The sequence below is a fragment of the Microcoleus sp. EPA2 genome, from assembly GCA_020882975.1.
GTDB lineage: Bacteria > Cyanobacteriota > Cyanobacteriia > Cyanobacteriales > Microcoleaceae > Microcoleus.
Genome location: JAHRFD010000008.1, coordinates 115,344 through 173,014, shown reverse-complemented (window position 1 = coordinate 173,014; position 57,671 = coordinate 115,344). Strand labels below are relative to the sequence as shown.

Here is a 57,671-nt window from a genome sequence, read left to right as displayed (position 1 = left end):
TTGCTCCTTCAAGGTTTGCCCCTTCAAGCTTGGCCTCGAATAGGTTAGTATTACTTAGGTTTGCATTACTCAAATCAGCCTTCATCAATTGTGATTGCCTCAAATTCAACCCAGTTAAGTTTGCATTACTGAGGTTTGCCCTACTGAGATTCATCCCCTGCGACAAATTAACATCGCTGAGATTTAGTCCACTTAAATTAGCTTCACTTAGGTTTGCATACAATAGATTTACTTCACTTAAATTTGCATTGAGTAATTGTGCTTTATCTAAGTTTGATGATTCTAGATTGGCTTTGTGAAGGTTTGCATGAGATAAATTTGCCTCACTCAGGTTAGCGCCCAATAAGTATGCTTTAGAGAGTTCTGCACCGCTGAGATTAGCGCTACTGAGGTTAACACCACCCAGGGATTTTCCGCTCAGATTTACTCCTGCTAGATTAACTCCCGTAAAATCTCGTTCTCCCTGATTATACCGTTTCAAAAATTCCTCAGCACCGATCGCTGGTTCCAGATTTTCTAGTGCAGAATTATCTATTTTTTCCTCCTCAGATTGCACAGTATCCGCATTCACAGGAGTAGCAGCCGGCTGTTCGACCGGTTCGCTAGATGCTGGAATCGGTGTCTCCTCGATCGCCTCTTCCCGCAATAGCTTATCCACCCGATCGCTAAAAAGCCTCAAAACCTCAGCATCATCAACCTTCCCACCAGCATTCGCACCCTGAGTAACCGCATTCTCAACATAATACTTATCCACAAAACTTTGCAGCCCAGCATTATATCCTTGTCCCACCGCCTGAAACCTCCATTCGTCATTCTTCCTATACAAACGTCCAAATTCTAAAGCCGTTTCTTCCGAAAATATCTGATTCAAATTATACCGAACCAATTCATTTCCAGTCTCGGAATTGTAAAGCCGGATAAAAGCATTTGTAACTTGACTAAAACTTTGATGCTTTTCCTGTCCCTCGTGAATCGTCACCACAAACACAATTTCTTGAATCCCAGAATTGATTTTACTCAAATCCACATAAACCGTCTCATCATCTCCCTCAATTTGTCCAGTTGCGCTGTCTCCTGAATGTCGCACCGCACCGTCTGGCGATGTCAAATTATTGTAAAATACAAAATACTTTTCATCGGGAATTCGACCATCTGCTGCTAACATAAAAACCGATGCGTCAATGTCGCAGTTTTGTGCTGTCTGGCTGACTTGCCAACCTAGGGCGATCGCCAATTTATTGAAATTAGGAACTTCCTGAGAAAGATTGAACCTTTCACCCTTAGTTAATTCGATGCTCATATGCGATAATTTCCTTACCTCACAAATGGTATTAATTATCCCATCTATGTTAACTCGAAAGCAAATAGGCTTTTATCTCGAAGATATCGAAACCCCAATTGGCAAAACCGTCAATTTAACTCTTACCGGACTTATTCTCCTATCTTCCGCCAGCTTCATCGCCGAAACTTACCCCCTGGCGGAACCTGTGAGATTTAAATTGCAAACTCTCGATCTAGTATTGTTAGTTATTTTTGTAGTTGAGTATTTACTGCGGCTCTGGTGCGCTGACCATAAATTAAAATTTATTTTGAGTTTTTTTGCTATCGTCGATTTGCTCGCAATCTTACCATTTTTATTGGGATTTGTCAATGTCAGTTTTATCCGTATTTTCCGTTGGTTTAGAATTCTTAGACTCATCCGCTTTCTGGAATTGAGAAATTCCGTGGTTCGGATTACTAGCGAAGATAGTGCGATTTTTTCCCGGATAATTTTTACTTTGGTCGCCATAATTTTAGTTTATTCAGGTTTAATTTATCAAGTCGAACATCCGGTAAATCCTGAAGGTTTTGGCACTTTTTTGGATGCGGTTTATTTTTCCGTGGTGACGATGACAACGGTGGGATTTGGTGATGTGATTCCGATTTCGCAAGCGGGGCGCTTTTTGACTATTTTGATGATAGTTACGGGCATTGCCCTGATTCCTTGGCAGTTGGGGGATTTGATTAAACAATTAGTTAAAACTGCTAATCAAGTAGATAGTGTTTGTCAAGGTTGCGGTTGGTCGGTACATGATGCTAATGCTAAATTCTGCAAAATGTGTGGCACTCATTTAGACATGGGGGATCGGGCTACCCCCCCCTGATATCAATTCCTCTCTTCATCGGAATTATTCATTGGGCATCAGGCATTTTTGACAATGGACAACGGACAACGGACTTGTTTATGTCAATGGCAACCAAATTTCAAATTCAGTGCCTATTCCTAACTCCGATTGCATTCTGAAGATGCCGCCATGTTTGCCTGTGATGATTTGATAGCTAACTGCCAAACTTGTTTCTTTGAGGACGCGTTTTTCGGCTGAAAATGAATGTAAGATTTTTTGGTATTTCATCACAGACATTCCCGGTCCGTTATCTTTGATGCGGATTGAAACCCAGCGCAGGTGGGGTCGCTCCGGGTCGATGGGGGGTTCGGGGCTGCAAACTTGAGTGATGATTTCAATTTGAGGTTTGCGAGCGAAATTTTTCAATCCCTTTCCTCTGAATTCTTTTGCTAATTCTTGACCGACAGCTTCGTTAATTAAACTATTGATGGCGTTAGTCAAGATGTTGATAAATACTTGGTTTAGTTCTCCTGCATAGCAAGGTACTGGGGGTAGGTATCCGTAGTTTTTTATTACTTGAATTTCGCTGCTCAAGCGGCTTTTTAGCAGCAACAGAATGCTGTCAATATTTGAGTGCAAGTCTGCGGGTTTGGGATACACGTCGTCTATGTGGCAGAAGTTTTGCAAGCTGGTGGCTAATTTGCTCAAACGTTCGGCTCCGGCTTTGATGCTGCCAACGGTGCTGAGGAAATCGTTTTGCAAAAAGTCATAGTCTATCTCTTCTTTTAGTGTGGCTATTTCTGGCGGAGGCTCCGTACAGTGGGCATCGTAAATTGATAGCAACTCGAGCAAGTTTTTGCTGTAATCACTTATGTAGGTTAAATTGCCCCAAATAAACCCTACGGGATCTAAAATTTCGTGGGCTACTCCGTTGACTAAACGCCCCAAGCTAGCCATTTTTTCGCTTTGAATCATTTGCGCTTGGGCTCTTTCGTAGCGCACTTGAGTTTCTATGCCACGAATTTGCCAGTAGGCGATGTTGAGTGTGTGGGAGTCTAGCAGCCTATAGGATTGGGAGTCGATTTGCACGACGATGGGATCTGATTGCAATTCGGGCGATCGACGCAGAGCTTGCGGGGCTGCGGTTAAGATGGTTGTACTCTCCCTGAGCACAGACATCTCGACGCGAGCATAACTGTAGAGAGTTTTTAGTGGTAGGCGCAAAAATAGTTCCTGACCTTGGGGTTTGAGCAGGTATTCTAGCAGCAGCCTGCGCGATATCATGCCCACAAATTCTCCTGCTTCTACCAAAACTACTCCCGGTAATAGGGGGTGTTTTTCAAACATTTCGGCGACAGGAGCGCCCAAGCAACTAGATTTTACCTGAAATTGATACAGGGGCAAGTCCCGGAGAGTAGACTCTAGCGAAAGGTCTTGATGGCTGCCTTCGGAGAGCAAAGGACCAAGTATTTTAGATCTGAATGTATTTGCCACGATCGCTTTGAGTTACCGGAACACCCTGACTGTGAAAACGATCCGGTGCTACTAACATACTCTATCATTTCACTTAAGCAGCAAAATTGGGGAATTTTTTTGGAGTAGGTCTGGTTGTTCTTATGCTGTGGATGTTACCGTCTTGTCAGTATCTGGCTAGGTTCGGGTGCTAAGTGCTTGCCTTGGTTTGACAAGACTTTTGATGCTAGCTAGACTGTCTGCGATATCAAGTATCTCCACAAAAGTCTTTTATAGTGCCTTTTGATCGCCGGTCTGAACTATAGGTAACAGGATCTCGAATTCGGTGTTGGGTGCCGGTTGCGATCGCAAATTTAGTTGACCAGCGTGCTTTTCTGTGATGATTTGATGACAGATAGCCAGCCCCATCCCGGTTCCTTTACCTACTGGTTTGGTGGTAAAAAAGGTCTCAAATATTTGCTCCTGAATTTCTGGGGGAATGCCTGGACCATTATCGGTAATGATAATTGCGGCCCATTTCCTGTCATCGACTTCTACTACTTTGGTGGTAATTTCGATGCGGGGATACCAATTTTGTGGGTACTGTGCGCTCATTTCGCGATCGCCCGCCCGCTCTGCCAAGGCATCTAGAGCGTTGATTAACAAATTTAAAAATACCTGACTTAATTGACCAGAATAGCATTTTACCAGTGGCAGGTCTCCGTAATTTTTTACCACTTCTGTGCTTTGTTTCAATCTATTTTTTAGGATTAAGAGTGTATTTTCTATGCACTCATGGATGTCTGTACTAAAGGGCTTACTTTCGTCCATGTGAGAGAAGTTGTGCAGACTGTTAACAATTTTAAGCAATTGTTCAGCCCCAAATTTCATACCTTCTAGGGTGGCTGGCAAATCTTCTCGTAAAAAATCAAATTCGATCCTTTCTTTGATAGCTGCAATTACAGGAGATGGTTCTGAAAATTCTTCTTCATAAGCTGACATTAGTTCTAGCAAATCTTCAAAATAAGACAGCAGAAAATTTAAATTTCCCCAAATACAGTTGAGGGGATTCCTAATTTCGTGAGCTACCCCTGCGATAATATTTCCCAAACTGGCCATCTTTTCTGTTTGAATCAATTTGGCTTCTGTTTGCTTTTGGAGCAATTTATTGGTTAATTGGTGAATCTTTGATTGAGCTACCATTAACTGTTGTACGTCTAACAGCCAGTAGGTCTCTGGGGCTACTTCGACTACTATGGGATCGTAAACTAATTCGGCTGGTCTGTAGAGCGATTCTTCGGCTGCTTCTACTATTAATTTAGTGCCTGATAGTATCAGCATATCTTTTCTAGAAAAACGATATAAAACCTCTATTGGTCGTTTAAAAAACATTTCTATACCGTAGCGTCGGTTGACTCTTTCAAAAAATAGTCTTCGGGAAATGATGCCGACAAATTTCCCCCGATCCGTCAAAATAACGCCTGGAAGTAATGGTTTTTTCTCAAAAGCCTGAGCCACTTCTTTTGCCTGTTGAGTTAATTCAATTTGGCAGTTGTACAGTGGCAGGTCTAGGAGGGTAGATTCTAAAGAGAGGTTCCAAGTACAAATTTCAGGTATATGCAACACTGATAACTCCGAGTTAAACTCATGCAAAGCAAACATTGATGAAACCTCTGTTAAATATTTTATTGATAGATAACTAAAGTTGCTGGTCATTCATACTTAATTAGTCATAGTTAACTGGTGATGAGTCATTGGTAAGCAAGTCAGTAGTTGGGATTTTTAAGTATCGAGGGCGTGAATTTGCTACTCTTTAACTTAAACATTACTCACTTCCAGAGCGTTGTTCGCTAAGGACAGCGGCCATCTCAAAACTTTTTTGTTACCGATTCTCCTCTTCCCCATTCTCCATTCCCATCAAGTAATTTGCAACAGCACCCTATCGGAAAGCCCGATCGGGTCAGCATTGTCTGCTAAAAATATTGTTTCTAAATCAATGTTAAGGGATAAAAGCTGTTGTGTAACTTACAGATGTTTAATATAAACTTTTTACCATAAAATACCCTAAGATCGCGTATTTTCTGAAAATTTTAAAATTTTATAAACTGGCTATTGTTATTTTTTATACAATGTTCGGGGTGCTGGCAGAGTATTTCAATTGGGAATTTGGCAGGTGGGGGTTTTCCCCACAGATACCTCTGGGGGCTGATTAAAAATGATGGGTAACTGTGAAGTTTCTCTAGGGAGAATTCGAGACAAGAGAGGGAATTGCTTCAGGATTGCGGTTCTACTTCTGGCCATAGACGTTCTAATTGATACCGCCAAGCTGCGAGAGTCTGTTGGCGAGACTCTGGTCCGAGTTCCATTTCCCCCATCAAGCCTTCTGCGTAAAAACGGTCTAAAGTCTGAAGGGTAGTTTCCACAGACTGTCCCTGAATCTTGGCAGCTTTGATGATTTGACGGATACGGGTTTCGATCAAGTCGTCGAAAAAGTCTGACAAACCACGCTGTTGTAAAGCCAGCAGTCTGGCTACGGCGGCGGAGAAATCGCCAGTGGCTAGAGTAGTCAAGTTGTGCTGAAATACTCCCCACAAGATATTTTGATGTACTGCGTAACGAGTTTCGAGGGTGTTGTCAAAGTTAGCTTCTAGCAGTTTATCGAAAAATTTTTGAGTGGATGTGGCATCGGCGATGGGGATCAAAATCCGCAGCCAACTGCTGTCTTCTGAAAGCAGCACTAGCAGGCGAAACTGGGGCGTTTCTACTTGCCAAGAAGTGGCGGCAGCCATCTCCACACTTTCACCAAATAAATCTTTGAGGGTATGGGTAATTTCTTCGGGAGTCATAGGATTTTCGATTTTCAATTTGAGATTTTCGATTTGAGATTAGCCGGCTGGGTGGGTTCAAATTTCCAATTAGTTTAGGGTAGCCAGCGGGGGTGATAGCCCGCAAAAGGCAGTTCTTCGGGCTGCACTTTGGGTTGAGAAACGTCGGGAGGTATTTCTATTAAGGGTAGCAGCCAAAGGCGACTGCTGGCGATCGACTGTCCGCTATCATTGCGAGGACTTGTTGGTGTTAAGGGTTGTGCTGATGTGACTGATTGGTCAAAAAGTAATGCCAGTCCGTCGGGAGATAAACTGATTTGGGTATCTAATTGGTTGGGTAAAATTAGCAGGGGTTTGATGGTTCCTATCAGACGAGTTCCCTCTTTTTTGAGGTCGATGGCGGCAATGAAAGGTTGTTCTTTGTAGTCTTCTGTTTTCAGACGTTGGGATAAAAGGCAGTATAGGCGCTGGAATTGATTGTCTTTGTCTTTGCGGGGGTCGAAATGGATGGTGATAATGCTGCCGGGAATTCGCAATATTTCTTGTTCTACGCCTTGGTTGTCTAAGATGAAAAGCGATCGGGTAAAGTCGGTGTTGTATTTAACATAGGCTGCGGCGGAGTTGTCGCGGGCCATGCCTAATACCTGTTCGTATTTGGGCAAGAATTCTACGGGTTCTGCTTGCGGTTTGAGGGGGACGATGGCTAATCCTTGTTTTTGAGATATTACCATCGATTTGTTGTCTGGCCGAATCATAAAATCACCACCTTGTTGATTTTCCAAGGGTCGAGGTGGCATTTTTTCTTCTAAAATCCAAGGACTAAAATCTGCGGGATTACGGCGGTTGACGCGGGCAATAACTATGGTTTTGCCGTCGGCTGAGAGGTCGAATTTGAGGTTTTGATAATCTTTGGCATCTAATAGTTTGTCGATTCTACCTGCTGGCTGCGGTGGAAACACTTCCCCTCCCGATTGGGGATTGAGGCCGGTGGTAACAGTGAATAGTTCTTCGCTTCTGGTGGAACCTGATTTGACTTGCGATCGATCTGTTGCTAAGAATAAGATGCGATCGCTGTTAGGATAGGGTTTAAAATCGGTGACGACTAAATCTTTGGGAGTTAGGGCTATGGGTTTCGGGTCGGTGCTTGAGAGATTGACTAACATTAATCTGCTTTCTGCTTCGCCTTTGACCCCGATGTAAGCAAAAGCGCGATCGCGACTGCGAAAGGAAGCGCTAAATGGTTGAATTTGGCTGCCTTGATTTTGGTTGTTTTCTCCTCCGTATTTGTCCGTGGCTCCTGCGAGTTTTAATGTGTAGGTAACGCCGTAGGGTGCGGGGTTTTTGAGGGTGTAAGCCATGCGCCTTCCAGCCCAGCTAAATTTGCCGGGGAGAGGTGGTTCTATTTTTAAGTTTTCTTGGACGCTGGAGTGATTCATGGGGCGAAAGAATGTGAGGATAAATCCCGTATCTGCCGCCCCGATTTGTTGGTTTTGCCAGCTAAATTCTCGGACTCGCGGTGCTGTGCGATCGCCCGACAGCAGCAACAGTCCAATTAACAGGCTCAGTCCTAGCATCAAGATGATTGCCGTGCGGTCGATCGGCTGTTTAAATAGCCCTACATTCAACCAGGAAAGATTAATTTTTTTCTTTAAAATACTCACTAATCTTTCTCTCCTCTTGCCTATCTAAATTTCTGCCACAACTTAAAAACTTAATTAACACTCTCTCCGGTTGTTTTACTAAAATAGTTTACCTGGTGATAGATCCGTCGGTAACAGGTGGTCGATCGGTGAACCACCACCAAAATGATATCTACAAAACAGTATAGTTGCTAGTACCCCTAAAAACAATGCTGTCAATTTAACATCTTCCCCCAAACAAAATAATTTTTCTTTCCAAAGACCGTAGGTAATGACTAAATAAGTAGGAATATCGCCCACAGCTACAGCAATCACAGCACCTAAATAACCCAGGAAATGATATCCGACTGGTATGCCAATAGTGATGCTCAAGAAAGTGGCGAAATTGCCCATAGCTCCGTACTGAGATTTGCCTATAGCTAACAGACAAGAACTCATCAAATTGTGGAGGGTGGTGTGCCAAATTCCTAAAGCCAAAATAGGCAACATCCAAGATGCGGCTATATACTCTTTTCTGTACAGGAGTAAAATTATTTGATCTCCAAAACTGACAAAGAATGCTAAACCTATGGCTAGAGGGATCAGAATCAGGTTACGGTTTTTAAGAATCTTGGCGCGCAAGTCTTCGCGAGGCAACTCTGCTAGCATGGAAATAGAGGGAAAAATCACCTTGCCACCAATGGCGATAATCACTTGACGTGGCATATCACCGAGGGTGAAAGCAATGCCATAAATGCCCAACATCGTCAAAGAAAAGATTTTTCCTAGAACGAGCCGATCGGCTTGAGAACATAGAAAAAATAAAAGTGTAGACAAAAATATCCATTTTCCATAAGAAAATATTTCTTTAACTGCTTCTCGATCCCAAGTGAAGCGGTGACGCTGATTGCGAATCAAAAAATGACTCCAGATTAACTCTACTAAGGTACTACTAAAACCACCAGCCAGAATCGCCCAGATGCTGGGATTTAAGAAAGCCCAGATAATCATCACTATAGTAGAAATTATCTGGGTGCCAAATTCAAAAATTACTACTTCCTTGACTGCCATTTTGCGGTTGAGGCTGAATATGGAAGTGGAGTTGAAACCTCCGATCAGGGTGTTGATACCGATCACTGGAATCAACCACATCAGACGTGGTTCTTGGTAAAAAGTAGCCACAGGCCAAGTGACTAACATTAAACACAACCACACAAAAAAGCTGCGAATAATTTGCATTGTCCAAGCGGTGTTGATAAATTCTGGATCGTCTCCACGCTTGTTCTGGATGATACTTGGCCCCAGACCGATATCTGAAAATAGGTGAACACCTACGATGAAAACATAAGCAAGACCAACAAGACCAAATAGTTCTGGCAAAAGCAGCCGTGTCAGGATGAGGTTACTGCCAAATCGGAGAATCTGACTGCCTCCATAGCTGATGATGGTCCAGATTGCGCCTTTGATAGCTAGTTTTTTTTCTGATGACATAAACTTTAAACTTATCTTCTCATCATGAGTCTAGTTGTTGCATTTGCTATTGGCAACTCCTACAGGATACGGAGGCTAATATTCTGCACGGGCTTTTTGCGAGATGTCTAATAATCATAAGGGTTTTTTGGTTCGGGAATTGATTTGAGGGAATCAGCCTGAATAGTTAATTTGCGTTTCCCTTGCAGTTCTTCTGAGCTCGCTTTTCCTTCTATTTCTAACCAACTGTCTGGGGGAAATGCGGTGCGGCTTTGACCGATCGGTAATTTTACCGGCAAACCGACTGGATAGGCATCTGCGGCACAGCAGGTAATGATAAAACGACCGATCCAAATATATTGCTCTGATACATTGGGCGGGTGAATTACAAATCCTTGAACCTTGACTTTTTGACCTATATATGTGTCTGGCTCTGGATTGAAATTTAACAGGCGGACCCACTCGATGAGCGATCGCTTTTCTGGTTTGGTGGTATTACGAAATTCTTGGGGTTGCAGTCTAGTGATGGGGAGAGATTCAGTCAGGCCTCGTTCTAATGCTGTCTGACTGGTAAAGGTACGGGGTGTGGTGACTAAACCGATTAAGGCGACGCTCAACATCAAGGTACTGCCAAAACTGGGGGGAAATAAAGTAATATGTTCAACTTTTGGGATTCTGGGAGAGTTGATGGTGGGTGATGTCCGAGATTTCTGGTTACTGCGATCGAGCTGGATGAGTTCCCACATTTTATAACCGCCAATGATGATTAAGCCAATGCCTCCGGCTACAGTCAAGCCAAAGTAATTGGGGTGAATCAAAATGCTTAATTTGCCAGTGATCCAATATTTGAGGAGCAATATTCCCCAGGATAAGATAGCTACGGTGTCTAGCCAAGGACCGAATTTTTTAAGAATCATCACGTCTGATTTGAGATGGGAAATTGAAGAGTTGAGATTTGAGCATTGCTCCCGATCGCTCTTTAATTAATTTACTTTAAAAAACTGTTAGTGATGCTAACCTAGATATAAATTGACGCCGAGGGTCATTAAAAAAGTTAACTGAGCGGCCAGTACCATGAAGTAAATTACGGCTCTAGCTTTAAAAATTGATAGCATTAAACCGATGCCTTTGATATCAATCATCGGACCAAAAACTAGAAAAGCTAATAGGGAACCGCTGGTAAATGTGGCTGCAAAAGACAAGGCAAAAAAGGCATCTACCGTAGAACAAATCGATACCACTGCGGCTAATAACAGCATGGCGAGAATCGAAGAAACGGGGCTTTGGCCGAGGTTGAGAATTAGTTCGCGGGGGGTGCCAACTTGAACGATCGCAGCGATCGCGCTACCAACGACTAACACACCTCCCAATTCGCGCAACTCCTGTACCATACTATCTAGCAGCAGGCCCAGACGCTCTTTAGAAAGGCGGTGGAACAGGGAGGAAGGTTTCGAGGTTTTTTCAGTTTTGCCTGTTTGTAAGGGCTTCCAGTTGTCTTGTAGCAAAGATTCGATCGGCACTGCCCCCCCTGGCATACCTAGGATAAATGTCCCCGACTGTAACAGGGAAGGAGTTTCCGGTGTTAGTAGCTGTGTTTCGGAGGAATCGGGTTTTGGTAGGGGAAGGGCGCGGGCGATCGCGGGTTGTAGCAGAGGCCGCAAGTCTTTCTGGGTGCTAAACACCCAGCCGATGATAGTTGCTGTGATTAGGGAAAATACCACCCGTAAAACCACAATTTCTGGCTGATCCCGAAATGCAGTCCAAGTCGCCCAAATCACGATCGGATTGATTGTCGGTGCGGCGAGTAAAAAGCCGATCGCCACCGGTGCGGGCACTCCTTGGATCAACAACCTGCGGGCCACCGGCACGTTACCGCACTCGCACACGGGAAACAAAAACCCGACTAAACTACCGGCTAAAGCCCCCAGCAGTGGATTTCGGGGGATACGGGCTATGAGTTTGCGTTCATCTACAAACCCCAGCAGCACACCGGAAAATAAAACTCCCAGCAGTAAAAAAGGTATAGCCTCTACTAACAAGCTGAGAAACAGGGTGAAAGCATTATTTAACTGATTTGTCAGGGCCGGTTGCATCCATCACCTACTTGTAAACTGCGATTTGGGGCGTAGCCCCTGTCATACTAAAGACTGGTTAAAAACCTATTTATCGACATGGAGAGGGGGGGAGGGACAAACAATGGGGTGAATAACCCGGATGTGGTATTAATCATAGCCGATCGCAGAGCCAAGTTAAGATTCCATTAAAAATCTCTGGCTATGCAATGCTAGCTGGTATTCAGGACTTCTCTAAACCAGAGAGTATGGATAGGAATTTGAATGAGTCTTAACCATTGGTTAAAAGTTTAAATTCAGGTTAAATCGTCCCTAAATGTGGGGATTAATCGTTAATCCACCCCAACTCAATATAAAATAAAATCTAGCATAACTGCCGGGGTGCCTCTAGGTTACTTATACTATTGCTGATACTGCTTTCAGTTTTTTTGGATAATTTAAAAAGCCGTTTGCTATGCGATCGCAGCTAAATGTCTACTCGTAAATATAACCTCTACCTTCGTGCTGATGAATTTATGTTGAATACGTCCTGCATCGAAATACCAACCCCACTCATGCAAGATAATTCTAGAGCAGAGTTCCGTTTGGAATCCACTCTTCAAGAATTGTCACTTTATGATTTTCAGGTAGAAGCTACAGATTTGGGAAGTAAAATTTCTCAAATGTTGGAGGCTTATCCCCTGCTACCTGGAGTCATTTTAACCGATATGGGTCTATTTGCCGGCATGATTTCCCGCCGGAGATTTTTGGAATTTATCAGCCGTCCCTTTGGGCGAGAATTATTTTTAAAGCGACCTGTCAGGGCTTTATACCGATTTGCCGAAACCGAAACTTTAATTTTTTCTAGCGATACTTTAATAGTTGATGCAGCGAGAAAGTCCCTACAGCGATCGCAAGAACTCCTGTATGAGCCCATCGTCGTTCAAACATCAGATCGAACTTATTGTTTATTGGACGCCCACGAATTGCTAGTAGCCCAATCCAACATTCACGAACTAGCAACAAAATTGCTGCGACAACAAACACAAGCCCAATTAATTCAAACTGAAAAACTAGCCAGTTTAGGACAAATGGTAGCTGGAGTCGCCCACGAAATTAGAAATCCTGTCACTTGCATCACGGGAAATCTCGAATTTTTGTCAAAATACTCCCAAGACCTGATGGATTTGCTGTCTGCTTATGAAAAGATTGTCGGCACCAACGAAGAAATTGACGAGCTCAAAGAACGCATAGAATTTGATTTTTTAGAAGAAGATTGGGCGGAAATTCTCAAAAGTATGAAAGTTTCTGCACAGAGATTGACCGAACTTGTCACCAGTCTCCACACCTTCTCTCATATGGATGAAACTCACCGCAAAGAAGCTAATCTCCATGAATGTATTGACAGCACACTACTAATTATGAAAAACCGTCTTAAGTACGGAATTAAAGTAGTTAAAAATTATGGAAAATTGCCCTTGGTCAAGTGTTATTCGGGTCAGTTGAGCCAGGTTTTTATGAATATCATCAGCAACGCGACAGATGCTTTGGAAGAACTCAAAGGAAAAACAGGTTTTGTACCTGCTATTACTATTGAAACTGAGCTGATACAAATTTCTGAGACCAACTACATGAGTGCGGAATTAATTCAAAATTATGTAAAAGGCGATCGGGAAAATTCCCCACACCTATCTTTAGTAAGTCTCAACGGTCAACCGAACTCAGAAGCAGTGGAAAAAAATCAAAATGCTGGTTGGATAGCGATCAGAATAGCAGATAACGGGCCTGGTATTCCACCAGAAATTCAGCGACGAATTTTTGATACATTTTTTACTACAAAACCAGCCGGAAAAGGTACGGGATTAGGATTGGCAATTACTCACCAAATTGTAACAGAGAAGCACCAAGGTAAGTTGAATTTGCATTCTACTCCCGGTACTGGTACAGAGTTTGAGATTTTGTTACCAATTATTTGAAGCAAAAAGTCAGTGGTTATAGGTGGCAAATTACTAACGACTAATGATATCAAATCCGGTAGCATCTGAATTATTAAAATCTCTATTTTCTCCCTCTGTGTCCTCTGTGTTCTCTGTGGTTAAATCATTCCTATGCAACCAGAAATGATATGACTGCTAACTAATGAGGACTTACGCATGGGGGGTCAAAAACCCGGTTTCTGCGTGAATATTTGTCGAAAAAATCGACTATTTTTGGAAGAAACCGGGTTTTTTGCGTCCAGGAATACTAATGACTCTTTTTAAGCTCTTAGCTGAACAGGCATTACCAAGAAAGTAGCATTGACTCCGCCCAAAGGCTGAAAAATTACGGGGGCCAAAGCACCATTTAATTGCAGTTGAATTTCTGGGGATTGAGCCGTTTTCAAAATGTCAATTAAATACTTGACATTGAACGCGATATCTATGCTGTCTCCCGAAATTTGCGCGGGCATTGACTCTTTGCCACTACCGACATCTTTAGCATCTACCGACAAAGTGATTTCCTGATTCACGGAGTCGATACTGCATTTGAGAATATTATTTTTTTGGTCTGCAAAAACAGCTATTCTTTCTACTGCGGATAAGAAAGCTCGCCTATCCATTGTAATTTGCCTCTCAAAGGAAGGCGGAATTAACTGGCGATAGGCTGGATACTGCCCTTCCAAGGTGCGAGTTGTCAACCGTTGGTCTGCCCATTCAAACACAACTTGACCCTGTTCAAAATGCAGGGTGACAGGTTCAGTCCACTGTCGCATGACTAGCATTCTTTCTACTTCCCGCAAGGCCTTAGCTGGAACTGTAACCTCAAATTCCTTTTCTGTTTCTTCCCCTTCAGATTTTTCATTCGCAGTTTGAACTACTGCTAATCTGTGGCCGTCTGTAGCTGCAAATTCTAGACAATCTTTTAGTACCTTTAAATGCACTCCTGCTAGTACCTGTTTTGCTTCGTCAGGGCTAGTAGCAAACAAAGTTCCTTTGAGTCCTTCAATTAAAGCTTCTGGGGGCAAATTGAGGATTGTGCCTTCTTCAATGGCCGGCAATTCTGGGAATTCTTCTGGGCCCATACCTCTGACTTGGTAACTGCCAGAACTGCAAGTGAGATATGCTACGGTGTCTCCTGCTTCGTCTTCTAAAGTAATCTCTCCATCTGGGAGTCGGGAAACAATGTCGTTGAGTAATTTAGCGGGTATGGTAAAACTTCCGCCACCTGTCACTGCTGCTGGAAAGCTGGTACGGATGCCTAAACTTAGATCGAAAGCTGTCAAGCTAACCCGTTGATTTTCCTCATCCGCTACTAAGAGCACGTTGGCTAGTACGGGATGTGTCGGGCGAGAGGGAACGGCCCGGCTTACCAACGAGAGGTTGGCGTTGAGGTCACTTTGGGTGCAAACCAATTTCATGAGATGAAGGTTAATTAACCGGATTTGAGATAGAAACAAATCCTATCACAGAAAGTCGGTGGGGAATCCCCAGGATTTTTAGCTTGGGGCTGGGGCTGGGTTTTCTGGAGGTGGGGCGTGTGGGGGATAATGGTTTTAATTTTTTTAGTTAATTTTTTGGTCGATCGCACGGTGTATACTGTGGAAAAAAGTGCGAAAGGATTACTGGATCTACTTTTTTATTGATTATACCCTGTGGAAAACTTGTGGAAAAGTTGCTAAATAGTCGATCGCCCTTGCTGCGATGGAAATTTTTATACAAGCAAATACTAATCTTTTCCACAAATTCAGGGTTCTTTGTCCACAGGTTTTTCCACAGCTAACTTCTGCTCAAGTTTTACGGCTGATCGCGTTAATACGATCGCTCAATTGACGCAAGGTTTGAGACAAATTTGGGTCTGTGTTCCGCAACTGAGCAATTTTATCACAACTATAAAGCACAGTGGTATGGTCTTTCCCGCCGAAAACTTCACCAACTTTCGGCAAACTCAAACCAGTGTGTTGCCGGATTAAATACATACCTATTTGACGAGCAAAGCTAATTTCTCGCTTCCGAGAATTGCCTTTCAAATCTTCAACTGAGACCTCAAAAAAATCGGCAACTACTGCGATTACCGCATCGGGCTTTGCTTCTACACTTTCAGTTTGGGGATTCAAAACCGGGGCTATATTTTCCACAGTCATCGGTAAATCCGTAATTGAAAGATAGGCGACGGCCCGAATCAAAGCTCCTTCTAATTCGCGCACATTGGAAGTATAGCTAGAAGCAATATATTCTATCACATCTCGCGGCAACCGCATATTTTCATATTCTGCTTTTTTCTGCAAAATGGCCATGCGTGTTTCCAAGTCTGGCAACTGAATATCGGCAATTAACCCCATGGAAAATCGCGAACATAAACGCTCTTGCAAACGGGGTATTTGTTGCGGTGGGCGATCGGAAGCTAAAACTACTTGATTGCCAGCTTCATGCAAAGTATTAAAAGTGTGAAAAAATTCTTCTTGAGTGTATTCTTTGCCTTCAATAAATTGAATATCATCTACTAATAAAACATCGGCTGCGCGATAATGATCGCGGAAAGTTTGCATACTATCTTTGCGAATTGCTGCAATTAAATCGTTGGTAAATTTTTCAGTAGAAACGTAGAAAATCTTGGCGTTAGGGTCAATTTCTAAGCGATAATGACCGATCGCCTGCATGAGATGAGTTTTGCCCAAACCGACACCGCCGCACAAAAATAGGGGATTGAATTCTCGGCCCGGAGACTCGGCTACCGCTAGGGATGCTGCGTGAGCCATGCGGTTGTTGGAACCGACCACAAAACGGGAAAATAGGTATTTGGGGTTGAGATTGGCTGGTTTGGGGGGATGGAGGGAGTGGCTTTCGGGGACATCGGGGCCGATGGGAGATGGCCAAATCAGTCCTTGTCCGCCGTGGCCTTCGGTTTCAGTCCCCCCAGCAATTGTCAAGTAAATGTCTACTTTATAGCCGAGAATGTCGTAGACTGCATCGGCGATGATTTTGACGTAATATTTCTGCAACCAATTGCGAGCAAAGGGGTTGGGAGTGCTGACGATCAAACAGTTATTTTCGAGTTGTTCGGCTTTGGCTGTTTTGATCCACGTCTCAAAACTAGGTCTGCTCAGTTGTACCTGGAGACGTTCAAGTATCTGATTCCACAGACTTTCGAGGGGAATTTCCACTGCTCACCTTTGCTGCTAGGCATTTATAGAGATCGAATTTTTGTTCTGGAAAACTCAGTTTAATCGAATTGGCGATTTGGGAGGTTGATCGATCCACATTGTCTGTGGCCGGAGGATTGCAAAATGCTTCAATCCTAGATCGACATGATAAATCTTACCTTCTGGGGTAGTAAAGTTGCTTGCTTCCATCTCTCATGCCACCGCTAAATTGAGTACAATTATAGAACGGGACTTCCGGGCGGTATAGTTAATGGAGTCTGCCGATCGCCCCAAAATTCTGTAAAATTCTGTGGCCACTAGGAGGCTAACAGGTATCGGGAATCAGCTCTGCAAATATTTTGATTTGGCAAAAAACCCTAAAAACGTCGCGATGAAGAGTTCTACTGGCAAATTTTGGAAGCAACCGGCAATCTACATATTACTGCTGGTGACGGGAGCTGGGGCCGCCATGTTGGGCGATCGTCTGACGGCTTCCCGATTACCTGCAAATTCTGGCGCACCACCAAGGACGCTGGAACCGAAATTACAACTCCCTCTGAATACTAAGCCTCAAGCGGGCAAAGTCTTGCCACCGAATTCCCTGTCGGGGAATCCCGCTAATGTCAATTTTATTGTGGCTGCGGTGCAAAAAGTTGGTCCGACAGTGGTGCGGATCGATGCTTCCCGCAAGGTGAAAGCGGGAAATCGAGGGATATCACCGGAGGATTTTTTTGGCCAAGATCCGAATTCACGCGGCCGTGGCGGGGTGGAACGGGGTACTGGTTCGGGTTTTGTCATTGGTTCTGATGGCCTGATTCTCACTAACGCTCACGTTGTAGACGGCGCTGATACAGTAAGTGTAACTCTCAGGGACGGCCGCAGTTTTCAGGGGCGCGTGTTGGGGGCGGATGGGGTGACGGATGTGGCGGTGGTGAAGATTGAGGCGAATCAGGTGCCTGTGGTGACGATCGGCGATTCTGATAAACTGCTGTCTGGGGAATGGGCGATCGCGATCGGTAATCCTTTGGGTTTGGACAATTCAGTGACAGCGGGGATTATTAGCGCTACGGGGCGATCGAGCACTGACGTGGGCGTACCTGACAAGCGAATCGGTTTTATTCAAACAGACGCTGCGATTAATCCGGGGAATTCCGGTGGCCCACTGCTGAATTCTGCCGGGGAAGTGATCGGCATGAATACAGCAATTATTCAAGGTGCTCAAGGATTGGGGTTTGCAATTCCCATTAAGGCGGCTCAAGAAGTTGCGAAGGAACTGATTGCGACGGGTAAAGTCGAACACGCTTATTTGGGCATTGAAATGGCGACGCTAACTCCTGAAGTGAAGGAGCAAATTAATAAAAACGGTAACAGCAGCCTTCGAGTTACAGTCGATCGGGGTGTGGCTATTATTAGTGTGGTGCCTGCTTCTCCCGCCGCTGCATCTGGTTTGCGGGCTGGGGATGTGATTCAAAAGATTAACAATCAGCCGATTATTCAGTCGGAAGCTGTTCAGGAATTCGTACAAAATGCTAGGGTGGGTGGGATTTTGCAAATGGAGATTAATCGCAATGGTGAAATACTAAAATTGAGTGTGAAACCAGGCAGTCTCCCCGTGCAAAAAGTTCGATAATTTTGTTCACAGTTGACAGTAGGAATAATAACCAACAAAAAATAAAAATGACAGAAATCTTACCAATTTCACAATTAGGAAATCCTGTATTGCGCCAGCGATCGCAATTTGTAGAGAATATTCAGGACGAGCGCATTCAACATTTGATTGACAACTTAATCTCTACAGTAAAACACGCCCACGGGGTGGGGATTGCAGCCCCTCAAGTCGCTAGGGGCGATCGGCTGTTCGTCGTCGCCTCCCGTCCCAATCAGCGGTATCCCCAAGCACCAACCATGGAACCCACAGCCATGATTAACCCTCGAATTATTGCGAGTTCAACAGAGACAGTCAAAGACTGGGAAGGCTGTTTGAGTATTCCGGGGATACGGGGATTAGTGCCGAGAAGTCGATCGATTCAAATTGAATACACCAGTAGAGATGGCAAACTCCATCAACAAGAATTGACAGATTTTGTGGCTAGGATTTTTCAGCACGAACACGACCATTTAGATGGCATCGTGTTTTTAGACAGGGTGGAAAGCACCAAAGAACTGATGAGCGAAGATGAGTACCAAAAGCAATTTGTTAATTTACTTTCTTCAGTACAAACCCGTCAGCACATTTGAGATTTACTCGTTTTTTGTAACAGCGTCATTGAATCTATAACAAAGAGTATGAATAGCGATCGACAACCTGCAAATCATCAACCACAAATTATTTTGATTACTGGGAACATGGCTGCTGGAAAATCAACAGTTGCCCAATCGCTTGCCGAAAGGTTGCCCAAAAGTGTTCACCTGCGCGGGGATATATTTCGCCGCATGATTGTGAATGGGCAGGCGGAAATGGCGTTAAATTTGTCAGCAGAGGCATATCAGCAACTTCAACTGCGCTATCATCTGGCAGCAATGGCAGCGCGACACTATCTTCAGGCTGGCTTTACGGTTGTGTATCAAGATATTATCATTGGTTCCGCACTCGCTGAGGTAATTGCCAGGTTTCATGATGTGCCGTTTTCTGCGATTGTTCTGTGTCCCCAGCCAGAGGTTGTAGCGGCACGGGATACAGCAAGAGCGAAGACGGGATATGCCAACGAAACAATGGTTTATGCATTCGATCGCATCCTCCGCACCGAAACTCCTCATCTCGGTTATTGGCTGGATTCAACCCATCTAACGGTTAAAGAAACGGTCGATCGGATTTTGGCTTCTTTGGAAGATGAATGAGTGAGATAACGTCGCTATGTAGCGAGGGCGCGATCGCTCCTAAATCAATCTTTTAAAGACAGGAAATATTATACTTGACATTTAAAATTTATGGTATAATTGTTAGCAGTAATATCAGAGATGTTGCATACAGGAGAGCAAATGTCTATCAACTTGGAAAAAGGCGGCAGAATCAATCTCTCTAAAGAAGCACCGGGGCTAAAAAGTGCTGGTATCGGTTTGGGATGGGATACCAATGCTACAGACACCGGTGCAGCATTTGATTTAGATGCTTCCGTGTTTATGTTAGGTGCCAATGCTAAAATTCCCAGCGAAAAATACTTTGTTTTTTACAACAACAAAGAGTCACCAGACACTTCTGTAGTTCATCTGGGAGATAGCAGAACCGGAGAAGGATTTGGCGATGATGAAACAGTGACAGTCGATTTAACCAAAGTCGATCCGGCGGTGCAAGAAATTGTGTTTGTTGTCACCATCCACGAAGCGGAATCGAGACGCCAGAACTTCGGCCAAGTGCGGAATGCTTTTATCAGAATTTACGACACTACTACTAACACAGAAGTCACTAAGTACGATTTGGATGAGGATTTTTCTAGGGAGACTGCGGTGGAATTTGGCAGACTTTACAAGAAAGATGGCGAGTGGAGGTTCCAAGCTGTCGGACAAGGCTACAATTCAGGTTTGCAGAGCTTTGTAGACAAGTATGCCGGATAAAAGGGCGATCGCATCCAGCTAAATAAATCAAGGGAAATTTGGGAAAAATTATGAATATTTCCCTTGGTTCTAGATGCTACTAATTACAGGATAAAGTTAATGGGAATTCAATTAAGTAAGGGCGAAAGATTTGATCTTTTCCCCGCCCATCCTAATTTACAAAAAGTCTCCTTTGCCCTCGGCTGGCAACTCAATAAAACTAAAGACAACTATGATATAGATGCTTCTGTATTCATGTTGGGTGCAGAGGGCAAAATTCCCCAGGAAAGATATTTTGTCTTTTACAATAATCTGCGTTCCCTCGATGACTCTGTACACCACTTAGGAAATCACCAAACTGGGAAAAACCAAGGAGACAAAGAGACGATCAATGTAGATTTGCATAAAATAAGTCCAGCAATTCAGGAAATTATTTTTGTCGTCACCATTCATGAAGCACAGGCAAAAAATCAAAACTTTAGCCAAATCCACAATGCTTTTATTAGATTGTACAATTCCGAAACCCATAGCGAACTTGCTTGCTACAATCTCCAAGAACATTTTTCAGGAGAGACAGCAGTCGAGTTTGGCAGGTTATATAAAAAAAACGAAAAGTGGAGGTTTCAGGCAGTCGGACAAGGATACAATGCTGGTTTGAAAAGTTTTGTAGATAAATATTATGTCGAGCTTAAACAGGAAGATAATCAACCAGAAACTAACCTAAACAATTCAGCTTTTACTCCTCCAGAATTAGCAATAAATGAATTAGCAGCTACTGAATTAAAAATTCCAGAAGTAGTGATTCCTGAATTAAAAATACCAGAATTAGCCATAACTGAATTAGCAACTCCCAAAGTTAGTAACAAAAGTCAGAAAGCTATAATCTTAGAAAAAAAACTGGAGGAAAAAGCGCCGCACATTTTCAATCTAGTTAAGAAGGCTGATATCTCCCTTCAGAAAGCAAATCTCACAAATCATGATGCTAAGGTAGCGCTGTGCTTGGATATTTCTGTCTCTATGTCTTCGCTGTACAGTGCGGGAAAAATTCAGCGCTTGGCTGAGAAAATTTTGGCTTTGGGATGTCGGTTTGATGACAACGCAGCGATCGATATATTTTTGTTTGGCATCAACTCTTACTATGCAGGGGATATGACGATCGAAAATTTTCCCAACTTCATCCATCATATACTGAAACGATACCCTTTAGAAGGAGGTACTTACTATGGTAGAGTGATGCAGGAAATCAGAAATTTCTATTTTCCTGACTCTCGCGATGGTAGTCGCTACGCACCTATTAGCGCCGATAAACCTGTGTATGTGATGTTTGTCACTGATGGAGCTACTACGGATGAGTCGGCAACCAAACAACAGCTACAATGGTCGTCTTATGAGCCTCTATTTTGGCAGTTTATGGCGATCGGCAAATCGCGAAAAGATGTCAAACGTAAGGGAGTTGGCGGCTGGTTTTCTAGGGCTACAGCCAGCGATTTTAGCTTTTTAGAGCAACTTGATGAAATGGGCGATCGCCACCTGGATAATGCAGATTTCTTCAGTGTAGAAGACCCCGAAAGTATTGCAGACGAGGAATTATACGATTTGCTGACCACAGAATATCCCAACTGGGTAAAATCAGCACGACTCAAAAATCTCTTACCCTATAGTTAGCCCTCACAGGCTAATCAAATCTCCTACTGGACAATCTTGAAACTTGACTGTTACCTTAACCAAATCACAAAACTATGGCTATCAACTTGACCAAAGGACAATCTATCGTTCTGAGCAAAAGTGAATACGATTTATCCAGGCTGACAATGGCTTTGGGATGGGATGTGTCGAAAGCTAGCCAAGGTCTTTTCGGTAGAAGCAGCGGGGCAAATTTCGACTTAGATTCCTACGCTCTTTTATTAGGAGAAAACGGTAAATTAAAGAACTACAAAGACGACGTAATCTATTACGGTCATTTGGAATCAAAGGATAAAACAGTTGTTCACTCCGGTGACAATCTCACCGGGGCCGGAGATGGAGACGACGAACAAATATTTGTCAAATTAAATGCTTTACCCCCACAATATCACAAAATAGTTTTGGGAGTGAATATTTATGATGCTAAGGACAGAAAACAGCATTTTGGCATGATAGAAAATGCTTTTGTGAGAGCCTTGGATGCGACTGGGAAAGAAATTGCTCGCTATCGTTTGTCAAATGACCCTTCCTATGAGGGCAAATTAAATATGTTAATGGGAGAAGTTTATCGAGAAGGTAGCGAGTGGAAGTTTAAGGCTATGGGAAATCCTTTGGCTGAGGATATGAACGGTGTTGTCGGTTCGTTTATGCGGTGAACTCAAATCTGTTAAATTTAAGCTTGTAGATTTTGATTAGTTGTTGTTGCTGTACTTTCCTTGTTTCTTTAGATTCACTTTGCAAGTCGGTACGATCGCCCACTTGTTGGTCCGATCGAATCAATGACGTGGCGATCGACTGAACTCATTCTTTTAAGACACAAGGGGCGGGTTTTACAAACGATAATTGCCTAAAATCAATCATTTCGTAAACCCGCCCCGACCCAATTCCCAATTACCGAACTCTCAATTAAGGATAGAAAGCCAATTGAGGTAAACCCAAAGTTTCTTCCCAGCCCATCATCAAGTTCATGCACTGGATACCTTGTCCGGCTTGACCTTTAATTAAATTATCGATCGCCGACATCACAATTACTCTGTCAGTACGCGGATCTACTTCCACGCCAATGTAACAAAGATTTGTACCACAAGCCCATTTTGACTGTGGATAAACCCCCGCCGGCAAAACTTTTACTAAAGGAGAATTGCGGTAAAAAGCGTTGAAAATGGTGATTAAATCTTCCCGTACCAATCCCGGATCGCGCAAATTTGCGTAAACAGTTGCCAGAATTCCCCGCACCATCGGCATCAGGTGAGGAGTAAATTGGACTTTAATATCGTGTCCAGCTAAATCGCTACAAATTTGCTCAATTTCGGGCGTGTGGCGGTGGCGGCCCACGCCGTAAGCGCCTATGGAGTTGTCAGCTTCTGCCAACAATAGATTAATTTCGCCTTTGCGGCCTCCTCCCGAAGATCCAGACTTAGCATCGATAATTGCAGTTTCTGGAACGATGATACCTTGTTTGAGCAAGGGGGCCAGGGCCAACAAACTAGCTGTGACGTAGCAGCCGGCACAGCCTACTAATTGAGCGTTTTTAATGCGATCGCGATACAGTTCTGGTAAACCATAAACAGCGGTTGCTGCTAGAGCAGAGTCCGAGCGATCGCCACCGTACCAAGCTTTGTAAGTGTCAAGATTTTCAAACCTGTAGTCAGCCGACAAATCCAAGACTTTGCAGCCTTTTTCGATTAGTGTCGGTGCCATTTGGTAAGCCAAACCGTTAGGTAGGGACAGAAACACAACTTCACATTTGGCCGCTATTGTTTCTAAGTCGATCGCCTCGACTGTCAAATCAATGCAGTTAGTCAGATGGGGATAAAGGCTGGAATAAGGTTTTCCCGCACTGCTATCCCCCCCCAAATACACTACTTCTGCCGCCGGGTGATCCGCCAGCAACCGTACAAGTTGCACGCCGCCGTACCCTGAAGCGCCGATAATTCCTACAGGCACACGTCCAACATTTCCCATTTTTTTTTACCCCTGAGCCCTTGAAACCTAAAAAACGCTTTAACTTTTGCTGCATTATAGTATCAAATGGCAACTTTGGCGGTCAATAATTGTGTTGTTTTGCGATCGACCTGCGCTGGCGATGTGGACACACTCCGTGGAGACCCTCAACATCTGGTTTTTAAGTGCCACTCTCTGTCCAAGCTGGGTTTACTCTCATAAATTTGTTACTTTTGTAGATCGGTCGATCGCAAAAACTCTAGAATTGACAAACCGATGTGCGATCGTTCTATAAAACTACTAATCCCCGACATCAAAACCGGAGATGAGGGGCGGGCACGGGGGCATCGCCCCTACAAAACGATGATTTGTCTGAGGGGGGGCTGGGGGAGAGATGAGGGGCGGGCACGGGGGCACCGCCCCTACAAAACGATGATTTGTCTGAGGGGGGGCTGGGGGAGTGACTTCTTCCTTCTTCCTTCTTCCTTCTTCCGTCTTCCTTCTTCCGTCTTCCGTCTTCCTTCTTCCTTCTTCCGTCTTCCGTCTTCCTTCTTCCTTCTTCCTTCTTCCTTCTTCCTTCCTATGGGCATACTTGTCGAAAACGTATCAAAACACTTTGGCAGTTTCCAAGCACTCGATCAAGTCAGCTTAGAAATTGAATCCGGTTCCCTAGTCGCATTGCTCGGCCCCTCTGGTTCAGGCAAGTCTACCCTGCTGCGACTGATTGCCGGCCTAGAAATGCCCGACTCCGGCAAAATCTGGCTCACAGGCCAAGATGCCACCAATACCAGCGTCCAAGACCGCAAAATTGGGTTTGTGTTTCAGCACTACGCCCTATTCAAACACATGACAGTGCGGAAAAATATCGCTTTTGGGCTGGAAATTCAGAAAACAGCACCTGCGAAAGTCAAATCGCGGGTAGAGGAATTGTTGAATTTGGTGCAGTTGGGAGGATTGGGGGATAGATACCCGTCCCAACTCTCAGGAGGCCAGCGACAGCGGGTAGCCCTAGCTAGAGCTTTGGCTGTGGAACCAAAAGTGCTACTGTTAGACGAACCTTTTGGAGCACTGGATGCCAAAGTTCGGAAAGATTTGCGTGCTTGGTTGCGACGATTGCACGACGAGGTTCACGTTACCACAGTCTTTGTTACCCACGACCAAGAAGAAGCGATGGAAGTTGCCGATCGAATTACAGTCATGAGTAAAGGTAAAATCGAACAAGTAGGAACACCCGCAGAAATTTACGACCATCCAGCCAGTGCTTTTGTCATGAGTTTTATCGGGCCTGTGAATGTATTGCCCAGCAGTTCCAGGATGTTTCAAGACAACGGCTTTGACTCAGCCAACCCGGAGATGTTCTTGCGCCCTCACGACGTGGTAATTGAAACTACAGAAAACAGTGCCACAGTACCAGCCAGAATCAGTCGGTTGATTCATTTAGGGTGGGAAATTCAGGTAGAATTAACTTTAGATGACGGTCAAGTAGTCAATGCTAATTTGACTAGAGAAAGGTTTGACATTTTACAGTTGCAGCCACAACAAAGAGTTTTTGTTAAACCGAAAGATGCTAAATCTTTTCCGCTTTTTTATTCAATTTAATCCCCATACGGATTTGGGATTTGGGATAAGAAGTGTGGAATTAAACCAAGACTAATTCGCCTGATTAATCATGACAAAATCCCCGACTTCTTTAATAAGCCAGGGATTTAATAGGAGTTTGAAACTAACAGTTGAAAACTGACAAATAAATTAATCTTTGATCTTGCTAACAGCCTTTTTGACTTGTTGCTCAAAGGATGTAGCACTGGTATTGCCAGGATTCATCATCTTTTCGCTATCCGCATCTCCCTGAACTTCATTAATCCCTTCGTTGGCTTTTTTCTGAGTTTCTTGCATAGACATCGGGTCTTTCAAAACAGCCTTTTGAGCTTCTTTTTCAATGCCTAAAAGTTGGTCGGTAGCTTCTGTAGGTTTGCTGGTAACTGCCAAGGCGGGAAAAACGTTAGAAACAAACAGCAATGTACAAAAACAAATGGCTACAAAACTACGAACTAAACCTTTGACAGATAGATTAAAATTCATAAAAGACATACCAACAAGTTTCCTTTTCGAGATTTTTTTTTCGAGACCACAATTGTTAACGGGTTGATGATTAATCAAACCCTAGACAATATTGGGTTTAATTTTGAGAGCAGCAATAGCATTGAGCAGTTGCGGTCTTTCAAATTCCACTAATATATATGTAACTAAAACCAGTGGCGTTTGAAATCCTTCTCAGGGAATATTTTGAAAAAAGCACAAGGAATAGGGAAGAGGGAACAAGAAACAGGGAAAAGACAGTGATGGGGACACACGCCGAGGATGAATTTATCTCAATTCCGGTTGTAGCGTCAGGTGATAGTTGTGAGACTCCCCATCTCTCCCTCTCCTTTCTACTTAAATTCACGTTACAGGCGCACGGGAATTTGGCATTCTGCTAGATAAGTCTTAATTTGTCCCACGTTGAGTTGGCCGTAATGCAGCAGCGAAGCTAGCAGGGCTGCTTCGGCTTTACCTTCAGTCACTGCTTCGTAGATGTGGTGGCAGTTGCCGGCACCACCGGAAGCAATCACCGGAATTTCGACAGTTTCAGCGATACTTCTGGTTAAATCCAAGTCATAGCCAGCTTGAGTGCCGTCAGAGTCCATACTTGTCACCAGCAATTCGCCCGCGCCCCGTTTTTCGGCTTCCTTTGCCCAGGCGACGGCATCTTTGCCCGTATTTTCTCGCCCTCCGCGCACGTAGACATCCCAACCGGGATTATCTGCGTCTTGTCGTTGGCGGGCGTCGATCGCCACTACAATACACTGATTGCCAAATCGATCGCTCGCTTTGTCGATTAAACTGGGATCGCGCACCGCCGCTGAATTAATACTCACCTTATCGGCACCAGCCCTCAATAAACTTTTAATTGTATCCAAGGATTGGATACCACCACCGACGGTCAAAGGGATAAAAACTCGATCGGCAGTCCGGTACACTACATCAATAATAATGTCGCGGTCTTCATGAGTCGCAGTAATATCCAGAAACACCAACTCGTCAGCACCAGCATCATTGTAAACCTGTGCCATTTCTACCGGATCGCCAGCATCTTTAAGGTTGACAAAATTGACACCTTTGACTACGCGGCCAGCTTTTACATCCAGACAGGGCAAAATTCTTTTCGACAACATAAAATTATTTGGTTTCTATTTGAACAAGGGTTGCTGCATGGGCGTAACTTTTGGCAGCAACAATAGATAAGCTCGCTTGTGGGTGCCCTAGAATTCGGTCATACTAAGTCAGTCCGGTGCATCGAAAATCGACTAAACAATCTAAAATTTTAGAATAGGGGATTTGAGTTTTTTTAGCCAAACTATCAATTATAAAACTCCCGGTCAATCTAAAATTGCAAGTGTAGAACTTTAAATCGGTCGAATTGATGTCGTTTCTAAGACTGTGGTGACTTTGCAAACGAACCCACATATGGTACTTCGCACAGAAGGTGGCAATCGCTACTTGCCCCTGGCTGGCAGCAATTGCTGGACAGTAGGGCGGAGTGATGACAATAATTTTGTGTTAGTCGATCGCTGGATTTCCCGGAATCATGCGATGTTACAGCAAATGGAAACCGGAGAATTTTACCTGATCGACTTGGGAAGCCGCAATGGTTCTTTTGTCAACGGGCGGCGGGTAAGTATTCCGGTGACACTCAAAAATGGCGATCGGCTCATGTTCGGTCAAACCGAATTAGACTTCTATGACCCAACCCCCAGTCGCCAACTCACTCAGACACACGACACAGACTCCGATGATTTTACAGCAACTTTAACAGTCCGCAGCCTGATTAGTGTCATGGTAATGGATATCCGAGACTTCACGGTGCTGACTCGGCAGTTAGACGAAACTATCCTCTCGGAAGTGATTGGCAGTTGGTTCCGTTCTTCAGGACACATCATTCGCAAACACGGTAGTTGGGTAGATAAATACATCGGCGATGCGATCATGGCAGTATGGTTCCACAAAACCGATGGTGTGAGTAATGACGAAATGATGCTAATTTGTCAAGCTTTGAGCCAACTGCACAAGGCAACGGACGAACTGAGCACTCGTTACCCCCTACCTTTTCCTTTGCGAGTCGGTGTGGGAATTAACACTGGTTATGCAATGGTAGGAAATTCTGGTAGCAGCGATCGATCGGACTACACAGCCTTGGGAGATACTGTCAATGCTGCGTTTCGCTTGGAATCTTGCACCAAGGAACTGGGTAAGGACATCGCCGTAGGACAAACTACCTACAAATACCTGCGGGAATTGGGGGCAGAGAGCGCTTTCGATCGCCACGTCGTGGATTTGAAAGGTTACGACACTCCGACAGTGACTTACGGGAGTACCTATAGAGACTTGGACACTTTTTTGAAATCCATCGGCAAGAGTTAGCCAAGAATTCGGACTCGGCACGAGTCCCCGATTTCTTGCGAAAACTGCATAAGCAAAATGGTAATCTCTACATAAATGCTGTGTATTAAATTGGGAGACATAACTTCATGAAACGATTAGGTCGTCTATTGGCAGTATTGGGCTTAGTGCTGGGCTGCTTCGCCTGGGCTGGGGACCAAAGCGCGATCGCGGCTTCTTTGAGCCGTCTGGTATTGCCATCATCATCGCTGATCGCCGTGGAATCGCCCACTAGAACCAATCGCGCCGACGAAAAACTTGCCACAGAATTTGGCAAAAAACTGGATTTGAACAACAGCGGTGTCCGAAACTTTCGGGAATATCCAGGGCTGTATCCCACTTTAGCTCGACTAATTATTAAGAATGCTCCTTACGAAAAAGTTGAGGATGTACTCCAAATCTCCGACTTGACAGAAGCTCAGAAAAAGTTGTTGCAAGCTAACCTGGACAAATTTACAGTCACAGATGTTGAATCAGTCTTTATTGAAGGAGACAACAGATTGAACAATGGTCTCTACGACTAGAAAGCCACAGTAACCCGCAAGGATGTTGGATTGACCTAAATTTTGGGATATAAACCCCGTCAGTCGCAAGACGTCTGAGTCATCAAGCAGAAGTCAGAATGCCAAAAGCTGAAAAGAAAAAAATCTTGAGGCTGATGACTTCTGCTTTCTACTTGATGTCCTACTTCCCTAAAAAGCCAGTAAAAATAATAAAAAATAAGGAATAATCTTCCGTCAATAATGAGCATTATTTTATCAAGAATCAAGCGATAAAAACGAAATTGCTAGAGTAAATTAAGTGCGTTTTATTGATAGTTAGTCCGAGACAAGAATGACCTAGGATAAAATCGAATTTTGCGGTGCGTCAGGTAGGTTTTTTGAAAAATTTTTAGGGCTTAGGGAAAGTAGAGCACCTTAGCAATTGTGACAATTGCGTCCAGGACTGTATCAGAACTCTCTCATAAACATTGCTATAGTTAAGTAAGAAGCTATACAAACTTTCATCCGCGCAGGCGGACTTGAAAAGTCTAACCACTGCGGAGTAATGACTGACAAATTTGACGTATTGGTTGTAGGTGCCGGGGCTGCCGGTCTGTACACGGCACTTTGCCTCCCCGAACACTTGCAGGTGGGTTTGATTAATAAAAACACTCTGCCTGTTTCTGCTAGCGATTGGGCCCAAGGAGGAATTGCCGCGGCGATCGCCCCGGAAGATTCTGCGGCACTCCACGTTCAGGATACACTCGTAGCTGGGGCTGGCCTTTGCGACTGGGAAGCGGTGAAATTTTTAGTAACAGAAGCGCCTGAGTGTATTGATGCTTTGGTAAAAATGGGCGTTGCATTCGATCGCACCGGGACAGATTTAGCACTCACCCTCGAAGCAGCCCACTCCCGCCGCCGGGTACTCCACTCAGCAGATACCACCGGCAAAGCAGTGGTGAGTACCCTGACAGCAAAAGTATTGAGCCGCCAAAATATTCAACTGCTTTCTCCTGCATTTGCACTCAGTCTGTGGCTAGACGACACCGGGCGCTGTCAGGGGATTAGCGCCATTTGTGGCTCTACTGTCAAGTGGTTGCGGGCTCAGGCCGTGGTGCTAGCAACTGGGGGTGGCGGACAGGTATTTGCTCAAACCACCAATCCGTCAGTAAGTACCGGAGACGGGGTAGCAATTGCATGGCGCGCCGGAGCCCTGCTGCGAGATTTAGAATTTGTGCAGTTTCATCCTACAGCCTTGACTAAACCGGGCGCGCCTCGGTTTCTGATTAGCGAAGCGGTGCGGGGAGAAGGGGCTCATTTGGTGGATGGTAAAGGATATCGGTTTGCTTTTGACTATCACCCTTCGGGTGAACTCGCTCCTAGGGATGTTGTCAGTCGTGCTATTTTCCGCCACTTGCAGAAGACAGGGGAACCTCATGTTTGGCTGGATTTGCGCCCGATTGCGGTCGATCGACTGCGCTATCGGTTTCCGAATATCATTCAAGTATGTGCTGATTGGGGAATTGACCTGTTTTCCGAACCGGTGCCTGTAACCCCAGCAGCCCATTATTGGATGGGAGGGATTATCGCGGATTTGTTCAACGAAACTTCGATTCCCGGTTTGTACGCCGTGGGAGAAACTGCCAGCACGGGGGTACATGGTGCCAACCGATTGGCGAGTAATTCCTTGCTAGAATGTCTAGTTTTTGGCTCGCAAATGGCGCTGTTGAAGGTAGAAAGTATCAGCGACAAGGCTGTTGAGGATGAGGAATATTCACCGGAAATTATCGCCAAATCGATTCATGTTTCTGACATTGAGGCGATCGAAAAGTTACGGATCGATCTGCCGAATTTAGTGTGGCAAAGTGCGGGAATTTGTCGTGGCCAAAGGGATTTGGAAAGTGCGATCGCTCAAGTGGAAATTTGGCGACAAGAATTTGCCTCTTTGTCTTTGACTCAAACGCTTAATAATTTACAACATGGACAAATTCTCAATTTTTCCCCGGCTGATGCAGAAAACAGCGTAGTGTTACGAAATTGGGGAGAAGTTGGCAATTTATTGGATATTGGCTACTTAATTCTCAAAAGTGCTGCTTTCCGTACTGAAAGTAGAGGTGGTCACTACCGCCTTGACTATCCCCTCAGTCACCCGGATTGGTGCAGGCACACTTTAATTCATCATTGCCATTGGTATAAATCTGGTCCTGTTTCGCAACCACAGGACAATTGAGATCGTTTCTGGTTGTATTGTAAAACTTTATTAAGAATTGGAATGATTTAACCGCAGAGAACACTCTTGACACAGAGGGAGAGATGGGGGTCTGTTTAGCGGGTGCCGGTACCGTCACTTTTCGGGTTCCCATTCGGGTCTGGTTCGTATTGTGAGTAATTTTCCAAGCTAAAGTTATTGGAAGCAGTCGAAGTCCATCGACCTGCTGTCAAGTTACCAGTCGAATTGCTGACTTGTCCAGCAGTAAGGGCTGGTCTGTCTATATTCACTTGCAGACAGGTAGCTAGCGTTGCCATGGTTGTGAGCCGAATCAAAGTACCCATAGTGTTTATTCCCGTTGATGCACTTCCGTGAAAACTATTATATCGAGTAAATTACGTAAATTCACTGATGTCTTGACTTTTTTGTAAACGAACCTAGTAAAAATGCTGAAATCCTTTGAAATAAAGGCTTTTTCAGCTATTTAAATTTTGTGCCGGACTAGGATTTTAGCAAGTTTTAATATTACTTGAAATTAAGACTCAAAATTGTTGAATAAGTTTCACTATCATTAACAATACATCAGGGGGTGTTGCACCAAGTGGGTGTACTACCACCGTAGAGGGTGTCATACATCGGGTTGCATCTTGTCAGTAGGGTTGAAGACTAAAATATTTTTTTAGACACTGCTTAAAATTCAAAAATAAGACTTAAAGCGTCTTAACAGAGGGGAATTGCATTTCTCTTGCTTCTGATGCCCGATCGCCTAATTCAATTAAACTGATATTGATTTTTACCAAGTTTCTTAGCACGATACATTGCAGTATCAGCATTGTTCACTAACACATCTCGATCTTGAGTATCAACGGGGTACAAACTAATACCAATACTGGTACTTACAGAAACTGTATGTTCTTCTAATATAAAAGGTTGCTGAATGGTGTCGCGTATTTTTTCAGCTACTGTCGCAGTTTCCTCGCGACCGGGAATTCCAGGCAAAATGACTGTGAACTCATCGCCACCCAATCTGCTGATCGTATCGCTGCCACGCAAGCAACGTTTGAGGCGATCGGCAACTGCTTTTAAAAGCAAATCGCCAATGTTGTGTCCGAGAGTGTCATTAATTAACTTAAATCCATCTAAATCTAAAAATAGTAAAGCTACTAATTCATTATTAATCAATGCTTTTTCTAGAGATTGATTCAATCGTTCATAGAAAAATTTACGGTTGGGCAAACCCGTCAGAGCATCATGATCTGCTTGGTGACTAAGTTCAGCATTTTTTTGCAGGAGTGCTTCTTCCAAGCGCTTGCGTTCAGTAATATCTCTGATAATTCCCACCAAAAATAGATTGCCGGCGGCATCTTTATGGAGTGACCTTTTAGTAGCAGTGAGATGGGTGATGCCGTGAGTATCGGTAAATTTTTCTTCGTTTTCTAGCTGTAAATTAGTGGTTAATACTAATTCGTCTTGTTCCCAAAAGATATCGGCTTCGGATTTGGGAAATAAATCATAATCGGTTTGAAAAATAAGCTGCTCCAAAGCAGCACCAATAAATCGACAATAGGCCTGATTTAAAACCACCAGTCTGTGATTTTTATCTTTGACAAATATCGGATCGGGAATTGTATCCATTAAGGATTGTAAAAATTCTTGAGACCGTTTCAATTCTTCTTGCAAGTGAGCCAGATAACCGACAACTGCGACGCCGGAACCCAAAAGACTGAGGATTGGGGGAATTAATGGTAGCCACCAACCAGCTAAGAAAGCTAAGTATACAGTGGTAGTGAGAAAGGTGCTGATAGTCAATAAGCACCAAGCCGATCGACTAAGCGATCGCAACTTCCAGCTCACACTTGCTCCCACCCAAGACCATAGTAAAATCCATAACCACTCCGCAGAGTCTGGCCAAACATGAATACCCCCACGCCCATCAACGGATGCACTCAAAATTTGACTCAAGAAATGAGCCTGAAGTTCAACTCCCGATATTTGCTGGGGAGATGCGAATAAGCTATGGCTGTAAGCAGTTTGATGAAAGTCTTTGAGGCTAGTTGCTGTTGAGCCGATCAAGACAACGCGCGATCGCACAAAATCCGCTGGTACTTTGTCAGAAAGCACGTCAGTCATGGACACAGCGTGAAAACTGCCTACTCGGCCGCGCAGGGAAGCCAAAATTTGATAACCGCGGCTATCCGATCGCACATAAGCACCATCATTTTGTTGAAAAGGCTGAAACACCCCCTTACCTAACTGCAAGTATTTAGGATTAACGGAGGCTGGCTGAGGGGAAATCCCTTCGCTGTGGAGATAAAGCAAAGCCAATTTGAGTGCGAAACTCTGGCGAGTTTTGCCATCTCCAGGCCAAGCGTAAAGCAACATTCGGCGCACCTTACTGTCAGCATCGATGACTACATTGTTGAAACCAACTCGATCGAACTTTTTCAGTAGCGGAGGTGGCCGAACTCCCAAGCGCGTTTCGTCGGCCATCAACTCAATCCCAACTAAGTTAGGAATAGTTGTAAAAGTTTTGAGTAATTCGGGATTACCGGGTGGAGTTGGCAAATCTCGGTAGATATCAAGACCGATCGCCCGCGGTTTACCAGCATTCAATTTTTGCAGCAATTGGGCCATCACACCATCAGAAATGGGGTAGCCGTACTTTTGCAAATCACGTTCCCCAATTTGGACAATGACGATGCGATTGTCCGTTGCTTCCGCCGGACGCTGGCGCATAAATTGGTCAAAAGCTGCCCATTCCCATACCTGCAAAAGTCCGCAACAGCGAACTAAGATGACCGTACTGGCGGCCACAGTTGCAGTAATCAATACTCGGCGTTCTTGGTAAAGCCATTTTTTGAGAATTGCCCGCATAGGTTCAGGTAAAAGCTCGATCGCCCATAGCAATGACCATGGCAATTGTAGCTTTGGGATGTGAAATTTAGGATTAAAAGAAGAACGAGCTCCCTAATTAATTCCCCTAGGCCAACTGAGTTACCGGAACAATCCAAAATTTTCATCCAAAATTGTTTGACCCATCCTATCTACTCAAATCTGCGCTCTTTGAATTTCCAAATTTACGGTACTTTGAGAAAATTGCGCGGACCGCTGTAACCAGACAATTCTGCAAGTTGTTCTAAAGATTTAGTCCCGGAATAAAACTGACCTTTAATCTCCCAAGTAGGGAAACCTTTGACATTAGCAGCAGCAGCTTGGCAAATTTCGGCGCGAGAATTTTCTCCTTTGGGGTCGCATTCGACATAATCAATTAATTTGGCTGCTTCTCTGCCGAACAGCATTTTTTGATCGTGGCAGTGAGGACACCAGTAAGCACCGTATTCCTTAGCACCAATTTGTGTCAGATGTCGGGCTAAAGCCATTTCCGCAGGTCCCGATGTGGTAGTGACCAGAGGAGCGGCTATACCGGGCTTAGAGACCGTCACAGGAGGTGCTTTGACGCTGTTGTAAAGTCCCAAGACGGAGATCGCACTCACCATGACCACGACCATGCCTGTAAACACCAGTTGACCAATATCTTCCCACTCGTGGCCGACTAAGGTCAACACAAAGAGGGAGAGGGAAAACACCGCAGAACTGACACAATAAATGCACAGTTCCTGAATTTCAAAAGCCATCAAATACATCAAGTAACTGCTGAAAATTACCATGGCAGCAGTGATGATGAATAGCCCTTGCCATGTCCTATTTTCTAGTTGAGTGTGCAGTCCTTTATTGGTGTCACGATTGACGGTTTTGGGAGCGTAGGCGAGGATTGCTATGCTCAGATAAGCTAAACAACCTAATAAACTTAAAGGCACTACGCCAAAGACTGTCGCGTAGGGACTGTTGAGAACTTTGTCGCAGCCGCTGGTGGGACAAACTACTGAGCCTGTGGTGAATTTAGCGATCGTCAGATAGGCGGTTTCTAGAACACCGATGGCGGCGATCGCGGCCATCACGGTCCTAGACGAGCGATGAATCCAAGGGGTTGAACGTCGGCGAATCATAGTTCGATTTGGTAATAGATAATTGGCAATGGGTAATAGGGAATGGAGAATGGGGAATTTGGAATTGGTGCTTTTTTGACTGTGAATTATTAGTTTTCAGTTATTGCCCGCTACCAATTACCCATCACCGATTACCTCATTCCCTATTACCCATTGCTAATTTTAGATTTTACTTTTGACTTTACCCAGTTCCGGCATCAGCCTGCCAGAGCCATTAGCCTCGCTGTGTTGCTGTTTCTGAGACAAGCTACGGCGGGCGGCTTCTACAAACTGACTGACGCGAATCGGATCGATGGGATTATCGATGCGCCCGTTTCGTTTCAAGGAACTAGAGACGATGACGCCATCAGCAGCTTGCATGAGTGTGGAAATGTTTTCCCAGGAGGCACCGCTACCGATGAAAACTGGAATTCCGGCTGCTGCTAAACTGGCGATTTCTAATTCTTCGAGATTAGGAGGGCTACCAGTCCTAGGCCCGGAGAGGATTACCGCGTCTGCTAAGGCGCGTCCGATCGTCTCTTGGATGGCTGTGGTCAAGTTAGGGCTACCAAGGGGTTGCCCGTGTTTGACTAACACGTCTGCTAATATTTTGACATCGCTACCCAATTCCCGTCGGTAGCGCAGTAGCTGGTGAGCTTGACCTTCGATTAAGCCTTGGTCTGTAGCCATCGTGCCGTTGAGGACGTTGACGCGGATGAATTGAGCTCCCGTACAGGAGGCGATGGCGATCGCGCTGTGGGCATCGTTTCGCAGCACATTGATGCCGATGGGCAATGTCACCAGATTGGTTAGTCTCTCGACGATCAGCGTCATGGCACTCACCACGGCTGGATCTACACTATTTTTGGCAAAAGGAGCATCGAAAAAGTTCTCGACTATGATACCGTTTGCGCCGCCAGAAGCCAGTGCTGTAGCCTCTTGCTCGGCTCTCCCGATAATTGCTTTGAGATTCCCCCCCCAGCGGGGGGAAGTTGGTAGAGGCTGTAAATGTACGACACCGATTATGGGATTCGGCGTTTTGAATATTTGTTTTAAGTCCACGGGCTTTCCTGAAACCACCAAGTTGACGCTACGGCTGACGGCGGATTTTGACGGCATATTTTAGAATTCTATATCCACAAGGGCGATCGAATGACTGGAAATCTGGTTATATCTGTAGATCCGTCTGGCGATCGGCTGCTTTTGGTTGTCGATCGAGGTTAAAAATGTGAAAGTAGCTCTGATTATGTTGGCTGTCACCGCAGGATTGTTGTTAGGAATAGAAGTGCTGCTGCGGGTACTTGTGGGTTTTGGCAATGCTTTGATTTACATTCCCGATGCGGAGTGTGGCTATTTGCTCGCTCCCAACCAGAGGGTGCGTCGCTGGGGAAACCGGATTGAGATTAACGAGTATTCGATGCGTACAGGTGCCATCGCCCCACTGCCGGCTCCAGACACTCTGCGAGTTTTATTGTTAGGAGATTCTGTCGCTAACGGTGGCTGGTGGACCGATCGAACAGATACCATATCGGAAATCATCGCTCGGCAGTTGAGGCTGCAAATGTGCCCTCTCAGCACCAATGCACAATTACATTCAAAAGTCAACTATTATTGTAACTTTGAAGTTCTCAACTGTTCAGCCAATTCTTGGGGACCTAGGAATCAACTGGCTTACGCCAAGCGTTTTGGTCTATTTGGGGCTTTGGTGGTGGTTTTGTTGTTGAATACGGACGATTTGTTTGCATCTGCTCCTTGCTCTGCGGTAGTGGGGCGCGATCGAGCTTACCCGGATCGTAAACCCGTGATGGCGATCGTCCAACTATTAAATCGCTACCTAATACCCACAGTACCTAGGGACAAATTCGCAACACCTGCGGCACAAAATGAGGACAAAGTTGGCTGCAACTTAGAAGCTATTCGCCAAATCAAAACAGCAGCAAACCTTGCCAACATCGAGTTTGTACTAGCCTTGACACCAAAACGGCACGAATTAGGCGAGAATGGCCCTCACGACTGGGAAGTCAAGGCTCGATCGCGTCTTGCCGAACTCGTCGCCACCGAGAAAATTACTTACATCGATTTTCTGCCCATTTTCAATTCAGCGACGGAACTTACAATAGGACTTACGAAAAAAACCCGGTTTCTTCCAAAAATAGTCGTTTTTTTCGACAAATATTTACGCAGAAACCGGGTTTTTGACCCCCCATGCGTAAGTCCTGTTACCAGTTTGTATCGAGACAGCATTCACCTAAGTCCTCAAGGAAATCAGCTAGTTAGCCAAACTCTCACTGGTCAAATAGTCGCTTTTTTTGACCATAAATCCTGAGCTAATTTTGACTACTAGCTTGAGATTCATCTGTCGAGTAAATCTCAAATTAAAAATCTCAAAACTCAAATCTACCGACATCGAATCCGGTTGCAAAAATACAGTTGAAAACCCCATGAACAAACAACAAACCCAAACTGTAAAAGCACCCGGAAACGACACGATTTGTTTTGGCTCTAACTTACTTGCAAAGTAGATTCTAGCTCTTTCGGATACCAAGCTTGACCATCGAGAGCCATTTGCTCGATCGAACTTGCGAGCCGCAGAGCTTTCAGAGCTTGTTCTCCCCCAACGGAAGGCTGATTTCCACCCCGCACGCAATTAATAAAATGCTCCAATTCAGCATGGAGCGGTTCAATATTGCTGGTGTAAACTTTCTCAATCAACCCATCTTGACGGTAAAGCACCTGACCGTAATCCGTCACATAATTGGCGGTTGTTTGTCGGTGAATCAAGATTTCGTTGTTGAGAAAATCGGCCTCTGTCAGAGAATTCTTACAATGAGCAACTATGGAACGGAGTTTGCGGTGCGTCACCTTACTAGCAGTCAGGGTAGCCACAATGCCGTTAGCAAAGTTTAAAGTAGCTGTTACATAGTCTAAATAACCCGAATTCGATGCCCTGCTGCCACTAGCGGTCAACTTCACCACCTGGGAAGATGCCAATTCCAGCAGCAAATCGATGTCGTGGATCATCAAATCCAAAACTACCGATACATCGTTAGCCCGATCGGAATAGGGACTCATCCGGTGAGCTTCCAATGCCAGTAACTCTTCGGTTTTCAGCACTTTGCCGAGTTCCTGAAAGGCTGGATTGAACCGCTCGATGTGACCCACTTGTAAAATCCGGTGGGATTCAGCAGCCGCGTTGACCAAAGATTCGGCTTCAGCAATACTAGCTGCGATCGGCTTTTCAATTAAGACGTGAACACCCGCTTGGAGACAAGACATCCCCACTGGGTGGTGCAGGCGAGTTGGAACGGCGACGCAAACTGCATCTACGTGGGCGAGTAAATCTCGGTAGTCTTCAAAGAAGCGAACCCGGTATTTACTGGCTACATCAATTCCCCGCTCTACATTTATATCTGCAATACCCACGAGCTCGATATCTTTTAGTAAGCTCAAGACTCGCGTGTGATGTTGGCCCATATTGCCAACCCCAATCACCCCAATGCGAAGGGGTTCAGGTTGACCTCGTTGACCGAAAACGTTTGCGTATCCTAATGACATCCTATCTAGCACTCCTGGATTCTCCTCCACCACAGGAATCAAGCCTCTTGGCTTCCCTCAGTTACTCACAGCCATCCAGATAGTACCACAGCAGATCTATTTGTGAAGAAATTCTAAGAGAAGTAACAAGCAAAACGGAAGAAGACTCAACTACTGCCTCGATCCCACTGGGGGTGTCCAAGGGCACTCGTCGCCCTTGGGCTACGTGGCCCCCAGGGCAGCTTCATTCTCTTGTAGGGGCAGCTCATAGTGGTTGAGGGGGGGGGTAGACCTTCTGGGCACTACCCCTACACAATCATCGTTTTCTTGAGCAATGTTACAGGCCTGACGTGGCCGGTGCCTTCATTTTTGAGAAAATATGCGAGTAGCAAAATTTTGCGATCGATTCGGAGACAAAACCCTAGCCTTCAAAATCGCCGCCACCAAAAACGCATAGGACAAGACTCCCACCACTGCCAGCAAGAGTACGCTGGCGCTTCCCGACGCATTCCACAAAGCGTGAAGTGCCGCAGCGCTGAGATAGCCTACGCCCAAAATTTGCCAGCGCTTTTTAGGTTTGAGGGCGCTTAAGCCGATAAAATATCCCAAATAGCCACTGTAAGCCATGTGTCCGGCGACGGAACCCAAAATTCGGGGAATTAGCAACTGCAATCCTACTAATTCTCCGGCATCTGTCCCTGCTTGTAGAGTGACATTGTGAATAATATTGGGTACGTATTGTCCCAGAGTTTCTAATAGTGTAAATCCGACTGCGGAGGCACTTCCTAACAGAATGCCATCTAAAGGTTCCCAAACACCGACGCGCTCCCGCCAGGGATTTCGCAATAAATTACCCAGCATCATTGCGGCCAAAACTGGTAAAGCTTTTAGCAATTCTTCCATCAGACCTGCACCGAAAAACATTCGGATTAAGAAAGGAAAAAAACTTATTTTTTCCCCTTCGGTGGGAAGTCTTCCGGGCAAAATTTCTCGAAATACTACTATAAATCCAATCAATAAAGGGCTGAGTAAAATTAAGATAGTACCTAGGGCAGAACAAAATAATATCCACCAAGGCTTGTGTTTGCCACACAGTTGATATATGAAATAGTAAGCTGCGCCAGCAAGATAAGCAGCCAGCAGAAAATTGAAAGCTGCTGAATTTCCCACTGCTACAAACATCGAAACTACAAAAATAACTGTAGCAATGCCGGGATATAAGTAAGCTTTTTGACTTAGTTGTTTTCCGGTGGAGGCGATGGGAAATAATTGAGTGAAAGTGAGAGTTTCCTTTTCGCCAGCGTTAGACAAGGTGGGATTTAGTGTGGGGAATCGTGGTGAATTGTGGTTGTTTTGTAGGGTAGTTTCAAATATAAATTGAGGGCCGTCAATACCAAGACTGATGCGATCGCCTGTTTCTAAAGTTTGGCAGGCTTGCAGCCTTTGACCATTGACATAAGTACCGTTCGCGCTGTTGAGGTCGCAAATTTCCCATGTCAGAGTATTGCCTTTAGTGAAGGGGCGGACTGTGGCGTGGCGACGGGAAACCATGCCGTAGGCCATGGATTCCAAGGCTATTTGACAACTGCGATCGCGTCCGATCGCCACTTCCATAATTTCAGAAAGTTGGTACTTGGATGCTGTCGCAGCCACAGCACCTTGAGCTGGCACTTGTCGCAGAAATCCCATCTTATTTGTTGTTGGTTATTGGTTATTTGTTATTTGTTGTTGGTTATTGGTTATTGGTTATTTGTTATTTGTTGTTGGTTATTGGTTATGGGTTATTTGTTACTTGTTATTGGTGGTTGGTGATAATAACCAGCCACCAACAACCACTAACCAATAGCTAATAACCCTCCGACCCTCCGACGCTACGCCGAGCGGCACCGCCAATAACAAATAACCAATAACAAATAACTAATAACCCATAACAAATAACCAATAACTAATTATAAATTTGCCCTAGCATCCCTAACTGCTGCATAAAAAAATAGCCCGGTGAGGGGTATGCTGAGGGCGAGAATGATTCCTGTGACTAAAGTACCTAGTTGAGCTTCTCCCGAAGATAGCTCAAAGACTGACCCGACGGCGGCGATCGCGGCAATGCACGAAAGAGCCAAAAATAAACTACTTTTAGGAGTTCCTGCCATCATACCGATTTTACCGCCTTGGGTGAAAATTTATGCTTGACCAATTCTTCATTGAGTGCGAGTTTGTTTTCTACTCTGTCTACAAACAGCACTCCATTGAGGTGGTCCATTTCGTGCTGAATAGCCCTGGATAGCAACTCTGTCGCTTTCAGGGTTTGCGGGCGGCCGTATTCGTCGCGATAGGAGACTTCAATCATTTCTGGGCGCTTAACTTCTAAATAAACTCCCGGAATGCTTAAACAGCCTTCTTGGAAAGGGGAGACTTCGCCACTGGTATTTTTGATGGTGGGGTTGATCAAAACCAGTGGCGGTTTAGCTGGGTTATCCGGTTCGCAGTCGAGCACGATGACTTGTTTGTTGACTCCGACTTGAGGGGCTGCTAAACCAATACCCTCAGCACTGTACATGGTTTGCAGCATTTCTCGGACTAGCTGCCGAATTTCTGCGTCAACGCTGTTGACTCGCTTGGCTGGCTGGCGCAGCACGCGATCGCCCAATGTGTGTATGGTTAGAGGCGGTTTTTCTAACTTTTTCTTTTCAACCAAAACCTGAGTTGTCATGGCATTCTTACTTAATATCTGGGCTAAATTGGAACCAATACTATGATATTTAATCTTAATCTAAATTAACCTACCTATGAGTGGAAACAAGCCAAACCTACGACCTGTGATTTCTCTGGGGCGATCGCCACTGTTGATAGCCGGAGAGTTCGCTGCGGCGATCGCGATTTTACTGGCTATTTTGATAATTCTACAGTTTTGGGCTGTTCTGCCCTCGCGCATTCCGATTCATTTCGGTTTTTATGGCCAGCCTGATGCTTGGGGCGACAAGGTGATGATTTGGTTACTACCGGCTGTGGCTGCGATGATATTTATCGTTTTGGCTGCGGTGTCTCCCTATCCCCATACTTTTAATTATCCTGTACGGATTACTCAAGAGAACGCACGCCGCCAATATCTGCTGGCGCGATCGCTTTTGGTTTGGCTCAAAGCCGAGGTTTGCTGGTTATTCGCGTTGATAGTGCGACAGCAAATTATTGTGGCTTTAGGTACTGCTCAAAGCTTGAGTATGGAGCTAGTGTTAGGGATGATGGTTTTGATATTTGGGACGGTTGGTGTGTATTTCCTAAAGGCTTATTTGGCTCGTTAGGTAGCTGGGAAATAAATAATTTTTAGGAAAATCCACCACTTAGATATTTTCCAAAAACTGTGTTAATTAACAGCTAGGATGCCTGTCTCACAATAGACATATCCAACAATTCTTGTGGAACAGGCTGGAAAGCCTGATGATGATGGGAGATGTCTATTAAATATGCTCAGACCGGATTTCTAAATCTCAAAACTAAAATCGATATGCTATGGCCTTTCTCAGTGAGGTGGGTACTAGGTAATGGGTAATGGGGCATGGGCCATGGGGCATAGGGCATTACCCATTACCAATTATCAATTACCAATTACCAATTACCAATTCTCGCTCTTACCTCATCTTTCAAGAGAAAGGCTATATCTAGAATTGTCTAGGTTAGGTAAAATCAAGTTTAGTGAGCAGCCACAGTTAGAAGTTATCTTAACGCATGACACCAGAACCCAATCCTTCTCCATCCAATTCCCCTGAGTCGATCGCAACTGTAGACAGTCTCAACGGTGTAGCCCCTAGTGTGTCGCCAGAACCAGCGACAATAATCCCCACTGCTGAACCGGAAAAATCTGTGTCACAGGCTTCAACCCGCAAGATTGTATTGCCACAGTATCCCAAACAAACGACTGCTGAGATGTCGGGGTCGGTGCTGATTTTGGGGTCAGTCGCTGCCATGATTTTCGGGCTGGCAAACGACAGTATTTGGCTTGGCTTAATTGGGGCGATCGCAGCGATGGGCATATCTCTACGGCTGATGTGGCCGAGTTGGGGCAAAATTTGGGTGCAGGTGATTCCCCCAGCTTGGCGCACTCTGATCGTAGCCTGCTTTGGTCTTTTAGCTGGGATTGTGGGCTTGCTGATGCTCAGCGGTACTAATACTGAACCGGGAAGCCGCAATATCCAAATTAACTGGGATGCGATCGGAGCTCTCGGCGAGTTAATTGGCGCTTTGGGGCAAATTTTGATCGCAATTTTGGGCGTTTATGTGGCTTGGCGCCAGTATGTGATCTCGAAAGATTTGACTATTCAGCAAAACAGAATTACACAGCAGCAAACGATAGATGCTTATTTTCAAGGGGTTTCCGACTTAGCCCTCGACGAACAAGGGTTTTTGGAAGATTGGCCGCAGGAAAGGGCGATCGCAGAAGGTCGCACTGCTGCGATTATGAGCAGTGTAGATGCTGAAGGTAAAGCTAAAATTCTCCGGTTTTTGTCGCAGTCGAGATTGGTTACTCCTCTGAAGCGCGATCGACTTTTAGGTCGCCCCATCCTTGACGGCGACGGCGGCTATGCTGAAGACAGAGACCACGGTATCCGTGTCATCGATCTCAATGTGATGTTAGCAGGAGCAGACCTAGCGAACACTGACTTGCGGTGGACAGATTTAAGCGAAGCCAATCTCGTCCGCGCCAATCTCAGCAAGTGCGATTTAGTCAAAGCCAACCTCTCCCGCGCTGTCTTGTACGACGCCAATCTCGTCCGCGCTGACATGAAAGGTACTACATTATTTTATGGCTCGGTCGAAACCGCTTCCCCCCGCAGTCGCAGTGAATTTCCCAACTACACCACGGGGGAATATACCGGGGCTGTGGTGGAACGCGCTGATTTCACCGGTGTCAAGCGAATGTCGGAGGAGCAACGTCAATACTGCTGCGCTTGGTGTGGCTCGAAATCGAGAGAAACTATTCCCGGTGGCTGCGAAGGTATTCCTAATAAACTAGGACGTTGACATACTCCTCTCAAATCCGGTAGCACCGTCCTCCTCTGTGCCCTCTGCGCTCTCTGCGGTTAAATCATTCCGATCCAACCGTAAACGATATCACCGCTAACCTGGAGTACCAGGTATAGCGGGTGTACAAAAAAACACCGAAAAATTCCGATAATGTGACAGATATTGATGGAAAGTTTAAATTTTTGAAACAGGATTGAGCCACAGCAAAACAGTATTTTTTAATTGATTTAATTCCCGATACACTTCTTGTTTCACCCACTGTCCGATCGCATCAAAGGGTGTAAAAATTTGACCCATCGGCCAGCTAACATCTTGACCCAAGGGTGTTTGATGGTTGCCGGCCAGGATCTGAACAGTAATCATGTCGGAATATTTCACTTTTAGCAAGTCTTTTAACAGCAAAGTTTGGTCGATGTTGTCATCCTTAAATTTAATTAACAGATTGCGCCGAATTTGATAGCTATCTTTGACCAAGCGATTGGTATCCTGGGGAGAAGGAGTAAATTCGACGTTAAAGACAGGGGAAATTTGCTCGACGATGGGGATTGCTTCAGAAGCTGCATAATTGTTGAAAGAGATCAGAATATTGCCTGACCTTTCTACGTCAAAGACAGCACCTATCAGCAAATGGAGTTTGCACCCCATGCTGTGTCCCATTCCGTAGATAGGGAGATATCGCGATCGCAGCAACTTCATCGCCTGCAATCGTCCCAGAGCATTTTCAAATTTATTGAGGACATCACGGGCGATCGCAATATGATCCAAAGTATTGACAAAAGGTGTCGCTACTACAACATATCCTTGATTTCCCAAGGCCTCCAATAGCCAGCGATAGGTCAAGTGTGGTGCTGTCGCCACAAAGGCACCACCGAGAAAATGTACGATCGCGATCGGTCTAGTTGAAGGAATCAATACCCAATTCCCAGAAATTTCCTGCCAGTCCATAAATTCAATCAACTAGGGAGTGTCAAACCTTTCTTCATGATACTTCATCCATTTCAACTTATTTAAACTAGCTTGAGGATTGAGAACTGTAGTAGCAATCCCGTAAACAAGAGTCTGCAAAAACTCCCGGTTCAACCAACTTTGTCCTAGCTTTCTCATGTAGTGCAGTGCCAAAAATTGTCTAAATTTGTTGAGCTTTTGCCAAAGTGGCAAATTTTGAAAACATAACTGTTCGTAATGACTTAAAGATAACTCCGGCTCTCCCCGCAGACGCCGCCGTTGATTTTCCTTGATACAATCAGAAGCTATGCGTTTTTTCAACCAGTGCTTATCTGTGAGAGAATTCCCTCTAATCCGGTAATTGCCCAAAGGCTGTTTCGTCGCCAACAGGCCGTACTTGTGAGCAATTCTGGTAAATAACTCTGTATCTTCCCCTACCAACCAATCTTCAGCGAAGCCACCTTCAGAGAGGAGAATTGCTCGCTCGATTACCACAGAAGACGGAAAAACCCAAGGACTATCCCCTGTCAACTTAATCCCTTGCATTTCCGCTTTAGTTGTAGGATAGGTAGGAATATAACTCAACTTGTTACCACTTTTATCTAAGTACCGCAAAGCGTGAGCAACAGCTTTAACTTCTGGATGTTCTGCCAGCATTTGCAAACAAAATTCCAGCTTGTTTGGTTCCCAAGTATCGTCGCTGTCGAGAAAGGCTACATACTCACCTGTGGCGCGATCGATCATTAAATTTCTTGACTTAGAAACCCCATAATTTTCGGGATTTACAAATAACTGAATTCGCGGATTAGACTCCGCAATTTTAGCTGCTATTTTCCTAGTATCATCAGTAGAGCAGTCATCAACAATTAAGATTTCTAGATGCTGGTGGCTGCCATTGAGTGCGGAAGAAACTGCCGCCACCAGGGTTTCGGCTGCATTGAAGGCAGGAATGATGACACTGACTTTTTTGCTGTTCATAAATTAACTTTTATAGTAGCTCAGGTCTGATGGAGATTTGATAAGCAGGAGCTTAGCTCGGTAAGCTGTTGCTATTTTAAGTCATCTACATGAGGTATATGATGGGCAGTGATATTTTTGATAATCAACATTAGATTTATGTCTGAAGGAGGATGTGATGTAATTTAGAATTAAACAAGTTTAGTCTTCTGTCAACCATGTTTTTAAGTTTATCTAAAAAAGTACCAATTTATACTTTATTTCTAACAGTTATGGTATGTGGTTGCCATCCGCAGCTACAGCAACCACCCAAGTTTCAGCAACAGCATAGCAAACAAGGCATAGCAGTGTCTGCTCACCCCCTGGCCAGCGATGCGGGGCTGTGGGTGCTGCAACAGGGAGGCAATGCAGTGGATGCAGCCGTGGCTACGGCTTTGGCAATTTCGGTGGTGGAGCCTTTTTCGGCAGGTATCGGCGGTGGGGGTTTTTTGCTGCTGCGACGGGCCCAAGCAGGGACTGTGCAAGCCTTGGATTTTCGGGAACGGGCTCCCAAAGGGGCGACGCGGGATATGTATTTGGACAAGCAAGGAAAAGTGCGTCCTAGAGCAAGTCTAGATGGGCATTTGGCCGCGGGGATTCCTGGTACTGTGGGGGGGCTTTATACGGTGCACCGCGAGTACGGGAAGTTGCCTTGGGCTACTTTGGTGGCACCGGCGATCGCCTTGGCGGAAAATGGCTTTCGGGTGAGTTCGCGGTTTACCCAGGCTGTGAAGTTGCGACAGAATGCGATTAACAACAACCAGGCGGCACGGGAAGTTTTTACCCGCAGTGGTGTTTTATACCAACCAGGGGAACTGCTGGTGCAGGCGGATTTGGGGCGGACTTTACGCCAGATTGCGACAGAGCCACAAAGTTTTTATCGAGGGAAAATTGCTAGGGCGATCGCCTCTGACATGGCGAACAACGGTGGGTTGATTACTCTCGAAGACCTGAAAAACTATACACCGATTTGGCGCAATCCAGTTTGTGGCAACTTTCGGACTTACCGAATTTGCGCAATGCCGCCTCCTGCTTCCGGTGGCGTTCATTTGCTGCAAATTTTGAATATGATTGGCGATACAGATTTAAAGACTATGGGAAGGAAAAATCCAGATACTTTGCACTTGTTGGCGGAATCGATGAAGATTGCTTATGCCGATCGAGCTGAGTATTTGGGCGATCCAGATTTTGTGAGTGTCCCCGTCAAAGCTCTCACTAGCAAAAATTATGGCAGATGGAGGCGATCGCAAATCCAGAGTCAAGCCAAACCTGCGAGGGAAGTAAAAGCTGTGGATGCTCAAACTTTGAGTCGCTTGGTGTCGGAGTCGCCGGAGACTACGCACCTGACGGTAGTTGACACCGAGCGCAATGTGGTCAGTTTGACGTTTACGGTGAATGGTGGTTTTGGGGCTGGGGCTGTGGCTGCGGGTACAGGAATTTTGCTCAACAATGAGATGGATGATTTTGCTGCGGCACCGGGAGTGCCCAATTTGTTTGGTTTGGTGGGTGGGGATGCAAATGCGATCGCCAGCGGCAAAACTCCTTTATCCAGCATGACGCCGGTGATTGTGACAGAAAATGGCAAATTTCGCCTCGCGGTGGGGTCTCCCGGAGGTAGTACGATTATTACCACTGTGCTGCAAATTTTACTTAATGTGTTGGTTTACGACATGAATGTCGGTGAGGCTGTATCCGCACCGAGGATTCACCATCAGTGGCTACCCGATCGCCTCATGCTGGAACGGGGAGGTTTTGATGCTGCGACGCTGGATCGGTTGCGACGGCGGGGACACCAGATTCAGCAACGGGAAAGTTGGGGAAATGCTAATGCGATCGTCGTCACACCCGATGATTGGTTGCAGGGGGCTGCCGATCCACGCTCTGAGGGAGTAGCAAGGGGTTTTTGACCAAGCCCACCCTCTATGGGATTTGATTTTCCAGCGATCGAATAGGATAATCATGCCTGATTTTTCGTTCTGACTTGTGGCTGCGGCGATCGCGTCACAGCCCATAATTACCGAGTTTCAATCTCTCACTATTACCGTATAAATACTTACACTTAAAGAGTTGATAAAGGTAATATATATCACCATTATTTAATGCCATGATCTAATTGTGGATTGAATTTATACCTGTGATTTTAGCAATAAAAATATGCTCAGCCCCCATAGAATTGCTGCCTTAACTGCTACATTCACCGCTGCTGCTTTCAGCTTGTTGACCGCACCCGCTATGGCATTTTCTATAGGTGCAACCAACAATACCGAAACTTTAAAAAACCAGTTGTTAGGAACTCAGACAGCAGGATTGAGTAATTTCTCTGTGTCAGTGACTGGAAATAGTGCTGCTTTTGGTACTTTTACAAATGACCCCTTTGGTTTGCACTCAGGTATTGTTCTCAGCACTGGCAGAGTAACTGACATAGCCGGCAAGAATAAAAAAGATAATCTGTTCTTCAATAGCACTGATTTAAACACTGACTTTGGCCCTGATGGTGAAGCTGGAGATTTAACTCAGCTCAACCTCAGTTTTTTTGCTGACTCTAACGCGGAAAAGTTGTTCTTTGAATATGTATTTGGTTCCGAGGAGTTTCCTGAGTTTGGTGGTTCTCCCTTTAATGACGATTTTGAATTGCTGTTGAATGGCAATAATTTGGCCAAGTTGAGCGATGGCAAAGCCGTTACCATTAATAATCTGGTTCCCGATCTAAATAATCGCTCTCAAGATCACTCTGACTATATCAATAATCCAGTCGTGACAGGCCTGGCTGCTAATATTATTAAGCTGGATGGCTTTACTAAAATTTTAGGTTTTGAGGGTTTCCTCAATAAAAATCAGACGAATGTTCTCAGCATCCGCATTAAAGATGTGGGGGATGGTAATTTAGATTCTGCTGTATTTATTAAAAGTGGTTCTTTGGCTACCCAAAAAGCCGAACCGGTTCCCGAACCTATGACTCTGGGGGGTTTGATAGCCGGAGTTGCGATGCTCGCCACAGGCAGAAAATTGCGCGCTCGACTCTAGGAATCTCCTGTACGGGCATTAGTCCTGATGCCACAACGGACTACCCAAAAATCACAACACAAATAACGAATAATTGATAACTAATTAACACTGATTAACTGTGAACAGTACCATCGGGTAAGATAGTTCCCGATAATCTGGCTCCGGTAAGTTTTACCATTACTCGATCGCCATAACCGATTTTAGCTCCTGTTAAATCTGCACCACTTAAGTCAGCGCCACTTAAATCTGCTCCGATTAAGTTAGTTTCTCTCAAGTTGGCATTGATTAAACAAGCTCCTAACAGGTTCGCTCTGAACAAATTGGCTTTATGCAAATTTGCGGCTGTGAGGTTAACATTATGTAGAAAGGCATCACTTAAGTCCGCTTGACTCAGGTTAGCATTGCTCAAGTTTCTGCCGGAAAAATCCTTTTCTTTTAAGGAAGCTCCTTTGAAGTTGGAGCCGCTCAAATCGGGACTTTGTGGGGTAGCGGGGCGGTAAGATGAGGATGAGGATGAGGATGAGGATGAGGATGAGGATGAGGATGATGGGTAACGGGGGGTAGTTGAATAGGGCCCAGAAGGATTTGGAGAAGAGTTGCCAGCATATTTTCCAGGATAAGCTTCAGAAGAATAACGGGTTTCTTTTGGGCTTGCCTGTGGTGGCTGAGTATTTTGGTATGGAGAGTTTTGGTATGTAGAGTTTTTGTACTGAGAGTTTCTGTATTGAGAGCTTTGGTACTGAGAGCTTTGGTACTGGGTGCTTCTGTGCTGGGTGTTTTGGTGCTGGGTGTTTTGGTGCTGGGTGTTTTGGTGCTGGGTGTTTTGGTGCTGGGTGTTTTTGTGTTGACTATGTTGATGCTGAGCCCTGGGCTGAATCGATCGCAATTTTTCGCGAGCTTGATTAATTTCCTTAATCTTTGCTTCAGCTTTTTCTAGCAATCTGGGCCGATCTTTGGGAATGCGATCGGGGTGCCAAATGAACGCTAAATCCTTGTAGGCTTGGGTAATTTCTTCAGGAGTTGCTCCCGGCAATAGTTCCAGCACTCTATAGTATTGGTCGAGGTCGTTCATGGTACCACCTTTCGCTTTCAGAAATTAGGAATTAAAAATTAAGATCGGAGTAAAGGCTGCTCTCAAAGCTGGCTTCCCCGATCGTACATTAGATGAACATTAACTCAGTTATGCCGCTACTGGCAAAAAATCCCGGATTCGCTGCAAATATGTTGTGGCATCTTCCAGCATCGGAAAGTGAGATGTATTTGGAATTATAACAAATTCTACTTTGTCGCTGAGGGAAGCGGCTTGTTTGCCCATGATTGCCGGAATAATTTGATCGAATTCTCCAGCTACCAGCAGTGTGGGAACACTTAGGCGCGCAAATTCTTGGGGCATTTCCTCCGCTGCTTTTTTGCTGACTGCTGTCACCATTGTACCTATAGCCGCTTCCTCATCAGCCATTAAGAAATCCTTTAGAAATGCCAAACTGACCTCTGTCGGCAGGGAGCGGTGCAAAAACCGTGCCATAAATAGGCGATCGACAAACGGAATAGCAGCCAACCAAGGTGGCCGGAATTTAACCACATAGCCACCGAATTTGTGAAAAGTTGTAAAGGCTTTTTCCTCGTATTCAAAAATGCCACTGCAAGTCAGAATCGCTTTTTCTACTTTTTCGGGATAAAGGTTAAGGAATAAAGTAGCAATTGATGCACCTGTGGAATGAGCATTTAGATAGACGCGACTTAAATTCAAAGCTGCTAGTAATTCGGCCAAGTCATGGGCATAGGTTTCGAGTTCGTAGCTAGACTCAGGAGGATTTTTTGGCAGTGGAGAACGTCCAAAACCTCTCATATCATAAAGCAGACAATCAAAGTCCTTGGCAATAGCCCGCGCCGTGCTTTCCCAGTAACGGGCTGAGCCTGCCCATCCGTGCAAAAATACCATCACAGGTTTGCCGCTGGGCCCGCCAGTTGCGTCTGCTGTTATCCACTCGTAATAATGTTCTACACCGCGAATTGAAATAAAAGCCATGATCTCGATTTTAGATGTTAGATGTTAGATTTTAACTCATAACTGGTTCCCAGGAAGAGCCTGGGAAACAATATCTAGAGGCTCTGCTTCGTTTCCGAAAATCTGAAAAAACTGCCTGGTTTCGGAACAAAAATTGGAGCCAGAGCCTCCGGATCTGCGTTTCCAGGCTCTTCCTGGGAACGAGTGGAAAGAAATCATAAGTCTTAAGCAGCGGATGCAGCTAGCCAAAATAAGCCATCTACTAAAAGCGTGCTCAAAACTGCTCCACTGAAGGCCCGCCAGTGCAAAGTGCGATCGCGCAAACTCACCAAACCCACACTTAAAAGCACAGCAATTAAAACCAGAGCCCAACCTATGCCCCAAGGAGTTTCAATTTGTCCGATCGCACTTTGAAAAATCGGCATCGCCAATTCCGGTTCCGCGTGCATGACTTGCCGCCAGTAGGGCATCAAACCGGTTAAGTAAAAATATAAATCAGTAATAGCAGTGCCAAATAGCGAACCTAAATAAAAATATGCTCCCACTTTTCCCCAAGATTTGCCCAAGCACCAAATCGCAAACGGCAAGCCAATTGCTTCTATAGGTAGATGTAAAATTGGTTCCCACCTAAACCAGCCCCAATAGATCGAACCTGCCAGCCAACATCCGGCAAATCCCAACAATAAGTCTCCCCAAAGTTGGGTTTTTGGGCGAAAAATGAAAATCAAACTAAGTACGAACCACGGGATGGTTGAGAGCAAACTGATGGTTGGATACAAACGCACTAATGGTGCTTGCACAAAAACTGGAATTGAGACTAAAAAAGCTGAGGCACCAAATATCAACCACTGCTGGAGGCTATTTTTTCTGTCTGAAGAAGATACAGAATTTTCGAGGGCCGTGAGATTGAAAATAGGCGCGATCGCTGAGGATAATAAATTAAAGTTAAACAACTGATTGGACTCCGTAACGTTTCAATAAGTGAACTAAAAATGTTGCCGCGGTGGCGGGTTGAAAAGTTTCCCTACCGTCGGCTGTGTGAATGATTTGCCAGCCTAGGGCGGTTTGGGGTTGGTGCCACAAATCTAAATGGGCGATGGGTGGATCGGCATAAAAACTATCTCCACCGCCACCGAGAATAGCCGAACTCCACTGTGTAAAGCGATCGTGGCTGATGCGGTGGATAGGAAAAGTGCCCCCTAGGGGTACTCCCCAACCGTCTAAAGCAATGAAGGCAGCGACTTTGCCGCCGATTTGTTGCCACATCCACGCCGCCCCGATCGCCCCAACTACCCCAGCCGAAAAGCTGACCAAGACTAGACTTTCTCCAGCTAACTCCTCCCTGCACAAAAAGTGGAAGATGTCAATGGCCGAGAAAGGTGGATGTTTATGAGCAGGAAAAATCTTGACAGGGTAGAATGTTTGGGTATTTTGCCTGGGTTGTGCATCTCCCCAAACCTCTGAAATTCCCGCCAGGAAAGCATCAGTCAGTTTTGGGTCGTGAATTCCGGGACAAATTACCAGTCTCATCTTGCTTCAAGAAAATTAATTATGAGCTTAACATAACTTTACTTTATTGTATAGCTTAATTAATTATATGCCATGCAGGGGGATAGGATGTTAAACTGATAACAGAGTTTTGTTTGAAGGGTATCCCCCCAAAATAAACGCTGGGAACGCTCCGAGACACCGACAGCAGAGGCAAAGTCAGGAAGTCTTAAGAAAACATAAAACTTAACGCTTTCTGTCCCCGACCCTGGGAAGCTATAAAATAGGTTTCTTTGTGGGTGAATCGCTGCTAAGCCCAATATTTTTTATAGAAGCCGGGTTTTTTTCCGTGATTTTTATTCATCCTTCCTGCGACTCTGAAAATCATCTAAATTGAGGAATACAAAGTGGTTGCTTCTCCCGAAAAAATTGAGTTCAAAACATCTGGTGCACAGGAAAACAGCGATCGCGTAGCTGTCTTGCTGATGGGTTACGGCGAAGTCGAAAGCTACGACGATTTTGCCAACTACAACGAGCAAGCTTTAAACTTACTTACGGCAAAGTTTGCACCGGTACCGACTTGGATCTATCCACCGCTGGCGAAGATTTTAGCGATTTTCGACTTGCATGAGTGGAGTCATCAACACGGTCAATTCGTGTCGCCGCACAATGCAATTTTTGAACAGCAGCGCGCTGGGATCGAGAAGAATTTGCAGGAAAAATGGGGCGACAAAGTAAAAGTGTTCAAAGCTTTTAACTTTTGCGCGCCCTTTTTGCCGGAACAAGTAATTCCGCAAATTAAGGCTGAAGGATTTGATAAAATTCTGATTTATCCGCTGTTGGTTGTTGATTCTGTTTTCACTAGCGGGATTGCGGTGGAACAGGTGAACAATGCTTTAGCACAAACCTTTGATGGCAAAGAACATTGGGTAAAAGGACAGCGCTACATTCCTTCTTTTTACGATGAACCTGCCTACATTAAGTTAATGGCGGATTTGGTGGAAGAGGAAATTAAGAATGATTTAGCAGTAGCACATTTGCCTTCTCAGATTGGGATCGTGCTCATGAATCACGGTTGTCCGCACAAGGCGAAGGGCTTTACTTCCGGGATTGTGGAAAGTCAAGCTTTGTACGATCGCGTGCGGGAACGTTTGATGTATCGCTATCCTTTGATTTCGGTGGGCTGGCTGAATCATGACACGCCGCTGATTGAATGGACGCAACCGGATGCGACTTTAGCTGCGAAGAATTTGATCGATTTGGGTGCAACTGCGATCGTATTTATGCCGATCGGATTTGCGACAGAAAATCACGAAACATTGTTAGATGTAGATCATGTGATTGAGGGTTTGCAGAAGCAACGTCAGGGAGTTACTTACCGCAAATTACCTTGTGTAAATGACCATCCTGAGTTCCTGAAAATGGCCGCAGAGTGGGCTAATCCGCAGATTGAAGCGTTGTTGAGTGAGACGGCTGTGGCGGTAAATCCGAATTTGGTTGTCCGGGATCACGTACATTCTCATGGCGATCATGGACATAATCATGGCGATCACGGCCATAATCATGGCGGGCATTCTCATGGAGATCATGGTCATTCTCACGGCGGCCACGGGCACAGTCATTAATTAGGATCTCAGAAACCGGGTTTTTTGCGAGAATACTGCGTTGAAGACGACAGATTGAGTAAAAAACCCGGTTTTTTTGTGGGAGTGGGTAATTTGAGATTGATTTAGGTGAAAAGGGCGATCGACCTTTGGTGTTTTTGCAGAAAGGGCGATTTTTTTTCTCATTTATGTTATTGTAAAACTTAACAATTGCAGCCACCATCTTGTTGGGGTAAAAAATGGGAAGCAGTCTTACTGACGTAATAGAGCGCTGGCAATCTCTACCGAGTAACTACTCAGAAGCCGAGCTGGCAATGAACTTAATGCCTCTGATCTGGAAGGCTATAGGTCTTAACTTCAATCAGATAAAAACTGGAAGTTTAGGTTCTGGAACAGGCTTGAGACCCGATTATTTAATATATGACGAATTAGACAAGCCACCTAGAATAGTTGTTGAAATTAAAAAGCGTACTAGCTTATTTTATGATGCTCCAGAGCAAGGGTTTTCCGATTTTTGCCAGCAGCAAAACCTTTATAAAGAGGCAGTAGGCTATCCCATTAGTACAAGAAACAATGGCATTAAGCAGTACCTCGACAATATAAAACTAAAAGACCAACTTGATTATATAGCTCCTTACGGGTGGGTATTTAATGGTGACTTCTTTCAAGTTTGGAGGCGAGTTGACGGGCTGGTTTTCCCTTTAACTCCCGTGCTAAAAGTGACAGCAGCAAATTTTCATAAGCTTTTGCATCAATTAGAGTATTGCTTGACTACTCAGCGGGCTTTGGTAACAGCTATTTGGAATCAGAAAGGAGGCGTAGCAAAAACAACTAATACCATCAATCTAGGCGCCGCACTGGCGACAAAAGGCAAGAAAGTTTTGCTGATTGACTTAGATCCGCAAACTGATTTAACCAGAGGGCTGAAAGCCAGAATTATAGTTAAAGATTGCTTGGATAAGTGCATTGATAAACTTCAACTTAATGACTACAAAAGCGCCAAGGATATTTTGAGGGCTGCCGTCCAAGTCCGCAAGTTCAAGACAACTCATAGCCAGCATTTTTCCTTGTCAGTTTTGCCGATAGAGGAGAACGAATTAAAAAAGTTTAGAGAGAAAAGTAAAGACTTTCCAGACCGGAGCAAAAGGTCATTCATCGAGAAAATGATTAAACTACTTAGTGACGACTACGACTACGTATTCATTGATGCTTCACCTACAATAGATGTCTTATCAGTGGGGATGCTTGCTTCTTGCGACACTGTTTTAATCCCTGTGGATTTTGACAAAAAATCACTGCATCATGCCGCAGGAGTTGACAAATTTATTCCTACATTGAGAAATACGAGGGTTGATAAGGGGGAATTCCCTGTTGCTCCCTGGAACCTGGGTCTAGTGTTTAGTAATTGTCCGGCTGAAAAGGGCAATATCCTTCAGAATTACATCGACGAGACAATCAAAGAACTAAAATTTACTGGGAAACCATACAAGACTGAGTTGAAAATTTACACTCAGACTAAAGTTGCAGAATTTTCACAAGTTCCAGTAATTTGCTGGCACAAATCCCCCATTACTAAACTATACAATGACCTCGCCAAAGAGGTATTTCTAGAACACAACTTTATCGATAATTAGCAGGTAATTATGGCACTTTTTCAAGAAGAAGAATTCTCGAATGACATTACACTGGGACAAGTTTTGCGATTACCCTGTAAGTTTATTCAGGGTAAGTCAAATCTAGCTTCAAAACAAATCGAAGCCATAGCACAGCAGTTGAGTGAAACTGACAAAAACATTTTGCCTGTTGTAGTTAAGCTATTAGAGCAAGACAACTACCAATCCGTTTTCAATACTCAGATATTAGATGGAGCCCGTTTAGCTAAAAAGGATTTTATCTGGTGCATCATTGTTGATGAGCCAATGCTGGCACAGTTACAAATAGAAGCTGGGCTGGTGATTGCTCCGCCAATAGCAGTAACTAATATCCTGGTTGCTTCCGAGCAAGAAATCCAGGAAGCATTAGAGCGCATCAAAGCTCAACAGCCTAGTTTTGACAAGGTTGATTCCTTGAAAACTGCAAAGGCGATAGTTGAATACAGGAAGACAAAAAAGCCTAAGAACCTAACTTTTTTGACTACTTTAAAATGTGGAATCGGGAAAGCAAAAATTCCCGTGATATCCGATTTTTTCACCGTTAATTAATACCAATTTTCCATGAAACAGAATGACGATCGCACTTTCCTTCAAATCACCATCGAAGCTACCAATGTCTAAACCGTTCATCTACTTACATCGGGAATTGCGCACTCCGACCAAAGAAACCGGGTTTTTGGCAGTTTCTGCAACTGTAACGCGTCTTCTCAGCAAAAACCAGGTTTCTGACTACCCGCGCGTAAGTCCCACTTTAGTTAATCAGCGATTTTTTAGCGACATCTCTTTATACTTCTTGTAAAATGCGACTATTCAAACGCTCGTATTCATCCTCTAGCAGCCACATTTTAGCAGCTTCGTAATTGTCACTACAAAAAATAACTTTATAGTTTTGTGCCGGATTATGAATACAAAATTTCCCCGATTTTTCCTTAACTAACATCAGGATATAAGGAGGAGAGATCAGAGTATCAGCCCAGATTTCCGCAAACTCCCACTCAGTCTCTTGCTCTGATTCTTGACTGATCTTAGTAGCTTGTGCGGGGTCTTGTGCGAGGTATGACATGATATTTACCTGTGGTTTTCTTAATTTTTATTTCACCGTATTCTAGTGGTATCCGAGTACCGTCTGCTTTCAGTATATAACCAATTGGTTCTGAAAAGTACAATCCATAGCGTTCATAATTGTCCTCTGGATCGTCCGCTCCTGTGCGTTCCCCTCTTAGCTTGATTTCTGCGGCGACTCTTTCCATTGTTTCTCTATCATTAAAGAGATGGACGATTCCTTCGGTTTCAAGCTCGCTTTCGGCTTTTTGAGTTCCGGGGAGATGTTTGTCAATGAGACTGGTTCTGGTTTCTAGAGTAAGTTCGCGGTCAATTCCACTCATACTGCTCGATCGAAATTCATCGTTTATTTTCCTCCGTTATTTATGCTTTGGTTAATCTCTACGCAAACAATGCAGCCACTGACACGCTCAAACCAGGCAACAAAAGACTGGTTAAATTATCTTCCTTAAACAAAGTTATCGCTAATTTCAAAATCCCATTTTCCCGCAGGTAAACTTCAACTTTTTGCTGTACTCTGTCAAAAATCCAATATTCTCGCACGCCCTGAACCGAATATAATTTTAACTTAGATTGCCGATCGCGCCTTTCATTTTCTTCACCCGGAGACATCACCTCTACTACCAACTCCGGCGCACCAGCCAAATGTCCCGACTCATCTAATATTTGTGCTAAACGCTCATAGCTTACCCAAACCACATCAGGTATAACTTCGTCTGTATCTGTGAATACAACACCCGGATTTGTTGCAGCTTCACCTAAACCCGTCTGTCTTGACCAAATAGTTAACTCAACGCAAACATTATTAGTAACTTCTTGATGTTTCCACTGTGGCATTCCTGTTACAATCAATTCTCCTCCGATTATCTCATAACGGTTGCCATTATCGGGTAATGATTCTAAATCAGCGCTTGTCCATCGAACTTTTTCTGTAGTTGACATAGCTTTGACTCCGCTCTGTTCTATTTTGATTATATCTGATATCTTCCACAAGTAGGTTGGATCTCGCTGTTGGTCAAACCAAGACTTTATTTTAAATCTTGTTCCTTGGGCGGGGGCGGGTTTATTATATTGTTGGTTCCCCACATAAATTGTTTGTAAAACCCGCCCCTACAATGGTCTGTATGGACGGGTTTTACAGATATTATTTTAGGCTAATAAATAATCTTAATCAACCCGCTCCGACTATCCTAATTGAATGGCTATTTCCCCAACCAACTTATCAATCTCCGCCTCAGTGGTAAAATAGTGAACGCAAGCCCGCACGCAATCTGGATTCAGAATTGTCCGCACCATAATTCCCTGTTTCTCTAACAAATCAACAAGCTTTTTGTGCGGCATCCCATTAGTTAATCGAAACGAAACTAAACCCGCTTCTGGTGCAGAAGTTCGCAAACATTCT

General features: G+C 44.7%; 51 protein-coding genes (2 of these 51 cut by a window edge). 20 read left to right on the top strand and 31 right to left on the bottom strand.

Annotated features, from left to right (window positions below; genetic code table 11):
- Window positions 1–1,300, bottom strand: the 5' portion of a protein-coding gene (locus AAFP14_RS10440; protein WP_341732188.1) for a pentapeptide repeat-containing protein. 725 nt of this gene lie to the left of the window's left edge; only the first 1,300 of its 2,025 coding nucleotides appear in the window; it begins with the start codon at window positions 1,298–1,300; its stop codon lies beyond the left edge, outside the window.
- A gap of 46 nt (window positions 1,301–1,346) precedes the next feature.
- Here AAFP14_RS10440 and AAFP14_RS10435 point away from each other — a divergent pair, with 46 nt between their 5' ends.
- Window positions 1,347–2,144 (top strand): ion transporter, encoded by a 798-nt coding sequence (locus AAFP14_RS10435; RefSeq protein ID WP_341732187.1) that lies wholly within the window; start codon window positions 1,347–1,349, stop codon window positions 2,142–2,144.
- A 78-nt stretch (window positions 2,145–2,222) separates the two neighbouring features.
- Here the strand turns inward: AAFP14_RS10435 and AAFP14_RS10430 are convergent, their stop codons facing one another.
- The 7 genes from AAFP14_RS10430 to AAFP14_RS10400 all read right to left on the bottom strand — a co-directional run bounded on the left by AAFP14_RS10430 (window position 2,223) and on the right by AAFP14_RS10400 (window position 11,564).
- Entirely contained in the window at window positions 2,223–3,599 is a 1,377-nt protein-coding gene (locus AAFP14_RS10430) for a sensor histidine kinase (RefSeq protein WP_341732186.1), read from the bottom strand.
- Between the two features lie 249 nt (window positions 3,600–3,848).
- A complete protein-coding gene (locus AAFP14_RS10425) occupies window positions 3,849–5,219 on the bottom strand; it encodes a sensor histidine kinase (RefSeq protein ID WP_341732185.1) in 1,371 nt (456 codons plus the stop codon).
- Window positions 5,220–5,830: 611 nt separating this feature from the next.
- Complete coding sequence (locus AAFP14_RS10420) at window positions 5,831–6,403, bottom strand: hypothetical protein (RefSeq protein WP_340519456.1); 573 nt, start codon at window positions 6,401–6,403, stop codon at window positions 5,831–5,833.
- A gap of 74 nt (window positions 6,404–6,477) precedes the next feature.
- Window positions 6,478–8,043, bottom strand: a complete 1,566-nt coding sequence (locus AAFP14_RS10415; RefSeq protein ID WP_341732184.1) for a hypothetical protein — start codon at window positions 8,041–8,043, stop codon at window positions 6,478–6,480.
- A 78-nt stretch (window positions 8,044–8,121) separates the two neighbouring features.
- Window positions 8,122–9,492, bottom strand: a complete 1,371-nt coding sequence (locus tag AAFP14_RS10410; protein ID WP_341732183.1) for an oligosaccharide flippase family protein — start codon at window positions 9,490–9,492, stop codon at window positions 8,122–8,124.
- Between the two features lie 107 nt (window positions 9,493–9,599).
- On the bottom strand, window positions 9,600–10,388 hold the full coding sequence (locus tag AAFP14_RS10405) for a TIGR03943 family putative permease subunit (RefSeq protein ID WP_341732182.1): 789 nt from the start codon (window positions 10,386–10,388) through the stop codon (window positions 9,600–9,602).
- Between the two features lie 96 nt (window positions 10,389–10,484).
- Window positions 10,485–11,564 carry a permease gene (locus AAFP14_RS10400; RefSeq protein WP_341732181.1) on the bottom strand — a complete coding sequence of 360 codons (1,080 nt, stop codon included), beginning with the start codon at window positions 11,562–11,564 and terminating at the stop codon, window positions 10,485–10,487.
- 494 nt (window positions 11,565–12,058) lie between these two features.
- On the opposite strand from AAFP14_RS10400, the gene AAFP14_RS10395 reads away from it, so the two are divergent.
- Window positions 12,059–13,498, top strand: coding sequence for a sensor histidine kinase (locus AAFP14_RS10395; RefSeq protein ID WP_341732216.1), 1,440 nt, complete (start codon window positions 12,059–12,061; stop codon window positions 13,496–13,498).
- Window positions 13,499–13,779: 281 nt separating this feature from the next.
- Here the strand turns inward: AAFP14_RS10395 and dnaN are convergent, their stop codons facing one another.
- A complete protein-coding gene (gene dnaN, locus AAFP14_RS10390; protein ID WP_341732180.1) occupies window positions 13,780–14,919 on the bottom strand; it encodes a DNA polymerase III subunit beta in 1,140 nt (379 codons plus the stop codon).
- 369 nt (window positions 14,920–15,288) lie between these two features.
- Window positions 15,289–16,662 (bottom strand): chromosomal replication initiator protein DnaA, encoded by a 1,374-nt coding sequence (dnaA, locus tag AAFP14_RS10385; RefSeq protein WP_341732179.1) that lies wholly within the window; start codon window positions 16,660–16,662, stop codon window positions 15,289–15,291.
- A gap of 370 nt (window positions 16,663–17,032) precedes the next feature.
- Between dnaA and AAFP14_RS10380 the strand changes: the two genes are divergently transcribed.
- From AAFP14_RS10380 to AAFP14_RS10355, 6 genes are all read left to right on the top strand, one after another.
- Window positions 17,033–18,271: an HhoA/HhoB/HtrA family serine endopeptidase gene (locus tag AAFP14_RS10380; protein ID WP_341732178.1), complete on the top strand. Its 1,239-nt coding sequence runs from the start codon at window positions 17,033–17,035 to the stop codon at window positions 18,269–18,271.
- A gap of 47 nt (window positions 18,272–18,318) precedes the next feature.
- Complete coding sequence (def, locus tag AAFP14_RS10375; RefSeq protein WP_341732177.1) at window positions 18,319–18,879, top strand: peptide deformylase; 561 nt, start codon at window positions 18,319–18,321, stop codon at window positions 18,877–18,879.
- A 48-nt stretch (window positions 18,880–18,927) separates the two neighbouring features.
- Entirely contained in the window at window positions 18,928–19,479 is a 552-nt protein-coding gene (locus tag AAFP14_RS10370) for an AAA family ATPase (RefSeq protein ID WP_341732176.1), read from the top strand.
- 141 nt (window positions 19,480–19,620) lie between these two features.
- Window positions 19,621–20,193 (top strand): TerD family protein, encoded by a 573-nt coding sequence (locus tag AAFP14_RS10365; RefSeq protein WP_341732175.1) that lies wholly within the window; start codon window positions 19,621–19,623, stop codon window positions 20,191–20,193.
- Between the two features lie 99 nt (window positions 20,194–20,292).
- Window positions 20,293–21,837 (top strand): TerD family protein, encoded by a 1,545-nt coding sequence (locus AAFP14_RS10360; RefSeq protein ID WP_341732174.1) that lies wholly within the window; start codon window positions 20,293–20,295, stop codon window positions 21,835–21,837.
- Between the two features lie 74 nt (window positions 21,838–21,911).
- Entirely contained in the window at window positions 21,912–22,511 is a 600-nt protein-coding gene (locus AAFP14_RS10355) for a TerD family protein (protein ID WP_341732173.1), read from the top strand.
- 250 nt (window positions 22,512–22,761) lie between these two features.
- Here AAFP14_RS10355 and argC read toward each other — a convergent pair whose 3' ends face one another.
- Window positions 22,762–23,820, bottom strand: a complete 1,059-nt coding sequence (argC, locus tag AAFP14_RS10350; protein ID WP_341732172.1) for an N-acetyl-gamma-glutamyl-phosphate reductase — start codon at window positions 23,818–23,820, stop codon at window positions 22,762–22,764.
- A gap of 561 nt (window positions 23,821–24,381) precedes the next feature.
- Here argC and AAFP14_RS10345 point away from each other — a divergent pair.
- Window positions 24,382–25,398: a sulfate/molybdate ABC transporter ATP-binding protein gene (locus tag AAFP14_RS10345; protein ID WP_341732171.1), complete on the top strand. Its 1,017-nt coding sequence runs from the start codon at window positions 24,382–24,384 to the stop codon at window positions 25,396–25,398.
- Window positions 25,399–25,548: 150 nt separating this feature from the next.
- On the opposite strand, the gene AAFP14_RS10340 is transcribed toward AAFP14_RS10345, so the two are convergent.
- Together AAFP14_RS10340 and hisF are read right to left on the bottom strand one after the other, a co-directional pair.
- Window positions 25,549–25,881 (bottom strand): low temperature-induced protein, encoded by a 333-nt coding sequence (locus AAFP14_RS10340; protein WP_341732170.1) that lies wholly within the window; start codon window positions 25,879–25,881, stop codon window positions 25,549–25,551.
- Window positions 25,882–26,246: 365 nt separating this feature from the next.
- The gene (gene hisF / locus AAFP14_RS10335; protein WP_341732169.1) at window positions 26,247–27,014 is read right to left on the bottom strand and encodes an imidazole glycerol phosphate synthase subunit HisF; all 768 of its coding nucleotides are present in this window, start codon (window positions 27,012–27,014) and stop codon (window positions 26,247–26,249) included.
- 292 nt (window positions 27,015–27,306) lie between these two features.
- Here hisF and AAFP14_RS10330 point away from each other — a divergent pair, with 292 nt between their 5' ends.
- The 3 genes from AAFP14_RS10330 to nadB all read left to right on the top strand — a co-directional run bounded on the left by AAFP14_RS10330 (window position 27,307) and on the right by nadB (window position 30,990).
- Window positions 27,307–28,260 (top strand): adenylate/guanylate cyclase domain-containing protein, encoded by a 954-nt coding sequence (locus AAFP14_RS10330; protein ID WP_341732168.1) that lies wholly within the window; start codon window positions 27,307–27,309, stop codon window positions 28,258–28,260.
- Between the two features lie 107 nt (window positions 28,261–28,367).
- On the top strand, window positions 28,368–28,802 hold the full coding sequence (psbU, locus tag AAFP14_RS10325) for a photosystem II complex extrinsic protein PsbU (RefSeq protein ID WP_341732167.1): 435 nt from the start codon (window positions 28,368–28,370) through the stop codon (window positions 28,800–28,802).
- A gap of 523 nt (window positions 28,803–29,325) precedes the next feature.
- Window positions 29,326–30,990 carry an L-aspartate oxidase gene (nadB, locus tag AAFP14_RS10320; protein ID WP_341732166.1) on the top strand — a complete coding sequence of 555 codons (1,665 nt, stop codon included), beginning with the start codon at window positions 29,326–29,328 and terminating at the stop codon, window positions 30,988–30,990.
- 95 nt (window positions 30,991–31,085) lie between these two features.
- Here the strand turns inward: nadB and AAFP14_RS10315 are convergent, their stop codons facing one another.
- The 4 genes from AAFP14_RS10315 to btpA form a co-directional block, all read right to left on the bottom strand.
- Complete coding sequence (locus AAFP14_RS10315) at window positions 31,086–31,313, bottom strand: hypothetical protein (RefSeq protein ID WP_341732165.1); 228 nt, start codon at window positions 31,311–31,313, stop codon at window positions 31,086–31,088.
- A gap of 427 nt (window positions 31,314–31,740) precedes the next feature.
- Window positions 31,741–33,843, bottom strand: a complete 2,103-nt coding sequence (locus AAFP14_RS10310) for a CHASE2 domain-containing protein (RefSeq protein ID WP_341732215.1) — start codon at window positions 33,841–33,843, stop codon at window positions 31,741–31,743.
- A gap of 203 nt (window positions 33,844–34,046) precedes the next feature.
- A complete protein-coding gene (locus AAFP14_RS10305) occupies window positions 34,047–34,976 on the bottom strand; it encodes a vitamin K epoxide reductase family protein (protein WP_341732164.1) in 930 nt (309 codons plus the stop codon).
- Between the two features lie 162 nt (window positions 34,977–35,138).
- On the bottom strand, window positions 35,139–36,017 hold the full coding sequence (btpA, locus tag AAFP14_RS10300; protein ID WP_341732214.1) for a photosystem I biogenesis protein BtpA: 879 nt from the start codon (window positions 36,015–36,017) through the stop codon (window positions 35,139–35,141).
- 166 nt (window positions 36,018–36,183) lie between these two features.
- Between btpA and AAFP14_RS10295 the strand changes: the two genes are divergently transcribed.
- Window positions 36,184–37,281 (top strand): SGNH/GDSL hydrolase family protein, encoded by a 1,098-nt coding sequence (locus AAFP14_RS10295; RefSeq protein ID WP_341732163.1) that lies wholly within the window; start codon window positions 36,184–36,186, stop codon window positions 37,279–37,281.
- Window positions 37,282–37,457: 176 nt separating this feature from the next.
- On the opposite strand, the gene AAFP14_RS10290 is transcribed toward AAFP14_RS10295, so the two are convergent.
- The 4 genes from AAFP14_RS10290 to def (AAFP14_RS10275) all read right to left on the bottom strand — a co-directional run bounded on the left by AAFP14_RS10290 (window position 37,458) and on the right by def (AAFP14_RS10275) (window position 41,199).
- Entirely contained in the window at window positions 37,458–38,510 is a 1,053-nt protein-coding gene (locus tag AAFP14_RS10290; RefSeq protein WP_340523750.1) for a Gfo/Idh/MocA family protein, read from the bottom strand.
- A 342-nt stretch (window positions 38,511–38,852) separates the two neighbouring features.
- The gene (locus AAFP14_RS10285) at window positions 38,853–40,178 is read right to left on the bottom strand and encodes a PrsW family glutamic-type intramembrane protease (RefSeq protein ID WP_341732162.1); all 1,326 of its coding nucleotides are present in this window, start codon (window positions 40,176–40,178) and stop codon (window positions 38,853–38,855) included.
- A gap of 260 nt (window positions 40,179–40,438) precedes the next feature.
- A complete protein-coding gene (locus AAFP14_RS10280) occupies window positions 40,439–40,639 on the bottom strand; it encodes a hypothetical protein (RefSeq protein ID WP_340523764.1) in 201 nt (66 codons plus the stop codon).
- Window positions 40,639–41,199 (bottom strand): peptide deformylase, encoded by a 561-nt coding sequence (gene def / locus AAFP14_RS10275; RefSeq protein ID WP_341732161.1) that lies wholly within the window; start codon window positions 41,197–41,199, stop codon window positions 40,639–40,641. Before def (AAFP14_RS10275) ends, AAFP14_RS10280 begins: the two co-directional genes overlap by 1 nt.
- Before the next feature lie 76 nt (window positions 41,200–41,275).
- On the opposite strand from def (AAFP14_RS10275), the gene AAFP14_RS10270 reads away from it, so the two are divergent.
- Entirely contained in the window at window positions 41,276–41,788 is a 513-nt protein-coding gene (locus AAFP14_RS10270; protein WP_341732160.1) for a DUF1648 domain-containing protein, read from the top strand.
- A 424-nt stretch (window positions 41,789–42,212) separates the two neighbouring features.
- On the top strand, window positions 42,213–43,505 hold the full coding sequence (locus AAFP14_RS10265; protein WP_341732159.1) for a pentapeptide repeat-containing protein: 1,293 nt from the start codon (window positions 42,213–42,215) through the stop codon (window positions 43,503–43,505).
- A gap of 177 nt (window positions 43,506–43,682) precedes the next feature.
- Here the strand turns inward: AAFP14_RS10265 and AAFP14_RS10260 are convergent, their stop codons facing one another.
- Together AAFP14_RS10260 and AAFP14_RS10255 are read right to left on the bottom strand one after the other, a co-directional pair.
- Window positions 43,683–44,453, bottom strand: coding sequence for a DUF1350 family protein (locus AAFP14_RS10260; RefSeq protein ID WP_341732158.1), 771 nt, complete (start codon window positions 44,451–44,453; stop codon window positions 43,683–43,685).
- A 12-nt stretch (window positions 44,454–44,465) separates the two neighbouring features.
- On the bottom strand, window positions 44,466–45,431 hold the full coding sequence (locus AAFP14_RS10255; protein WP_341732157.1) for a glycosyltransferase family 2 protein: 966 nt from the start codon (window positions 45,429–45,431) through the stop codon (window positions 44,466–44,468).
- A 251-nt stretch (window positions 45,432–45,682) separates the two neighbouring features.
- On the opposite strand from AAFP14_RS10255, the gene ggt reads away from it, so the two are divergent.
- A complete protein-coding gene (gene ggt / locus AAFP14_RS10250; protein ID WP_341732156.1) occupies window positions 45,683–47,356 on the top strand; it encodes a gamma-glutamyltransferase in 1,674 nt (557 codons plus the stop codon).
- Window positions 47,357–47,603: 247 nt separating this feature from the next.
- Window positions 47,604–48,473 carry a choice-of-anchor L family PEP-CTERM protein gene (locus tag AAFP14_RS10245; protein ID WP_341732155.1) on the top strand — a complete coding sequence of 290 codons (870 nt, stop codon included), beginning with the start codon at window positions 47,604–47,606 and terminating at the stop codon, window positions 48,471–48,473.
- 94 nt (window positions 48,474–48,567) lie between these two features.
- Here the strand turns inward: AAFP14_RS10245 and AAFP14_RS10240 are convergent, their stop codons facing one another.
- The 4 genes from AAFP14_RS10240 to AAFP14_RS10225 form a co-directional block, all read right to left on the bottom strand.
- Window positions 48,568–49,527, bottom strand: coding sequence for a pentapeptide repeat-containing protein (locus AAFP14_RS10240; protein WP_341732154.1), 960 nt, complete (start codon window positions 49,525–49,527; stop codon window positions 48,568–48,570).
- 108 nt (window positions 49,528–49,635) lie between these two features.
- On the bottom strand, window positions 49,636–50,484 hold the full coding sequence (locus AAFP14_RS10235) for an alpha/beta fold hydrolase (protein ID WP_341732153.1): 849 nt from the start codon (window positions 50,482–50,484) through the stop codon (window positions 49,636–49,638).
- Between the two features lie 203 nt (window positions 50,485–50,687).
- A complete protein-coding gene (locus tag AAFP14_RS10230; RefSeq protein ID WP_340551159.1) occupies window positions 50,688–51,416 on the bottom strand; it encodes a DUF3120 domain-containing protein in 729 nt (242 codons plus the stop codon).
- Window positions 51,409–51,993 carry a hypothetical protein gene (locus AAFP14_RS10225; protein WP_341732152.1) on the bottom strand — a complete coding sequence of 195 codons (585 nt, stop codon included), beginning with the start codon at window positions 51,991–51,993 and terminating at the stop codon, window positions 51,409–51,411. The genes AAFP14_RS10230 and AAFP14_RS10225 overlap by 8 nt, the downstream gene beginning before the upstream one ends.
- Window positions 51,994–52,358: 365 nt before the next feature.
- Here AAFP14_RS10225 and AAFP14_RS10220 point away from each other — a divergent pair, with 365 nt between their 5' ends.
- From AAFP14_RS10220 to AAFP14_RS10210, 3 genes are all read left to right on the top strand, one after another.
- Window positions 52,359–53,576, top strand: a complete 1,218-nt coding sequence (locus tag AAFP14_RS10220; protein WP_341732151.1) for a ferrochelatase — start codon at window positions 52,359–52,361, stop codon at window positions 53,574–53,576.
- 218 nt (window positions 53,577–53,794) lie between these two features.
- Entirely contained in the window at window positions 53,795–55,189 is a 1,395-nt protein-coding gene (locus AAFP14_RS10215; RefSeq protein ID WP_341732150.1) for a ParA family protein, read from the top strand.
- Window positions 55,190–55,198: 9 nt separating this feature from the next.
- On the top strand, window positions 55,199–55,756 hold the full coding sequence (locus AAFP14_RS10210; protein WP_341732149.1) for a hypothetical protein: 558 nt from the start codon (window positions 55,199–55,201) through the stop codon (window positions 55,754–55,756).
- A 235-nt stretch (window positions 55,757–55,991) separates the two neighbouring features.
- On the opposite strand, the gene AAFP14_RS10205 is transcribed toward AAFP14_RS10210, so the two are convergent.
- The 4 genes from AAFP14_RS10205 to AAFP14_RS10190 all read right to left on the bottom strand — a co-directional run.
- The gene (locus AAFP14_RS10205; protein WP_341732148.1) at window positions 55,992–56,270 is read right to left on the bottom strand and encodes a hypothetical protein; all 279 of its coding nucleotides are present in this window, start codon (window positions 56,268–56,270) and stop codon (window positions 55,992–55,994) included.
- Window positions 56,233–56,592 carry a DUF6972 family protein gene (locus AAFP14_RS10200; protein ID WP_341732147.1) on the bottom strand — a complete coding sequence of 120 codons (360 nt, stop codon included), beginning with the start codon at window positions 56,590–56,592 and terminating at the stop codon, window positions 56,233–56,235. The genes AAFP14_RS10205 and AAFP14_RS10200 overlap by 38 nt, the downstream gene beginning before the upstream one ends.
- Before the next feature lie 58 nt (window positions 56,593–56,650).
- Entirely contained in the window at window positions 56,651–57,211 is a 561-nt protein-coding gene (locus tag AAFP14_RS10195) for a Uma2 family endonuclease (protein WP_341732146.1), read from the bottom strand.
- Between the two features lie 243 nt (window positions 57,212–57,454).
- On the bottom strand, window positions 57,455–57,671 hold the final stretch of the coding sequence (locus AAFP14_RS10190; RefSeq protein WP_341732145.1) for an aminotransferase class V-fold PLP-dependent enzyme. The gene runs 1,088 nt beyond the window's last position; only the last 217 of its 1,305 coding nucleotides appear in the window; the start codon falls outside the window, past its right edge; its stop codon occupies window positions 57,455–57,457.

What these genes read in the sequence shown, in the direction of transcription:
- AAFP14_RS10345 (WP_341732171.1), top strand. Translation starts at nt 24,382, where the DNA reads ATGGGCATACTTGTCGAAAACGTATCAAAACACTTTGGCAGTTTCCAA.
- AAFP14_RS10400 (WP_341732181.1), bottom strand. Translation starts at nt 11,564, where the DNA reads ATGCAACCGGCCCTGACAAATCAGTTAAATAATGCTTTCACCCTGTTT.
- AAFP14_RS10330 (WP_341732168.1), top strand. Translation starts at nt 27,307, where the DNA reads ATGGTACTTCGCACAGAAGGTGGCAATCGCTACTTGCCCCTGGCTGGC.
- AAFP14_RS10270 (WP_341732160.1), top strand. Translation starts at nt 41,276, where the DNA reads ATGAGTGGAAACAAGCCAAACCTACGACCTGTGATTTCTCTGGGGCGA.
- AAFP14_RS10235 (WP_341732153.1), bottom strand. Translation starts at nt 50,484, where the DNA reads ATGGCTTTTATTTCAATTCGCGGTGTAGAACATTATTACGAGTGGATA.
- AAFP14_RS10405 (WP_341732182.1), bottom strand. Translation starts at nt 10,388, where the DNA reads ATGATTCTTAAAAAATTCGGTCCTTGGCTAGACACCGTAGCTATCTTA.
- AAFP14_RS10365 (WP_341732175.1), top strand. Translation starts at nt 19,621, where the DNA reads ATGTCTATCAACTTGGAAAAAGGCGGCAGAATCAATCTCTCTAAAGAA.
- AAFP14_RS10435 (WP_341732187.1), top strand. Translation starts at nt 1,347, where the DNA reads ATGTTAACTCGAAAGCAAATAGGCTTTTATCTCGAAGATATCGAAACC.
- psbU (WP_341732167.1), top strand. Translation starts at nt 28,368, where the DNA reads ATGAAACGATTAGGTCGTCTATTGGCAGTATTGGGCTTAGTGCTGGGC.
- def (WP_341732177.1), top strand. Translation starts at nt 18,319, where the DNA reads ATGACAGAAATCTTACCAATTTCACAATTAGGAAATCCTGTATTGCGC.
- AAFP14_RS10340 (WP_341732170.1), bottom strand. Translation starts at nt 25,881, where the DNA reads ATGAATTTTAATCTATCTGTCAAAGGTTTAGTTCGTAGTTTTGTAGCC.
- argC (WP_341732172.1), bottom strand. Translation starts at nt 23,820, where the DNA reads ATGGGAAATGTTGGACGTGTGCCTGTAGGAATTATCGGCGCTTCAGGG.
- AAFP14_RS10380 (WP_341732178.1), top strand. Translation starts at nt 17,033, where the DNA reads ATGAAGAGTTCTACTGGCAAATTTTGGAAGCAACCGGCAATCTACATA.
- AAFP14_RS10410 (WP_341732183.1), bottom strand. Translation starts at nt 9,492, where the DNA reads ATGTCATCAGAAAAAAAACTAGCTATCAAAGGCGCAATCTGGACCATC.
- AAFP14_RS10245 (WP_341732155.1), top strand. Translation starts at nt 47,604, where the DNA reads ATGCTCAGCCCCCATAGAATTGCTGCCTTAACTGCTACATTCACCGCT.
- dnaN (WP_341732180.1), bottom strand. Translation starts at nt 14,919, where the DNA reads ATGAAATTGGTTTGCACCCAAAGTGACCTCAACGCCAACCTCTCGTTG.
- AAFP14_RS10420 (WP_340519456.1), bottom strand. Translation starts at nt 6,403, where the DNA reads ATGACTCCCGAAGAAATTACCCATACCCTCAAAGATTTATTTGGTGAA.
- AAFP14_RS10315 (WP_341732165.1), bottom strand. Translation starts at nt 31,313, where the DNA reads ATGGGTACTTTGATTCGGCTCACAACCATGGCAACGCTAGCTACCTGT.
- AAFP14_RS10195 (WP_341732146.1), bottom strand. Translation starts at nt 57,211, where the DNA reads ATGTCAACTACAGAAAAAGTTCGATGGACAAGCGCTGATTTAGAATCA.
- AAFP14_RS10240 (WP_341732154.1), bottom strand. Translation starts at nt 49,527, where the DNA reads ATGAACGACCTCGACCAATACTATAGAGTGCTGGAACTATTGCCGGGA.
- AAFP14_RS10260 (WP_341732158.1), bottom strand. Translation starts at nt 44,453, where the DNA reads ATGGACTGGCAGGAAATTTCTGGGAATTGGGTATTGATTCCTTCAACT.
- AAFP14_RS10395 (WP_341732216.1), top strand. Translation starts at nt 12,059, where the DNA reads ATGTTGAATACGTCCTGCATCGAAATACCAACCCCACTCATGCAAGAT.
- ggt (WP_341732156.1), top strand. Translation starts at nt 45,683, where the DNA reads ATGGTATGTGGTTGCCATCCGCAGCTACAGCAACCACCCAAGTTTCAG.
- def (WP_341732161.1), bottom strand. Translation starts at nt 41,199, where the DNA reads ATGACAACTCAGGTTTTGGTTGAAAAGAAAAAGTTAGAAAAACCGCCT.
- AAFP14_RS10355 (WP_341732173.1), top strand. Translation starts at nt 21,912, where the DNA reads ATGGCTATCAACTTGACCAAAGGACAATCTATCGTTCTGAGCAAAAGT.
- hisF (WP_341732169.1), bottom strand. Translation starts at nt 27,014, where the DNA reads ATGTTGTCGAAAAGAATTTTGCCCTGTCTGGATGTAAAAGCTGGCCGC.
- AAFP14_RS10280 (WP_340523764.1), bottom strand. Translation starts at nt 40,639, where the DNA reads ATGGCAGGAACTCCTAAAAGTAGTTTATTTTTGGCTCTTTCGTGCATT.
- AAFP14_RS10265 (WP_341732159.1), top strand. Translation starts at nt 42,213, where the DNA reads ATGACACCAGAACCCAATCCTTCTCCATCCAATTCCCCTGAGTCGATC.
- AAFP14_RS10225 (WP_341732152.1), bottom strand. Translation starts at nt 51,993, where the DNA reads ATGAGACTGGTAATTTGTCCCGGAATTCACGACCCAAAACTGACTGAT.
- AAFP14_RS10305 (WP_341732164.1), bottom strand. Translation starts at nt 34,976, where the DNA reads ATGATTCGCCGACGTTCAACCCCTTGGATTCATCGCTCGTCTAGGACC.
- AAFP14_RS10290 (WP_340523750.1), bottom strand. Translation starts at nt 38,510, where the DNA reads ATGTCATTAGGATACGCAAACGTTTTCGGTCAACGAGGTCAACCTGAA.
- AAFP14_RS10310 (WP_341732215.1), bottom strand. Translation starts at nt 33,843, where the DNA reads ATGCGGGCAATTCTCAAAAAATGGCTTTACCAAGAACGCCGAGTATTG.
- AAFP14_RS10370 (WP_341732176.1), top strand. Translation starts at nt 18,928, where the DNA reads ATGAATAGCGATCGACAACCTGCAAATCATCAACCACAAATTATTTTG.
- AAFP14_RS10425 (WP_341732185.1), bottom strand. Translation starts at nt 5,219, where the DNA reads ATGTTTGCTTTGCATGAGTTTAACTCGGAGTTATCAGTGTTGCATATA.
- AAFP14_RS10210 (WP_341732149.1), top strand. Translation starts at nt 55,199, where the DNA reads ATGGCACTTTTTCAAGAAGAAGAATTCTCGAATGACATTACACTGGGA.
- AAFP14_RS10205 (WP_341732148.1), bottom strand. Translation starts at nt 56,270, where the DNA reads ATGTCATACCTCGCACAAGACCCCGCACAAGCTACTAAGATCAGTCAA.
- nadB (WP_341732166.1), top strand. Translation starts at nt 29,326, where the DNA reads ATGACTGACAAATTTGACGTATTGGTTGTAGGTGCCGGGGCTGCCGGT.
- AAFP14_RS10285 (WP_341732162.1), bottom strand. Translation starts at nt 40,178, where the DNA reads ATGGGATTTCTGCGACAAGTGCCAGCTCAAGGTGCTGTGGCTGCGACA.
- AAFP14_RS10360 (WP_341732174.1), top strand. Translation starts at nt 20,293, where the DNA reads ATGGGAATTCAATTAAGTAAGGGCGAAAGATTTGATCTTTTCCCCGCC.
- AAFP14_RS10255 (WP_341732157.1), bottom strand. Translation starts at nt 45,431, where the DNA reads ATGAACAGCAAAAAAGTCAGTGTCATCATTCCTGCCTTCAATGCAGCC.
- AAFP14_RS10200 (WP_341732147.1), bottom strand. Translation starts at nt 56,592, where the DNA reads ATGAGTGGAATTGACCGCGAACTTACTCTAGAAACCAGAACCAGTCTC.
- AAFP14_RS10215 (WP_341732150.1), top strand. Translation starts at nt 53,795, where the DNA reads ATGGGAAGCAGTCTTACTGACGTAATAGAGCGCTGGCAATCTCTACCG.